57 protein-coding genes, 2 tRNA genes and 1 pseudogene are annotated in these 55,217 nt (G+C 42.3%); 49 read left to right on the top strand and 11 right to left on the bottom strand.

What is annotated here, in order from left to right; genetic code table 11:
- Positions 1–165 precede the first annotated feature (165 nt).
- Positions 166–1,182, bottom strand: a complete 1,017-nt coding sequence (locus AB840_RS07090; RefSeq protein ID WP_048514135.1) for a LacI family DNA-binding transcriptional regulator — start codon at positions 1,180–1,182, stop codon at positions 166–168.
- A 226-nt stretch (positions 1,183–1,408) separates the two neighbouring features.
- On the opposite strand from AB840_RS07090, the gene AB840_RS07085 reads away from it, so the two are divergent.
- Positions 1,409–2,491: an aldose epimerase family protein gene (locus tag AB840_RS07085; protein ID WP_048514134.1), complete on the top strand. Its 1,083-nt coding sequence runs from the start codon at positions 1,409–1,411 to the stop codon at positions 2,489–2,491.
- A 79-nt stretch (positions 2,492–2,570) separates the two neighbouring features.
- Here AB840_RS07085 and AB840_RS07080 read toward each other — a convergent pair whose 3' ends face one another.
- Complete coding sequence (locus AB840_RS07080) at positions 2,571–3,533, bottom strand: exonuclease domain-containing protein (protein WP_048514133.1); 963 nt, start codon at positions 3,531–3,533, stop codon at positions 2,571–2,573.
- A gap of 33 nt (positions 3,534–3,566) precedes the next feature.
- Complete coding sequence (locus tag AB840_RS07075) at positions 3,567–4,073, bottom strand: hypothetical protein (RefSeq protein WP_072061787.1); 507 nt, start codon at positions 4,071–4,073, stop codon at positions 3,567–3,569.
- Positions 4,074–4,356: 283 nt separating this feature from the next.
- Between AB840_RS07075 and AB840_RS07070 the strand changes: the two genes are divergently transcribed.
- The 30 genes from AB840_RS07070 (at position 4,357) to AB840_RS06920 (ending at position 29,564) form a co-directional block, all read left to right on the top strand.
- Positions 4,357–4,848, top strand: a complete 492-nt coding sequence (locus tag AB840_RS07070) for a MogA/MoaB family molybdenum cofactor biosynthesis protein (protein ID WP_048514141.1) — start codon at positions 4,357–4,359, stop codon at positions 4,846–4,848.
- A 167-nt stretch (positions 4,849–5,015) separates the two neighbouring features.
- Positions 5,016–5,597: a bifunctional adenosylcobinamide kinase/adenosylcobinamide-phosphate guanylyltransferase gene (gene cobU, locus AB840_RS07065; RefSeq protein WP_048514132.1), complete on the top strand. Its 582-nt coding sequence runs from the start codon at positions 5,016–5,018 to the stop codon at positions 5,595–5,597.
- Entirely contained in the window at positions 5,594–6,328 is a 735-nt protein-coding gene (gene cobS / locus AB840_RS07060) for an adenosylcobinamide-GDP ribazoletransferase (RefSeq protein WP_048514131.1), read from the top strand. Before cobU ends, cobS begins: the two co-directional genes overlap by 4 nt.
- A 133-nt stretch (positions 6,329–6,461) precedes the next feature.
- On the top strand, positions 6,462–7,115 hold the full coding sequence (cobC, locus tag AB840_RS07055) for an alpha-ribazole phosphatase (protein ID WP_048514130.1): 654 nt from the start codon (positions 6,462–6,464) through the stop codon (positions 7,113–7,115).
- Between the two features lie 13 nt (positions 7,116–7,128).
- Complete coding sequence (locus AB840_RS07050) at positions 7,129–7,839, top strand: pseudouridine synthase (RefSeq protein WP_048514129.1); 711 nt, start codon at positions 7,129–7,131, stop codon at positions 7,837–7,839.
- Positions 7,840–7,910: 71 nt separating this feature from the next.
- Entirely contained in the window at positions 7,911–8,978 is a 1,068-nt protein-coding gene (locus AB840_RS07045; protein WP_048514128.1) for a M24 family metallopeptidase, read from the top strand.
- A gap of 13 nt (positions 8,979–8,991) precedes the next feature.
- The gene (efp, locus tag AB840_RS07040) at positions 8,992–9,549 is read left to right on the top strand and encodes an elongation factor P (protein ID WP_048514127.1); all 558 of its coding nucleotides are present in this window, start codon (positions 8,992–8,994) and stop codon (positions 9,547–9,549) included.
- A 69-nt stretch (positions 9,550–9,618) separates the two neighbouring features.
- Positions 9,619–10,029 carry an Asp23/Gls24 family envelope stress response protein gene (locus AB840_RS07035; RefSeq protein WP_048514126.1) on the top strand — a complete coding sequence of 137 codons (411 nt, stop codon included), beginning with the start codon at positions 9,619–9,621 and terminating at the stop codon, positions 10,027–10,029.
- Positions 10,016–10,354 carry an Asp23/Gls24 family envelope stress response protein gene (locus AB840_RS07030; RefSeq protein ID WP_048514125.1) on the top strand — a complete coding sequence of 113 codons (339 nt, stop codon included), beginning with the start codon at positions 10,016–10,018 and terminating at the stop codon, positions 10,352–10,354. Before AB840_RS07035 ends, AB840_RS07030 begins: the two co-directional genes overlap by 14 nt.
- Positions 10,341–10,787 (top strand): transcription antitermination factor NusB, encoded by a 447-nt coding sequence (gene nusB, locus AB840_RS07025; RefSeq protein ID WP_048514124.1) that lies wholly within the window; start codon positions 10,341–10,343, stop codon positions 10,785–10,787. The genes AB840_RS07030 and nusB overlap by 14 nt, the downstream gene beginning before the upstream one ends.
- Positions 10,787–11,743, top strand: a complete 957-nt coding sequence (locus AB840_RS07020) for a tRNA (adenosine(37)-N6)-threonylcarbamoyltransferase complex transferase subunit TsaD (protein ID WP_048514123.1) — start codon at positions 10,787–10,789, stop codon at positions 11,741–11,743. The genes nusB and AB840_RS07020 overlap by 1 nt, the downstream gene beginning before the upstream one ends.
- Positions 11,740–12,951 (top strand): exodeoxyribonuclease VII large subunit, encoded by a 1,212-nt coding sequence (gene xseA, locus AB840_RS07015; protein ID WP_048514122.1) that lies wholly within the window; start codon positions 11,740–11,742, stop codon positions 12,949–12,951. Before AB840_RS07020 ends, xseA begins: the two co-directional genes overlap by 4 nt.
- Positions 12,932–13,198 (top strand): exodeoxyribonuclease VII small subunit, encoded by a 267-nt coding sequence (gene xseB / locus AB840_RS07010; protein ID WP_048514121.1) that lies wholly within the window; start codon positions 12,932–12,934, stop codon positions 13,196–13,198. The genes xseA and xseB overlap by 20 nt, the downstream gene beginning before the upstream one ends.
- Positions 13,195–14,079: a polyprenyl synthetase family protein gene (locus AB840_RS07005; RefSeq protein WP_048514120.1), complete on the top strand. Its 885-nt coding sequence runs from the start codon at positions 13,195–13,197 to the stop codon at positions 14,077–14,079. The genes xseB and AB840_RS07005 overlap by 4 nt, the downstream gene beginning before the upstream one ends.
- 12 nt (positions 14,080–14,091) lie before the next feature.
- Positions 14,092–14,895: a TlyA family RNA methyltransferase gene (locus AB840_RS07000; RefSeq protein ID WP_048514119.1), complete on the top strand. Its 804-nt coding sequence runs from the start codon at positions 14,092–14,094 to the stop codon at positions 14,893–14,895.
- Positions 14,896–14,906: 11 nt separating this feature from the next.
- Positions 14,907–15,779 carry an NAD(+)/NADH kinase gene (locus AB840_RS06995; RefSeq protein ID WP_048514118.1) on the top strand — a complete coding sequence of 291 codons (873 nt, stop codon included), beginning with the start codon at positions 14,907–14,909 and terminating at the stop codon, positions 15,777–15,779.
- Position 15,780: 1 nt separating this feature from the next.
- Positions 15,781–16,356, top strand: coding sequence for a tRNA 5-(aminomethyl)-2-thiouridylate-methyltransferase MnmM (gene mnmM, locus AB840_RS06990; RefSeq protein WP_143742738.1), 576 nt, complete (start codon positions 15,781–15,783; stop codon positions 16,354–16,356).
- An 8-nt stretch (positions 16,357–16,364) separates the two neighbouring features.
- On the top strand, positions 16,365–16,820 hold the full coding sequence (gene argR, locus AB840_RS06985) for an arginine repressor (protein WP_048514116.1): 456 nt from the start codon (positions 16,365–16,367) through the stop codon (positions 16,818–16,820).
- Positions 16,821–16,827: 7 nt separating this feature from the next.
- The gene (gene recN, locus AB840_RS06980) at positions 16,828–18,510 is read left to right on the top strand and encodes a DNA repair protein RecN (RefSeq protein WP_048514115.1); all 1,683 of its coding nucleotides are present in this window, start codon (positions 16,828–16,830) and stop codon (positions 18,508–18,510) included.
- Between the two features lie 84 nt (positions 18,511–18,594).
- Complete coding sequence (gene dapB, locus AB840_RS06975; protein ID WP_048514140.1) at positions 18,595–19,392, top strand: 4-hydroxy-tetrahydrodipicolinate reductase; 798 nt, start codon at positions 18,595–18,597, stop codon at positions 19,390–19,392.
- Positions 19,393–19,418: 26 nt separating this feature from the next.
- Positions 19,419–20,456 (top strand): aspartate-semialdehyde dehydrogenase, encoded by a 1,038-nt coding sequence (locus tag AB840_RS06970; protein ID WP_048514114.1) that lies wholly within the window; start codon positions 19,419–19,421, stop codon positions 20,454–20,456.
- A 16-nt stretch (positions 20,457–20,472) separates the two neighbouring features.
- Entirely contained in the window at positions 20,473–21,360 is an 888-nt protein-coding gene (dapA, locus tag AB840_RS06965) for a 4-hydroxy-tetrahydrodipicolinate synthase (RefSeq protein WP_048514113.1), read from the top strand.
- A 409-nt stretch (positions 21,361–21,769) separates the two neighbouring features.
- The gene (locus tag AB840_RS06960) at positions 21,770–22,816 is read left to right on the top strand and encodes a proline racemase family protein (protein WP_048514112.1); all 1,047 of its coding nucleotides are present in this window, start codon (positions 21,770–21,772) and stop codon (positions 22,814–22,816) included.
- 93 nt (positions 22,817–22,909) lie between these two features.
- On the top strand, positions 22,910–23,692 hold the full coding sequence (locus AB840_RS06955; protein WP_048514139.1) for a substrate-binding periplasmic protein: 783 nt from the start codon (positions 22,910–22,912) through the stop codon (positions 23,690–23,692).
- 83 nt (positions 23,693–23,775) lie between these two features.
- On the top strand, positions 23,776–24,435 hold the full coding sequence (locus tag AB840_RS06950) for an amino acid ABC transporter permease (RefSeq protein WP_048514111.1): 660 nt from the start codon (positions 23,776–23,778) through the stop codon (positions 24,433–24,435).
- On the top strand, positions 24,432–25,154 hold the full coding sequence (locus AB840_RS06945; protein ID WP_048514110.1) for an amino acid ABC transporter ATP-binding protein: 723 nt from the start codon (positions 24,432–24,434) through the stop codon (positions 25,152–25,154). The genes AB840_RS06950 and AB840_RS06945 overlap by 4 nt, the downstream gene beginning before the upstream one ends.
- A gap of 33 nt (positions 25,155–25,187) precedes the next feature.
- On the top strand, positions 25,188–25,802 hold the full coding sequence (locus AB840_RS06940; RefSeq protein ID WP_048514109.1) for a cytidylate kinase-like family protein: 615 nt from the start codon (positions 25,188–25,190) through the stop codon (positions 25,800–25,802).
- An 11-nt stretch (positions 25,803–25,813) separates the two neighbouring features.
- On the top strand, positions 25,814–26,605 hold the full coding sequence (locus AB840_RS06935; RefSeq protein ID WP_072061786.1) for a 4Fe-4S cluster-binding domain-containing protein: 792 nt from the start codon (positions 25,814–25,816) through the stop codon (positions 26,603–26,605).
- Positions 26,606–26,639: 34 nt separating this feature from the next.
- Positions 26,640–29,084 (top strand): trans-4-hydroxy-L-proline dehydratase, encoded by a 2,445-nt coding sequence (gene hypD, locus AB840_RS06930; protein ID WP_078791731.1) that lies wholly within the window; start codon positions 26,640–26,642, stop codon positions 29,082–29,084.
- Positions 29,085–29,487: 403 nt separating this feature from the next.
- Positions 29,488–29,564 (top strand) — tRNA-Arg (locus AB840_RS06920).
- A gap of 104 nt (positions 29,565–29,668) precedes the next feature.
- Here the strand turns inward: AB840_RS06920 and AB840_RS06915 are convergent.
- On the bottom strand, positions 29,669–30,220 hold the full coding sequence (locus AB840_RS06915; RefSeq protein ID WP_048514107.1) for a hypothetical protein: 552 nt from the start codon (positions 30,218–30,220) through the stop codon (positions 29,669–29,671).
- A gap of 27 nt (positions 30,221–30,247) precedes the next feature.
- Positions 30,248–31,504: a DEAD/DEAH box helicase gene (locus tag AB840_RS06910; protein WP_048514106.1), complete on the bottom strand. Its 1,257-nt coding sequence runs from the start codon at positions 31,502–31,504 to the stop codon at positions 30,248–30,250.
- Between the two features lie 233 nt (positions 31,505–31,737).
- Between AB840_RS06910 and AB840_RS06905 the strand changes: the two genes are divergently transcribed.
- The 17 genes from AB840_RS06905 to AB840_RS06825 all read left to right on the top strand — a co-directional run bounded on the left by AB840_RS06905 (position 31,738) and on the right by AB840_RS06825 (position 48,491).
- Positions 31,738–32,163 carry a hypothetical protein gene (locus AB840_RS06905; RefSeq protein ID WP_048514105.1) on the top strand — a complete coding sequence of 142 codons (426 nt, stop codon included), beginning with the start codon at positions 31,738–31,740 and terminating at the stop codon, positions 32,161–32,163.
- Between the two features lie 4 nt (positions 32,164–32,167).
- The gene (locus AB840_RS06900) at positions 32,168–33,028 is read left to right on the top strand and encodes a hypothetical protein (RefSeq protein ID WP_048514104.1); all 861 of its coding nucleotides are present in this window, start codon (positions 32,168–32,170) and stop codon (positions 33,026–33,028) included.
- Positions 33,029–33,544: 516 nt separating this feature from the next.
- Complete coding sequence (gene nifH, locus AB840_RS06895) at positions 33,545–34,348, top strand: nitrogenase iron protein (protein ID WP_268776077.1); 804 nt, start codon at positions 33,545–33,547, stop codon at positions 34,346–34,348.
- A gap of 67 nt (positions 34,349–34,415) precedes the next feature.
- Positions 34,416–34,739: a P-II family nitrogen regulator gene (locus tag AB840_RS06890; protein ID WP_048514103.1), complete on the top strand. Its 324-nt coding sequence runs from the start codon at positions 34,416–34,418 to the stop codon at positions 34,737–34,739.
- Between the two features lie 12 nt (positions 34,740–34,751).
- Positions 34,752–35,147 (top strand): P-II family nitrogen regulator, encoded by a 396-nt coding sequence (locus tag AB840_RS06885; protein WP_048514102.1) that lies wholly within the window; start codon positions 34,752–34,754, stop codon positions 35,145–35,147.
- 78 nt (positions 35,148–35,225) lie between these two features.
- On the top strand, positions 35,226–36,842 hold the full coding sequence (locus tag AB840_RS06880) for a nitrogenase component I subunit alpha (RefSeq protein ID WP_048514101.1): 1,617 nt from the start codon (positions 35,226–35,228) through the stop codon (positions 36,840–36,842).
- Positions 36,835–38,199, top strand: a complete 1,365-nt coding sequence (locus AB840_RS06875; protein ID WP_048514100.1) for a nitrogenase component 1 — start codon at positions 36,835–36,837, stop codon at positions 38,197–38,199. The genes AB840_RS06880 and AB840_RS06875 overlap by 8 nt, the downstream gene beginning before the upstream one ends.
- Before the next feature lie 128 nt (positions 38,200–38,327).
- Positions 38,328–39,674 (top strand): nitrogenase iron-molybdenum cofactor biosynthesis protein NifE, encoded by a 1,347-nt coding sequence (gene nifE / locus AB840_RS06870; protein ID WP_048514099.1) that lies wholly within the window; start codon positions 38,328–38,330, stop codon positions 39,672–39,674.
- A gap of 31 nt (positions 39,675–39,705) precedes the next feature.
- Entirely contained in the window at positions 39,706–42,396 is a 2,691-nt protein-coding gene (nifB, locus tag AB840_RS06865; RefSeq protein ID WP_048514098.1) for a nitrogenase cofactor biosynthesis protein NifB, read from the top strand.
- 22 nt (positions 42,397–42,418) lie between these two features.
- Positions 42,419–43,252 (top strand): homocitrate synthase/isopropylmalate synthase family protein, encoded by an 834-nt coding sequence (locus tag AB840_RS06860; protein WP_048514097.1) that lies wholly within the window; start codon positions 42,419–42,421, stop codon positions 43,250–43,252.
- Positions 43,230–44,030 carry a beta/alpha barrel domain-containing protein gene (locus AB840_RS06855; RefSeq protein ID WP_048514096.1) on the top strand — a complete coding sequence of 267 codons (801 nt, stop codon included), beginning with the start codon at positions 43,230–43,232 and terminating at the stop codon, positions 44,028–44,030. Before AB840_RS06860 ends, AB840_RS06855 begins: the two co-directional genes overlap by 23 nt.
- 31 nt (positions 44,031–44,061) lie before the next feature.
- Positions 44,062–44,871, top strand: coding sequence for a molybdate ABC transporter substrate-binding protein (gene modA / locus AB840_RS06850; protein ID WP_053078145.1), 810 nt, complete (start codon positions 44,062–44,064; stop codon positions 44,869–44,871).
- A 2-nt stretch (positions 44,872–44,873) separates the two neighbouring features.
- On the top strand, positions 44,874–45,530 hold the full coding sequence (gene modB / locus AB840_RS06845) for a molybdate ABC transporter permease subunit (RefSeq protein ID WP_200809951.1): 657 nt from the start codon (positions 44,874–44,876) through the stop codon (positions 45,528–45,530).
- A 22-nt stretch (positions 45,531–45,552) separates the two neighbouring features.
- On the top strand, positions 45,553–46,599 hold the full coding sequence (locus AB840_RS06840) for a sulfate/molybdate ABC transporter ATP-binding protein (RefSeq protein ID WP_048514094.1): 1,047 nt from the start codon (positions 45,553–45,555) through the stop codon (positions 46,597–46,599).
- 33 nt (positions 46,600–46,632) lie between these two features.
- Positions 46,633–47,313: a Fe-only nitrogenase accessory AnfO family protein gene (locus AB840_RS06835; RefSeq protein WP_048514093.1), complete on the top strand. Its 681-nt coding sequence runs from the start codon at positions 46,633–46,635 to the stop codon at positions 47,311–47,313.
- Between the two features lie 211 nt (positions 47,314–47,524).
- Entirely contained in the window at positions 47,525–48,181 is a 657-nt protein-coding gene (locus AB840_RS06830) for a hypothetical protein (RefSeq protein WP_143742726.1), read from the top strand.
- A gap of 97 nt (positions 48,182–48,278) precedes the next feature.
- Positions 48,279–48,491 (top strand): TOBE domain-containing protein, encoded by a 213-nt coding sequence (locus tag AB840_RS06825; RefSeq protein WP_048514091.1) that lies wholly within the window; start codon positions 48,279–48,281, stop codon positions 48,489–48,491.
- A 164-nt stretch (positions 48,492–48,655) separates the two neighbouring features.
- On the opposite strand, the gene potE is transcribed toward AB840_RS06825, so the two are convergent.
- The 5 genes from potE to AB840_RS17085 all read right to left on the bottom strand — a co-directional run bounded on the left by potE (position 48,656) and on the right by AB840_RS17085 (position 54,037).
- A complete protein-coding gene (potE, locus tag AB840_RS06820) occupies positions 48,656–49,990 on the bottom strand; it encodes a putrescine-ornithine antiporter (RefSeq protein WP_048514090.1) in 1,335 nt (444 codons plus the stop codon).
- 256 nt (positions 49,991–50,246) lie between these two features.
- Entirely contained in the window at positions 50,247–51,428 is a 1,182-nt protein-coding gene (locus AB840_RS06815; protein ID WP_048514089.1) for an acetyl-CoA C-acetyltransferase, read from the bottom strand.
- 330 nt (positions 51,429–51,758) lie between these two features.
- Positions 51,759–52,943 carry an acetyl-CoA C-acetyltransferase gene (locus tag AB840_RS06810; protein ID WP_048514088.1) on the bottom strand — a complete coding sequence of 395 codons (1,185 nt, stop codon included), beginning with the start codon at positions 52,941–52,943 and terminating at the stop codon, positions 51,759–51,761.
- Positions 52,944–53,661: 718 nt separating this feature from the next.
- Positions 53,662–53,738, bottom strand: a tRNA-Val gene (locus tag AB840_RS06805).
- A 137-nt stretch (positions 53,739–53,875) separates the two neighbouring features.
- On the bottom strand, positions 53,876–54,037 hold the full coding sequence (locus AB840_RS17085) for a hypothetical protein (RefSeq protein ID WP_159445806.1): 162 nt from the start codon (positions 54,035–54,037) through the stop codon (positions 53,876–53,878).
- Positions 54,038–54,365: 328 nt separating this feature from the next.
- Between AB840_RS17085 and AB840_RS06800 the strand changes: the two genes are divergently transcribed.
- Positions 54,366–54,635 (top strand): heavy-metal-associated domain-containing protein, encoded by a 270-nt coding sequence (locus tag AB840_RS06800; protein ID WP_048514087.1) that lies wholly within the window; start codon positions 54,366–54,368, stop codon positions 54,633–54,635.
- A 349-nt stretch (positions 54,636–54,984) separates the two neighbouring features.
- Here AB840_RS06800 and AB840_RS17790 read toward each other — a convergent pair.
- Positions 54,985–55,217 (bottom strand): annotated as a pseudogene (locus tag AB840_RS17790) (IS1634 family transposase); the annotation flags it as partial.

The raw sequence follows: 55,217 nt of genomic DNA, 5'->3' as shown, positions 1-55,217 counted from the left end.
GAAATAAACAGTGGCAAAATAGCCTGTTTTGTTTTAAAATAATTGATGGTTGAATTTTTCATTAGTTACGTAAAATTTTACCACAAAATGAGGATCACCGGCTCTTTCGAGCCAGTGATCCTCATTCGTTTTTATAGGGGCGTTATTTCACAGCCCCTTTTTTATTCAAATATTTTCCAAGATGCGGATTTCATTATTCATAATATAATGATTGCGTTCAGGAATAATGCCATTGACCAGATAGTCAAAAACCAACTGCATGGCTTTCTGGCCTTGCTGATGGGGATGTTGATAAATAGCGGCTCTGATAATTCCAGATTTCATCATTTCCCTGGTTGTTGGTATCGTGTCAAAGACGAGAATCAAAAAATTCCGGTCAGTCATGGAAATAGCGGCCCGGCATGTGCCGTATGACCCGCCGGAAGACAAAATGGTAAGTACATTGATTTCAGGATGAGCTGTCAGCATATTTTTTGTCTTGTCATAAGAACAAATATTATCATCGTTGTCTTCAATGACTTCAATGATCGAATACGCGGGAATGTTATTGATGGATTCCTGCAGCCCTTGCAGGCGGTGACGGTGTCCCAGCAGTTTTAAAGAACCCAGAATTACGCCGATATGAGCTTCATCAGGGCCGATCATTTTTAAAAGAGCGCCCATAGTCCGGCCGCCATTTATATAGTTGCTGCCAACATAGTAGTGTGTGTCAGCTTGTTCTACATCATTATTAATAGTGACAACAAAGATACCGGCTGCAATAAGCTCGTTAAGTTTGCTGACAAAGCGGGGATCGTTAATTGGATTGACAATCAAGGCGTTGATTTTGGGCTTTAATTCATTGAGGATACGACACTGTTCTTCGACATCATACCCTCGGACTGTCTGCCAGATGACGCGCATTCCGTAAGGTTCATATTTTTTTTCGGATTTTTCCAGTGAATCAATGACATCATCAAAGAAGTGAATCCCTTTTGAAGGCAGCAGGATTCCCACGACAGGATTGCTTTTTTGTGCCGCCAGCGCTTTTCCTGCAGGATTGGGGGTATAATTCAGCTTTTTTGCCATTTGTAGAATCAATTCACGTTTTTCAGGTTTAACATTTCCCCGATTATTTAAAACACGGTCGACAGTTCCGCGGGATACACCGCATAAATCGGCTATTTGTTTGATTGTGACCATATATTTCCACTCCCCAGTGTCGGTTAATTATGTACGTATGTATTTTATTTTATCATGATATGTGCCCGTGAACAAGCGCACATATGCGCTGAGGATACAATTTTAGCGTAAAATTTTTATTACATAATTGGTTAGTGAATATGCACCGGGTGCTGTTGGCGTATACACCTGGCAGTCTTAAAGTCAAGAAATCGTATTTGTTGCTTTATCATAAGGAGATGTTTTTATGAGTATAATTACAAAGAAAAAATTTGGATGTCTGAAGGATGGGCGTGAGGCTTTTTTGTATACGATCCAAAATCGCCGGGGAACGGCATTGACTGTATGCGACTATGGCGGACATATGCAGGCGTTGAAAACCCAAAAACAGAATGGCATGATTGTAGATGTGGTGTTGGGGTACGACGACATTGCGGTCTATGAACGTGAAGATAAATATATGGGAGCTCTTATTGGACGGTGCAGTAATCGGATTGCCCAGGGAAGGCTGCGGGTAGGCAGCAAAGTCTATCAGCTGGAATGCAATAATGGGGCGAATCATTTGCATGGCGGGGAACGGACTGGCTTTAATAAAAAGCTTTGGCAGGCGGCAGTGACAGAGGCTGGATTGAAGCTCACCTATACGAGCCCTGATGGGGAGGGCAATTATCCTGGTACTCTCTGTGTCACTGTTTGGTATGATGTAACTGAAGATAATGCGGTTACTATACGGTATGAAGCTTTTTCCGATGCCGATACAATATGCAATCTGACAAATCATACCTACTTTAATTTAAACGGCTATACCAGTGGTTCTGTGCTGCATCAGCAGATACAGCTTTTCGCTGATGCTTTTACAGAAACAGACTGCGAATCGTTGCCTAATGGTATAATACGTGACGTGACAGGAACCCCTATGGACCTGCGGAAACTTACACCTATCGGCAGACACATAGAGGATGAGTATGACCAACTGAAATGGGTTCAGGGATATGATCATAACTGGGTTATACGTCAGGAGCCATGCCATGCTCCTGTTTCTGACTATATGGATATGGGACTTCATAAGATGGCGTATGCAGTTGGTGATCAGACAGGGATTACGCTGACGGCATATACAACTCAGCCCGGTGTACAATTTTATACGGGCAACTATCTGGACGGACAGCCTGCAGGAAAAGGTGGGGTGAGTTTTGACCGGCGCTGTGGCTTTTGCCTGGAGGCACAATATTTTCCCAACGCCCCGGCTCATCCAAACTTTCTTCAGCCTTTTTTGAAAAAGGGGGAGTTGTGGAAGGCACAGACTATTTATGCGCTGAATTGTCAATGAGACAGCGGGAACGGTTCTGATACGCTGAACGAGCGGATGCTGGCTGCTCGTCCGCTCGTTTTATAGTTTCTTTGTTGAATTATGGCAGAGATTCTGCAAAATCGAGACCTTTATCCGTTGCGTAATACGTGTCTTTCTTTTCTCCTGGTTCGATATATTTTTGAGTCAGCAAATGTTGAATCATAGACATATTAACAGGCCCGCCTTCAAATAGTTCTTCGACTGTGCATTCTTCTCTTTCTGCCACTGAAATAAGGCTGGCCATTTGCTCCGTCTCTGTCGGAACGTCATTTATATATTGTATGCGGGGAATATACATGGGGTACTCTTTTTTTGCCGTTATCAGAAATTGCCCTGTGGCTGCCGCTTTACTCAATAAATTATGATCTTCTATGTCAATATTTAATTCGTGGCAAATGGCATCTAATTGATGGGAAGTGAAGGAGTACAATTTTTTGGCAACTTCCAGCGTATCAATATATTGGAAACGCGGTGCTTCAATTCCATAAATTTTCAGTGCATGCGTAATACAGCCGATGACATATGCCGCATTATGTGCGACGAGGACACGGTTAATAAAATAATTTTTCATACCGGCATTCCAATATTCTCCGAATTCATCGGCTTTGTTGAGTGTTTCCCAGTTCATTTCCGGGTCTCGAATATCAGAAAGATTGTTTTCAGGCGGACGGACGTAAAAATAATGCGTATCCTGCAGTTCTCCTTTTTCAAAATCAGCAAAGCCGATCAGACAGATGGAGTAAGGCTGTTTATTGGCCAGTTCGATGGAAATTGCCGTAAAGCGCTGGGGATAACGACGCAGATGCTTCTGGCAGGTTACCGGATATTTGTAGTATCCGTTCTGGGGCTGAATGTCGTATTGATGAAGATTTGCTACTTGTACATGCTGCTTGGTTTCCAAATCCTTCTGGCGTTGTTCCCTGCGCCGACGTTTGCGGAATGTCATGGTCAGTGAATAGAGAACGGCGCCGACAAACAGAATCGTAATGATCGTGCCGGCAATTTGAAGTAGTGAGGTCATATGATATCAAGTCCTTTGTCAGGCTGCTGCCCTTTATTTTGAAGTGTTGATAGATTTAACCGGAGCCGGCGGATTGTCGGCTTTAGTATATTGTTTGGTGAAAGTATGATAAAAAGTCATACTGTAGCAATTGAAAAAAGCATTATCTGCTGCTTTTCCATTGACAGAATACCGATCACACAAGGAAACCTCCGGATTAGGAAATACGGTCTGTGTTAAGGGCACTCCTTTTTCATCGTATTGCAGATTAGAAAGCGTCTGGGCCTTGACTGTTTGAGATTTGAAATTATAAAAAAAATTATTTTCATATCCGGTGGCCGTATTTGTAGCGTAATCATACGTAATGACCGTAGCCCGAATCATGTAGTATGGAGGGTCATATCGAATAGACTGGATGGAATTCATGTCGATAAACGATTCAGTCGTATCGTTATGACCGACTTGGATATAGCGCGGATCATCATCAAAAAACATAGCAGAAACCATTGTGCAGCCTATGACAGACAACATTATCAGTAATGCGGCAGCTTTTTTGAACATAGTGGAATATCCTCCTGATTCAGATTCTATCATTGCAAGTACATATGCAAAGAAACATAGTTGCTGTTTTTAACATATCAAACTATTAATACATTTAATATATTTATTATACGGGAATGAAAAAAAAATACAACCGCGGATATCGCATTATCAAGAAGAACTGTTGTATTGCTGAAAAATAAATTTTCAAGTAGGAATTTATCTGCTGCAAGTCGAATACAATATATAAGAAAACGGATTGTGATTGTATTATAAAAAAACTTCAAGTTTTAAAGGAGGGTTTATTTTGGGAAAAACGGTAGAAGAACATCCTTTGCGGGCGGCTATTCTGACAGTCAGCAATAGCCGGACCTTTTCAGATGATACCAATGGATTGATGATTCAATCGGCATTAGCTAATTATGGTCATCAGGTTGTTGATTATGCTATTGCAAAGGATGATAAGAAGGAAATTACGCAGCATATTCATAATTGGGTATGCAGTGTTGATGTCGTTATTACAAGCGGCGGCACCGGGATGGCTAAGCGAGACGTGACGCTGGAAGCGGTAGTACCTATGTTTGATAAGGAATTGCCGGGATTTTCGTCTATGCTTACGTATTTTGCGTACCGGCGTGTCTGCGGCGTGCAGGCTTTGGCATATCGTTCTGCGGCAGGTCTTATTCATCAGTGTTATGTATTTTGCCTTCCCGGTCTGCCGAGCCTGATCAAGACGGGAATGGAAAAAGTTATTCTGCCCGAATTATTCCATCTCCATACAGAAATTAAAAAGTAAGATAAAAAGCGTGTCTGTTAAATATACAGCAATTTCCAGAACTGCAGCGTGTTCGGGAATTGCTGTTTTTGCTTAGGAAAAAATGCTGAGGCAGTAACTGGCAGTCTGTGGGAGGCAATGCTATAATAAACCATAAAATGGTGTTCCATGAGGAGATAGGGTGATATATGATGAAATCTAAAATCATAATAGTAACGGGCGGGGCCCGCAGTGGGAAAAGTGCTTTTGCTGAACATTATTTAATGACTTGCAAAGGGCGGCATGCTTATGTTGCGACGGCACAGATTTTAGATGAAGAAATGGCAGAGCGCGTAGCCGCGCACCGCTGCCGCAGGCCGGCTGCATGGCAGACTTTTGAATGTCCTGCGCATTTGCCGGATCAGCTGGCAAATGTGCTTGAGACGGCGGATGCCGTTCTCGTTGATTGTCTGACCTTGTATTTTTCTAATTTTTTATTTCGTTATGAAGCAGAGATCGATGGTGTGGTTATGTCTGCTGCTGAGGAGGAAATGCGTCATATAATTGAGGCTGTTAAACAAAGAGCAGATAAAACGGTCGTGTTTGTTACCAATGAATTGGGGAGTGGCATTGTCCCCATGGAAAAAATAAGCCGTTTATATCGGGATATTATTGGCTGTATTAACCAATATGCCGCTGCAGCGGCTGACGAAGTGTATCTTACGGTTTGCGGTATCCCCATGGAAATAAAAAGCCGTCAGATTATGCTGCCCATGGAGGAAAGACAATGAGATCGTTTTTTATAGCTCTTCAGTTTTTAACTCGCATTCAATTGAGGCGGCAAACCCAGTGGACTAATGAGGATTTTGGCCGTTCAGTTTTGTGTTTTCCCTTAGTGGGAGTGCTTATAGGGGGAGTTCTTTGTATTGTGTATGCAGGCAGTACATTTTTTTTCTCAAATGACTATGCCGCTGTTCTGGTAATCGGTGCATGGTTTTTGGTGACGGGCGGCTTGCATGCCGATGGTTTTATGGATACGGCAGATGGAATTTTTTCTGGCCGCAGCCGGGAGCGGATGCTGGAAATTTTGAAAGATAGCCGTGTAGGTGCTAATGGTGTTATGGCCTTCTTTTTTCTGGCAGTGTTGAAAATTTCTTTTCTTGCTAATATACCGTCGGCTATTGTACCAGCGGCGCTTATTGCGATTCCGGCTGCAGCACGTTTTGGCACACTTATCAGTATTTTTGAATTCCCCTATGCCAGAAAGGAAGGCCTGGGCAGAGCCTTTATCCAATATGCGCCGCCGTATACTCTGGCTGCGGCATTTGTTTTGGCCTTGATACCCGTTGCGTACGGTGGTTTTTTCTGTTTGATCCTGCTGGGAGCCGCAATGATGATTTCTCTTTGTGCAAATCGGTATATTACCTGCGTATTGGGAGGCGTGACCGGTGATACATATGGGGCCGTATTGGAATTGAGTGAAATGCTTTTGCTGGGACTTACGGCGGTACTGTTTCATTGAACCCTATTCATGATAATATAAATAGTATATAATTTTACATGTAGCTTTTGCCTGCTGCGGGGCAGATTTTCTGTGTTACAGCAGATAGGCAGGAACAGTATAGAACAAACGACAGTACAGGAGGATATAATCGATGATAAAGCTTTACCTTGTCCGTCATGGCGAAACAGAAGGAAATGTACAGCAGTGGTATCAAGGATCAACAGACGTGCCCTTGAACGAACACGGTATTGAGCAAGCTGCATGCCTGAGCCGTTTTTTAGAGGATGTAGCTTTTGATGGTATTTATAGCAGTACTCTTCAGCGAGCCCGCCGCACGGCAGAAATTGTGGCAGCGCCTCATCATATTTCTGTAACATCGTATGATGAATTGCAGGAAATTGATTTCGGTGTATGGGAAGGGCATACGTATAATGAAATTACCAAGCTTTGGCCTGGTGAAATTGAGGCTTTTTATAATTCAGACGGAACGATAAAAGCACATGGCGGTGAATCTTTTCGTGATGTGGAAAAGCGGACGGCAATGAAAGCGCAGGAAATATTGTCTCGTCATGACGACGGAGATACCATTATGATTGTATCTCACGGTGCGTCCATTCGGTGTCTTCTTTTCTCTATTCTGGGATTGGAAATGAGCCGCATTTGGTGTTTTCAGCAATATAATACAGCTTTTAATATCATTGAATATCATGGGGATAAGAATGTCATGACTCTTATGAACTGTACCCAGCATTTGGAGGATATGACAGGATATCAGTCACAGTGGCAAAATATGGTCAGTCTGTAGAGAGGAACGCAGGATGGAAAAGGCAATACGGCTTGATAAGTTATTGGGACACAGCGGCTGGGGCACACGACGCCAGATCAAGCTGCTATGTAAGCATCGTCATGTGACTGTCAACGGTAAAGAATGTCTCGACAATGCTGCCAAGGTGGTGCTCGGACGAGATCGGGTTGAAGTGGATGGAAGTCTTGTCCGCTACGTTTTACATTATTACATCATGCTGCACAAACCGTGTGGTGTATTATCAGCAACAGCGGATCGGTTTTGCCGGACGGTTTTGGATTTGCTGCCGCGGCAATATGCTGCCGCCGGATTGTTCCCTGTGGGCCGTTTGGATAAGGATACGACGGGCTTACTGCTTTTGACCAATAACGGGGAATGGGCACATAAAATTACATCGCCCAAAAAACATATTAATAAGGTATATAAGGCGCAGGTCGATGGCACCATTCCTTCTGATATTGATGAACGATTTCATCAGGGACTTGTGCTTAGTGACGGATTACAATGTTTGCCGGCATGTGCACAGCGTGTCGGAGGCAATCGTCTGGAGATTACGGTGCAAGAGGGGAAATTTCACCAAGTCAAGCGGATGTGTGCGGCTGTCGGACTCACCGTGCTTTCCTTACACCGGCAGTCTGTCGGTGGACTTTTGTTGGATCCAACCTTAGAACCCGGAGCTTTTCGCTCATTAAGCGAGGTAGAGCGTGATCTGCCATTTATATGAATAAATAATCTGTTCAAATGGTCTGCAATATGGTATCATTAAATATAATCGAGTAGATATAGGTGATGAAAATGATAGAAGAACGAATTGTCCGTCTGAGACAGTTTCTGCATGAACATGCAGCAGATGGAATTGTGATTCTCCAGCCTGAAAATCTTCGGTATTTCAGTGGGTTTACAGGCGGAGAGGGCGCGCTGGTACTGACCGGTACGAGCGCTGAATTATGGACGGATTCCCGCTATACGGAACAAGCCGGTGTACAGTCCGGTGCATGGTATCAAGTGAAGAATCATAAGGGCAGTTTGGCGGCATGTATCCGTACAGCGCTGATAAAGCAGGGTGCTCAGTGTATTGTATATGAGGAAAATCATCTGACGCATTATCTGTATGAGCAAATTGCGCAAAATATAGAATGTCGTTTTTCTGGACAAAATATTGCCCGGCTGCGGGCTGTGAAGGAGCCATATGAACTGATGGCGACGCGCCGGGCCAGTGATATTGCCGATAAAGCGTTTGCGGAACTGATGACGCACATCAAGCCGGGTGTAACCGAAAAAGAATTGGCGGCCCGGTTGGAAAGCAATATGCTGCTGCTGGGATCAGAGGAGAAGTCCTTCACCACTATTGTTGCGTCGGGACGCCGTTCTGCCATGCCTCATGGAACCGCTAGTTCGAAGACCCTTGATTCAGGAGATTTTGTAACTTTTGATTTTGGCGCCGTATGGGATGGATACCATTCTGATATGACGCGGACGGTTGTAGTCGGCAGGGCTTCGCAGGAACAAAAAGATTTTTATCATATGATTCTGGAGGGACAGCAATTAGGAGTTTCCGTTATCAAAGCCGGCCTTTCGTGCAGAGAAGCGGATTGTATTGTCCGCGACTATTTTGCTGGGCGAAATGTCAGCCAGTACTTTACCCATGCTTTAGGGCATGGGACTGGATTGGAAATACATGAGCAGCCGGTTCTGTCACCGCGTGCAGAGGCGGTGCTGTGTGAGAATATGATAGTCACGGTCGAACCGGGACTGTACATAGAAGGCAAATACGGCGTCCGTATAGAGGATTCCGTTGCCGTTACAGCCGACGGCTGTGAAATTTTAACCAAAACACCCAAGGATTTAATGGAGTTGTTATAGGAGGAGTTAAACGATGATTACGAGTAATGATTTTAGACCAGGCGTAACGATTGAAATTGATGGTCAGGTATGGCAGGTAGTAGAATTCCAACATGTAAAACCGGGGAAAGGCGCTGCTTTTGTCCGTGCTAAAATCAAAAACCTCGAAACCAGTGCTGTAGTAGAACGTACATGGAATGCCGGAGAAAAAGTACAGGACGGTCATGTAGAACGTCGGCAGATGCAGTATCTCTATGAAAATGAAGGCATGTACTGTTTCATGGATAATGAATCTTATGAACAGATCGAGCTGAATAAGGAAAATCTTGGCGATGCTGTCAATTTCCTCAAAGAGGAAATGAATGTATCTGTCATGATGTTCAAAGGTAAGGTTATTGGTATTGACTTGCCGGCAGCCGTGGAATTGAAGGTTGTTGAAACTGATCCCGGTATCCGCGGCGATACGGCAACAGGTGGCAGCAAGCCTGCTAAATTGGAAACCGGCTATGTTGTCAAGGTTCCGCTCTTTATCAATGAAGGTGAAGTTCTTCAGATTGATACCAGAACTGGCCAGTATATCAGCAGAGCATAAAGCGTATACAGACTAAACAAAGCGATGAGTTTCTCATCGCTTTTTGTGAATTTTTCTGGGGGTGATAGGATGGAAACGACAGAAATAAATGGATTGGGAAGTATACATATTTCACAGCGGGCAGTTTCTATTATCGCTTCAATGACAGCAGCCGGCATATCAGGAGTATCATTAGGGGCGACGATCGCGGAAACAGCTGCTAAAAAAATGGGTCATGCTAGTCTTTCACAGGGTGCAGATGCTCTTGTTGAAGGTCAGGAGGCTGAAATTACGATCCGTCTGGTCGTTACATACGGATATCGTATTCCAGATATTGCCCTGCAGGTGCAAAAAAGCGTGAAGGATGCAGTAGAGGTTATGACGGGATGCCATGTGACGGCAGTGCATATCATGGTGCAGGATATTGATTTTTCTCAGATGAATGCCATATCACCTAAAGATGCGGAAACAGAAGGGAGGCCTGATCATGATAGAAAGTGAAAAGAATTTTGTATATACAGTCAGTGAAAAGGCCTTGTCAAATATTGCGTCTACGGCGGCATTGGGTACTTCCGGCATTGCCGGAAAAAAGGGCAGAGGTATTGCCGTACGTAATCTGGACGGGGTGATGACGGCAGAGGTTCATGTACAGGCTTATTATGGAGCTGACTTGAGAATGCTGGCGCTGACCGTGCAGAAGAATGTAGCGCAGGCTATTCGGATCATGGCGGAGCCGGAAAGGCTTGAAGTTCACGTGACAATTGAGGATCTGGTTATCAAATCGGACGGTCACGATAAAACAGGAGGTCAGTGTGAGCAGGCATAAATCGCGCCAACAGGCGCTGGAAATTTTATTTTCCCGTGAATTTCACGATGAAAATGATATACAATACAGTGAAAACGAAATTTTGGAAGACGATACTGCCGCAGTCGATGATGTGCCGGCAGACGAAGATGAACTCAGTGAGCAGGATGAAAAAAAATATTGTCAATATCTTATTGAAACGGCTACGGCTCATAAAACGGAGCTGGATGAGGTAATTCGTTCCTTTGCCAAGGGATGGGATATATCACGCATGAACCGCACCGACAGAAATATTATGCGTCTGGCATTGTGTGAGTTAATGTATCCTGGTGAGCAGCTTCCGGTATCCATTATTTTAAATGAAGCTATTGTTTTGGCTAAGGAGTACAGCGGACAGAAATCCGCTCGGTTCATCAATGGTATTTTAGGCGCCTATGTAAGGTCGCGGTCATAATGGATGTCTTTCTTGGTATTGACACGAGCTGCTATACGACATCTATATGTTATACAGACAGCCAGTTTCATATCCTTGCAGATGAACGGAAAATTCTCGATGTGCCCCAGGGCAGTCGGGGCCTGTCTCAGTCAAATATGATTTATCAGCATATTCGCAATCTGCCGCTGCTGTTTGAAACGGCGGCGCCGCTTCTTGCAGGTCATACAGTGAGGGCGATTGCTGTGACTGACAGGCCACGGCGGAGAACCGATTCGTATATGCCGGCTTTTTTGGCAGGGTTGGGATATGGCAGGACGCTGGCGGCGATTCTCCAGGTGCCGTTATATACGATTAGTCACCAGGAAAATCATCTTTTGTCCGTTTTGGGCAATACGGGAGCAATAGAGGAAACAGATCCATTTTACGGCATTCATCTGTCCGGAGGGACGACAGAGCTGCTTCGGGCTGTCCCTGATGCACAAGGGTTGGAGATAACCCGTTTGGGCGGTACCAGCGATATCAGTGCCGGCCAGTTTCTTGACCGAATCGGCGTGGCTTTGGGCTTTTCTTTTCCCGCTGGCGTCAGCGTAGATCGTACTGCCAGTATGGCTAAACAGACCGCAGCGCCATCTCATGTGTTTTTTCGAGATGGTGAAATCAGTTTTTCCGGTCAGGAATCACGGGCACAGCGTGTGATTTCCCAAAAGGACGTTTGTAAAGAAGAACTATGCAGCTGGGCTTTGGCAACAGTATGGAACGGTCTGCAGCAGCTTATGGATTTTGCTGTATTACAGGGTATGAGCTACGTTGTAGCTGCCGGCGGTGTGATGTCGAATGGATATTTGCGCCGGAAAATGACTGTGTATTGCCGTCAGCGGCAGATTCGCCTTGAGCTGGCAGCGAATGGGTTTAGCGCGGATAATGCTGCGGGAGCAGCTTTTTGGGCCGCTCGTCAGGAGAGGGAACATATATGAAATATGTATCTGTTACGGAGGTCATTCATCGTATCAAAGATAATATACAGAAGGATTACCGGCTGCAAAGCGTAGCTATGGAAGGGAACATTATTGGATTAAAACGGGCATCAAATGGACATTACTATATGAATCTCCATGATGACAATTGTTCTATCCGTGCCATTCTTTTTCGCAGCCGCGTCGGGCGTTCTATGGAGACTGTTCGTGAGGGAGATCATGTTATTGTCGTAGGCGCCGTCAACGTGTATGAAAAGGGCGGCACCGTATCTTTTATCATTGAACGTCTTTTTTCGCAGGGAGTAGGAAGCCTGCAGGCGGAATATGAACGCATTAAAGGGGAATTAGAACGGGATGGGTATTTTGATGTTGAACATAAAAAAGACCTGCCGCGGTTTCCGTGGACAGTAGGAGTTTTGACCTCACGAACCGGTGCTGTTCTTCATGATATACGAAAAATTGCGGCAGAACGGAATCCATATGTGGATATACGATTGTACGCTATTCCTGTTCAGGGAAGTGGTGCTGAAATAAAGATTGCGGATGCTATCAACAGAGCCAGCCAAAATGATGCGTTGGATATTATTATTTTGGCAAGAGGAGGAGGCTCTATGGAGGATTTGTGGTGCTTTAATAGCCCGGCTGTAGTTAAGGCGATTTATGAATCACCGATCCCTTTTATTACTGCTATTGGACATGAGACAGATACTACGCTGGCGGATTTTGCTGCTGATGTGCGGGCAGCTACGCCGACGCATGCCGCAGAAATGGCCTTTCCGGATTTTGAGGAGCTTGAAATGGATTTGGCGGTTATGGCAGATACTGCATATACACAACTGCTGGCACATATTGAACAATGCCGGAAAAATGTAGATCAGGCGGGGGCGCGCCTGCAAATTCACCGATATCGAGAATTTTTAGCATTGAAGCAGGAGCATGTTGCACAATTGATTCATAATGCCGGCCGACAGCTGGAACTGGTATTGTCCGAAAAAAAAGGAAGTCTGGCAAGTCTGCAGGCATCTATAGAAGCGATGAATCCCGCTGCGCTGGTACGCAAGGGATATGGGCAGCTAGAACAGGATCAGCATATTATTTCGAGTATTCATAGTATTTCTAAAGAAAGGCCGCTGCATATACAACTTGTTGATGGGGCGATTGCGGCAGACGTAAAAGAGGTAGTTATATATGGTGAGAACAACAGATAAACTTAAAAATTTTGAGGCAAATTATGGAAAGCTTGAAGAACTGGTCAAGGCCTTGGATGCACCTGATTTGACACTGAAGGAATCACTGGATTTATTTGAAAAGGCGATCAAATTGTCTCAATCATGTGAAAGCGCTTTGGAATATGCCCGGCAACGGGCACAGGCATTGGCAGAAGTACATGCGGCGGGGCAGGACACTGAGGAAACGGCGGTTCCGGAGCCGGAGGAAGGAACACTTGATCTATGAATTTCAAAACATATATGAATGAGAAAAGAATGATGGTTGACACCCGGCTGGCAGAACTGCTGCAGACGGATGTGACCCCGTTTGGACCATTATATGAAGCTATGAATTACAGCCTCATGGCGGGAGGAAAGCGTATTCGGCCGGTACTGATGCTGTCCGTGCTGGAAGCCCTGGGGAAAAATGCGGCTCCGTACCTGGATATTGCCTGTGCTATGGAGTGTGTCCATTCCTATTCTCTTATTCATGATGATCTGCCAGCGATGGATGATGATGCGCTGCGCCGGGGAAAGCCGACTAATCATGTCGTATTTGGTGAGGGAATTGCGATTTTAGCCGGCGACGGCTTGCTGACCTTTGCATTTGAGCTTATGGCCAGGCAACGGCATATTGATCCGGATAAAATCAGACAGTGCCTGTATACTTTTGCTCACGCTGCCGGACCGGCAGGGATGGTAGGCGGCCAGGCCTTTGATCTGCAGTCGGAGGGAAATAAAGACATCGGGTTGGATGGTTTGCGGCTGCTGCATCGTTCGAAAACCGGTGTTATCTTTAAGGCTGCTATTGATATGGCTGCTATTTTGGGCGATGCGGAGCCTTCACAGCGGCAGGCTCTTGATACGTATGCTCTGAATATGGGGCTTACCTTTCAGATCACAGATGATATTCTTGATATCGCAGGTGATGAGGCTATCTTAGGAAAGCCTGTAGGCAGTGATGTTAAAAATAATAAAGCGACATACGTTACGATTTTTTCTTTGGAGGAAGCACGCAACATGGCTCAAAAAGCAGCGGCAGCAGCTATTGCGGCAGCAGAGCCTTTGGGTGAAAAAGCATGGTTTCTTCGTGAACTCGTATCTTATATGCTTGTCCGTACAATGTAAGAGGGGAACAGTATGCAGAAAAAAGAACGGCTTGATGTACTTTTGGTCAGCAGAAAATTGATTGAAAGCAGGGAAAAGGCCAAGGCAACAATCATGGCTGGTTTGGTTTTCGTTGAAAATCAGCGTGTTGATAAGGCCGGCACCAAATTACCCGTCGATATTGAAATAACGGTGAAGGGGAACCCGATTCCGTATGTCGGACGCGGCGGGCTTAAACTGGAAAAGGCAATGCAGATGTTTCCTATTGATCTTACAGATCGAACTATGATGGATATTGGCGCATCAACTGGTGGATTTACAGATTGTGCTCTTCAAAATGGTGCTGCGAAAGTGTTTGCTGTTGATGTCGGTTATGGGCAGCTGGCATGGAAATTACGTACAGATGATCGTGTTGTTAATATGGAACGGACGAATATACGCAATGTCACCGTTGCTGATATAGGAGAGCCTGTTGATTTTATTTCTATTGATGTTTCTTTTATTTCTCTCCTTAAAATTATGCCGGCTGTAGTGCCCCTATTGAAAGCCGGCGGGACTATGGTAACATTAATCAAACCGCAGTTTGAAGCAGGGCGGGAATGTGTTGGCAAGGGGGGCATCGTGAAGGATCAGCAAATCCACCGGGATGTGATCCAACGTATAACAGAAGGGATCGCCGCTTGTGGTATATCGCCGCTTGCGTTGACTTTTTCCCCGATTAAGGGTGCTGACGGAAATATTGAATATTTGCTGTATAGTGAGCAGGTTGCACCGTGTCACAATGATATTACTGATGATGCCATTGATATAGTGGTTCGTCAATCTCATGAAATGTAGGTGATTATTCTATGCGTATCGGTATATTTCCTAATTTAGTCAAACGTGAATGTGCAGCTATTGTGCAAGCGCTTATCAGATTATGTGAAGCCCGTGGTGTCGAATATTATTTGCCGGCATATGTGGGAGAAAGCCAGCAGCCAGCATATCAGCTTATTTCTCCAGAGCATTTACGTCCCCGTATGACAATTTACAGCTCCATTGATATTGCAATGGTACTTGGGGGCGACGGGACGATATTGAAGATGTCTAAGCAGTTTGCCAGTGCCGGCATACCTATTTGTGGTGTCAATCTTGGTTCGCTGGGATTTCTTTATGAGGTGGAAACTAAAACTCTGGGGCAGCGCATACAGGATATTTTATCAGGTCATTATTTTATAGAAGATCGTATGATGCTGCATAGTGAATTATGCTATGAAGATGGCATGATCCAGACGCTGCCAGAAGCACTGAATGATATTGTGATCGGGCATGGCAACGTCGGGAAGCTTATTCGGGTCGATATGAGCATCAACGGTCATTTTATTCAACAATATCCTGGTGATGGTATTATTGTATCGACGGCGACGGGCAGTACGGGATATACATTTTCCGGCGGTGGACCGATCGTGTCACCGCGAGTAAAATGTATTATGGTAACACCCATTTGTCCCCATCTGCTCTTAAAGGTTCCGCTGGTTCTCAATGATACGGATCAAATCAGTTTTACTGTCGCTAACAGCCGCAACAGTGTCCGCGTATCTGTTGATGGAATGATGGATCAGGAATTGATGAGAAATATGACACTTAAGGTCTGCAAGTCAGAGCATGTTTTAAAAATTATCCGATTTAACCAAAACTATTTTTATACAAATCTTTTTACTAAATTGATGGGAAATGACTGATATGGATAACTATCCCTTTAATAATGCTGTTTCTATGGCACATATGCTGTTGCTGCCATATGTGCCGCAGGCTGGCGTACTTATTGATATGACTTGCGGAAACGGTCATGATACAGCTTTTTTGGCATCTCTTATGAATAAAGACGCCATGCTGTATGCCTTTGATATACAGGCCTGTGCGATTAAGGCAACTCAAAACATACTGGCAAAACAGAATATTTGTACAGAGCATATTATTTTTTGTCAGGGATCACATGATGACTTAGTATCACATGTCGATCGCCCTATTGATATTGTTCTGTTCAATTTAGGATATTTGCCATCCGGTGATCATGGGATTCATACCAAAAGTGAAATAACTATAAAAGCTATAAAAATATGCTTGAATAAAATTGCGAAAAATGGGATAATTATGATAGCAGCGTATCCTGGTACTGATTCGGGAGCACGCGAAGAACAAGCTGTTTGTAAATTTCTTGAACAGCTGCCGCAAAAAGAATTTCACAGTTCTTCTTGGCGGCCTGTAAATCAGATTCATTATCCGCCATTACTATATATTGTACAGAAAAGAGGGTAAGGATTACTATGAAAAGATTTCGTTATACGAAAATAAAAGAAATTGTCCAGTCCCGACCAATCGAAACACAGGAGGAATTAGCTAAAGCTCTTCAAGAAGAAGGTATCGAGGTTACGCAGGCTACGGTATCCCGGGATATTAAAGAATTGATGCTTATTAAGGTTCCGACTAGTGATGGACATTATCGGTATGCGTTATCACCGGAACAAAATATGCTGATGTCTAAAAATCGGATGGCTCGCTTATTTCAAGATTCGATTGTTCGTGTCGATGCGGCATATAATCAGATTGTCGTTCATACGCTGCCTGGTTCAGCCAGTATGGTTGCCTCTGCTATTGATCATGCAAAATGGGAAAGCGTTATTGGTACATTGGCCGGCGATGACACAATACTGATTATTACGAATAATATTGAAACTGTTCCCCAGTTGGTTAAACTCATCGTTTCATTAATGAAGGAATGATGCTATTATGCTGCAATCGCTGCATATACATAATTTTGCACTTATTGAGGACCTGCATATCACTTTTGGTGAAGGCGTTACGATTTTTACCGGTGAAACAGGAGCCGGTAAATCTATTTTGCTTGATGCGATAGGTATGTTGACCGGAAAACGCGCTTCAGCATCGTTCGTGCGTCAGGGCACGGATTCGTTTCTTGTTGAGGGCGCGTTCTTTTTTGCCGAAACGGACCATGATATATGGAATTTGTTACAGGAAAATCATATTGAACGAGACGATTGTCAAATTGTAATTTCACGGCAATTTCATCGCAGCGGTAGAGGGACCAGTCTAATAAACGGAACACTTGTCCCGACCGGAATCGTCAAAAAAATCGGCGAATATTTTCTTGATATTCATGGGCAGTTTGATAATCAATTGATTTTTGATCCGACATATCATGTAAGAATTTTGGATCACCTGACTCCGCAGCTTCAGATTGCACGCAGTACTTATGATGATCTATATGGACAGTGGCATTGTTTGTGTACACAAATCCGTCAACTCCGGCATGATGAAAGTGAAAAAGCGCGGCTCCTTAGTGTACTTGATTTTCAGATTAAGGAAATTGAGAGCGCGCAGCTTCGACCGGGTGAAGATGAAGTGCTGGAGCAAAATATCAACAGAGCTTCTCATGCCGGACACATCCAGAATAATCTGAATGATGCCCTGTTTTGTTTAGAAGGAGGAGATCGCCAGAAAGGAGCTGTCGAGCAGATTGAAGCGATGCACCGCAGTTTGGAAAAGGCCTCGGAGTATGATGCTGACTTTAAAGAAATAGCGGGAAAAATAGAAACTTTATCCTATGAAATTGAAGATATTCATGATGTTCTTTTGCATTATGCTGATTCTTTTGATTTTGATGAACATGCCTTGGATCATATGCAGGCCCGTATGGCCGTGATTGAAAAACTGAAACGTAAATATGGGTTTACCATTGAAGAGATACTGACCTTCTTGGATAAAGCCCGAATGGATTATGAACGGTTGGATCAGTCTGAGGGTGTATTGACTTCCTTACAGGCAGAGGCGCAGCATAGAGAGCAGGACCTGCGCCGGCAGGCCGGTATACTGCAGGAACTTCGTCTGAGTGCCGGCAAAGAATTTCGCAGGACTATGGGACAAGCGCTTGTGCAGATGGGGATGCCTGGCTGCCGCATTGCGTTTCAAGTTCAGCCTATGACGGCGGTCAGCGCCATGGGGGCTGATTCTATTGAATTATATTTTTCTGCGAATACAGGTGAAGATATGAAGCCACTGGCCAAAATTGCTTCCGGCGGTGAAATATCCAGAATTGCCTTGGCACTGAAAACAAGCAGTCGGAATATGATTGTTGGCCAGACGATTATATTTGATGAAATCGATGTAGGTATCAGTGGGCAGACCGGTTTGCAGGTGGCGGATCATATCCGCCGGCTGCGTCATAAAAGTCAGGTTTTTTGCATTACGCATCTGCCTCAGACAGCAGCCAGCGCAGATCATCATTATTTTATTTATAAGAAGGAAATTCATGGACGGACAGTTACACAGGTTCGTGTACTGTCCGACAGGGAACATATAGTGGAAATTGCCCGGATGTTTGCCGGCAATGATACGACTAAGGAAAGTATCGAAGCTGCACGGCAGTTAGTGCTGCAGGTACGGCGGGAATAGGCATAGAGCAATTCTTGACTTAATAGCATAATAGGTATATATTAAGGTTAATCTTTAACAGACGGAAAAGGGATGGTGAGCGTTATGCTTCGCGTATTAGTAAATGGCGCTGACGGCCGCATGGGAAGTCAGGTCGTCAAAGCGGTATATGAAGATAAAGAGTTGGAAATTGTGGGTGGAGTTAGTATTAGTAATATTGGCAGGGATATTGGCGAATTGGCTGGTGTAGGTGTTTTGAATATCCCTGTCCGGGCTGATTTGGGAGCTGTACTGGAAGATATTAAGCCTGATGTTGTCGTTGATTTTACGGCACCTAAGGCTATTTTTGACAATGCTAAAACTTGTATTTCTCATGGTGTGGATATTGTCGTCGGTACAACAGGTCTGACAGAAGAGCAGCGTGTGGAATTGGGGAACATGGCTGTGGAACATAGAGTCAGTATTTTTATAGCGCCTAATTTTTCTATAGGTGCGGTTCTTATGATGAAATTATCGGCAGAAGTTGCTCCGTATCTGCCGGACGTAGAAATTATCGAACTTCATCACAATAATAAACTAGATGCACCATCCGGGACGGCTATCATGACGGCTGATAAAATTGATGCAGCCCGCAAAATAGCTGGCGCACAGCAGGCACAGGACAAGACTCATGAAAGTCTGGAAGGTGCTCGCGGTGCTAAGGTAGATGATATTCCTATTCACAGTGTTCGTTTGCCCGGATATGTGGCGCACCAGCAGGTTTTATTCGGTGGTTACGGAGAATTATTGACGATCCGGCATGACTCTATCGACCGCAAGTCATTTATGCCGGGAGTTATTTTAGCTGTAAAAAAAGTAAGCTCTCGTCCGGGTCTTACATTCGGACTTGAAAATTATTTATAAGGGAAAATCTTGGGGGGACATTATTTATGACAAAGAAACCGGTAGTTGCGATTTTAGGTGCCACAGGTGCCGTAGGGCAAGAATTTATCCGTCTGATTGAAGAACGGGAGTTTCCGTACAGTAAGCTGAAATTATTAGCATCTATCCGTTCCGCTGGTAAAAAAATGATGGTAAACGGAACGGAGTACACAATCGAAGAAGCCAGACCCGAATCTTTTGATGGTGTGGATATAGGGTTGTTTGCCGGTGGATCCATCAGTAAAACGCTGGGTCCTGAAGCTGCCAAACGGGGGTGTATTGTCATTGATAATTCCAGCGCATTCCGTATGGACCCGGCTGTCCCGCTTGTTGTTCCGGAGGTCAATCCAGAAGATATTGCTTGGCATAATGGGATTATTGCCAATCCGAATTGCTCGACGATCATTATGCTTATGGCGTTGAAGCCAATTCATGATGTATCTCCTATTAAAAAAATTATTGTCAGCACGTATCAGGCTGTTTCCGGAGCGGGCAAGGAAGGTATTGACGAATTAAAGGAAGAAACAGAAGCATATCTAAAAGGCGAAGAAATGCACCCTAAAATCCTTCCCAGTAAGAGTTTGCACAAGCATTATCCCATTGCGTTTAATCTTATCCCGCATATTGATGTGTTTTTGGAAAACGATTATACCAAAGAAGAAATGAAAATGGTCAATGAAACGCACAAGATACTTCATGATACGGCTATTGCCATTTCTCCTACGACTGTTCGGGTACCGGTTTTCCGCAGCCATGCTGAATCCATTCAGGTAGAAACAGAAGCGGCACTGACGGTGGAAGCAGTCCGCAGGGCCATTGACCAATTCCCGGGAGCACAAGTATTGGATAATCCTGATAAAATGGAATATCCTATGCCTCTTTATACCTCGGAAAAGTATGATTGCTATGTTGGCCGTATTCGTAAAGATATCTACAATCCCAAGGCAATTAACCTCTGGGTATCGGGTGACCAAATTCGTAAAGGAGCGGCCCTTAACGCATTACAGATTGCTGAATATATGCTTGCACATGATATGATTAAGTAAAAGGGAGTTGTTAAGTATGTTGAAATTCGGGAATGTTATTACCGCTATGATTACGCCTTTTCATGAAAACGGTTCTGTTAATTACAAGGAAGCGGCAAATCTGGCAAAATACTATAGCGAAAATGGTTCAGATGGTATCCTCGTGGCTGGAACGACAGGTGAAGGCGCCACGTTGACGGTGGATGAAAAATTGAAGCTTTTTAAGGATATTTCACAGGCGATTGGTGATAAAGTTTTGGTAATGGCCAATGTTGGCTCAAACGACACGGCTCAAACGATTGATTTTGCCAAACAAGCCGAACAAACTGGCGTAGACTGCCTGCTTGTTATTGTGCCTTATTATAATAAGCCCAATCAGTCCGGCTGTTACGCTCATTTTGCAGCAGTGGCCCAAGCGACAAAACTGCCGATCATTATTTATAATGTTCCGGGACGTACAGGTGGAAAAATTCTGGCGGAAACAGTAGTCAAACTAGCTCGAGATTTTGATAATATAATCGGTATTAAAGAGGCCAGCGGTGATTTGGAAGCGGCAGCTAGTATTGCCCGTGATACACCATCCCATTTCTATGTGTACAGTGGAGATGATGCTCTTACTCTGCCGATTTTATCTGTCGGCGGACGTGGTATTATCAGTGTTGCGGCCCATATTATTGGAAATCAGATGAACGAAATGGTTCAGGCCTACAAAGACGGTAATGTTAAAAAAGCGATGGAACTTCATCATAAATATTTGCCTGTGATGACAGGTATTTTCTGTACGGTTAATCCGACGCCTATCAAGGCATGCTGCAATATCCTGGGAATGCCTGCAGGTCCGTTCCGGCTGCCTATGGTAGATGCCAGTGACAAGGAAAAGGAATTTCTGCAGACCATGATGAGAGATGCAGGCATTATGTCATAATGAAAGAACGCAGGCAGGAATAAAGAATGATCCGATCTATAAGGAGGAATATCTGATATTGGATATTCCTCCTTGTTTATTAGTTAATATTGACAAAAAATATAAATAAAAGTTTATAAAATTTATAAAACAGATAAAGTAAAACCAAATATAAACATATCAATTTATAAAATAATCCTTGACTAATTTAAACTTTTAATGTAATATAAATTCATCAAATAAAACAATAAGGAACACAACAGGCTCTTCTGTTGTTGCTTTTTTGATAAAATATTTGCCGAGTATGCTAGTAAAGATATAATAAGAGTGCATGACAACAAAATAAGGAGCAGTGTAAATGATGGCGTTTATTTTCGAATAAAACGCCATCTTTTTATGTTGCTTAACATAGTCAAGGGAGGGGGATAGTATGTGGCATACAGATAGTAATCGATTGATAGAACCATTGATGGAAAATCAGCATTTTTTAGTTATTGATTCGCATACAATGGGAGAACCGACTCGAATTGTAGTAGATGGATTTCCGCATGTGGATGGGGCTACTATGATTGAAAAAAAAAATTATATTCACTGTCATTATGATGATTACAGGCGGTCGGTCATGTTGGAACCCCGGGGACACGCCAATATGTTTGGGGCTGTTTTGATGACACCGGTTCATAAGGAGGCCGATGTTGGGGTTATATTTATGGATAGCGGCGGATATAAAAATATGTGCGGTCATGGTTCCATCGGTGTAGCTTCTATGCTGGTCGATGAAAAACTAGTCAACGTGACAGAACCATATACTACGGTACGGCTGGATACCCCGGCTGGTATTGTGACGACGCGGGTAAAGGTGGAAAATGGACATGCCGCAGAGGTTACTATTACAAACGTTCCTTGCTTCTTGTATCGGAAGGGCGTTAGCATTACCGTATCTGAGTTGGGAACCGTGACATTAGATATTGCCTTTGGCGGCAGTTTCTTTGCTCTGGTTAATGCTGATGAATTGAAAATTTCTTTGATGCCCGATAATATTGGATATTTGATCAAGAAGGGAATGGAAATTTTACATATTGTCAATGAACAGGAAAAGGTAAAGCATCCGTGTCTGGATATTGATACGATTGATTTGGTTGAATTTTATGGCAAAGCGGATGATCCGCAGGCAACAATGAAAAACGCGGTTATATTTGGTGATTTTCAAATTGACCGCAGCCCCTGCGGAACAGGCACTAGTGCTAAAGTTGCTGCTCTTCACCGAAAAGGGATTTTGAAACAAAATGAACTTTTTGTTTACGAAAGCATTATGGGGACGTTGTTTAAAGCCCGTATTGTCAGAGAAACTATGGTGGGAACGATTCCTGCCGTAATTCCTCAGATTACCGGCAGTGCCTATATTACGGGAGTGAATTGGCTGATTGTTGATTCAAGCGATCCTTTTAAAACGGGATTTCAAATTCGAGGAAATTAAAAACTGTTTATAGGGTTAGTGCTCATCATCTGGGCAGTATAGGCAAAGATGTTTTCATACAGTAATAAAAATAATTGAGAGGGGTGTATGATTATGATGTTTAGTTCAAAAATTAAAAAAGCGGTATTAGCAGGGGTTTGCGCCATCGTGGCGGTTTCCATGTTAGGGGGATGTGGCTCATCCAGCAGTTCCGGTGATTCAGCAAGCTTGAAGGGGAAGGAACTGAAAGTTGGGACAGGCATTTATGCACCATTTTCTTTTAAAGATCAAGACGGAAAATTAGTTGGTTTTGATGTTGATCTGCTGGATGCATTGGCGAAAAAATGTGGTTTTACATATAAGATTACACCGACAGAATATGATAATTTGTTTATGTCTATTTCTAATGGGGAATATGATATTGGCATGGGTCAGGTTTGTATTACCGACGAACGTAAAAAGAAAATGGATTTTACAGAACCGTATGCACATGCCGGCTTACAGTTTATTGTTAAAAAAGATTCAGGCATTACGTCTATAGATCAACTGAAAAGTAAAAAGATTGCTGTTGAAAAAGGGACGGCTGCTCATAAATATGTGACAGAACATTGCAAGGATTCTGAAATTGTCGTCTTCCCGCAAATTTCAGCCGCATTTCTAGAAGTTGAGCAAGGGAAGGCTGATGCTCTGATGCAGGATAAACCCAATGCGGCTTATTACATCAAAAAGCATCCGGAAAGTAATTTGATGCTTATGGGAAATGAAACAGATAAGATTCCAGATGGTTTTGCATTGGTTAAAAACAGTCCATATAAGGCAGAGTTAGACAAAGCTCTAAAAGAATTGCAGGATGACGGAACGATCAAGAAATTAGAAGATAAATGGCTCAATGTATAATAGCAATACATAGATAAAACTAATAGTCCCGGCAAAGTGCGCTGTTCTTTGCCGGGACGGGTTTTTAAGAGGGGGGAGAGGACATGTTCAATTGGGAGAATGCGTCAACTATTGTAGGAGTCATTTTAAATGGACTGCTTTGGACTGTCGTTATTTCGGTCACAAGTATTATCATTGGGTACTTTATCGGATTGCTTACCGGATTTGCCAGAGCGCGGCAAATTCATATTTTGAAGACGGTTTCTACCTTTTATGTTTGGCTGATCCGCAGTACGCCTATTTTAGTCCAAGCACTGTATATATACTTTGTACTGCCAAAGATGATCGGCGTGAGCTTATCGCATGAAGCGGCCGGTATTCTCTGTGTATCCTTAAATGCGGGGGCATATATTTCAGAAATCGTCCGCGGGGCTATTTTGGAAGTGCCCAAAGGACAATGGGAAGCCGGCTTATCTTTGGGGATGACAAAACTGCAGGTCGTTTTTAAATTGATTCTTCCTATGGCCTTTCGATCTATGCTGCCGGCATTAGGTAATCAATTTATCATTACCGTAAAGGATACATCTATTTTGACGATTATCGGCGTTGCTGAAATGACCTATCAAGCAGGCCAATATGCATCTTCTACGTTTGAATTCGTTGAAAGCTATACTATTTTGGCAGTATTTTATTTAGTTTTGATTTCCGGCTTGACCGTATTGATCAATATTTGTGAACAACGGATGGGAGTGAATGCCAAATGATGGACGTAGAACATTTAAAGAAACAGTATGGCGATAATTTGGTGTTAAATGATATCAGCTTGAAGATAAAAGAAGAGGTAACTTGTATTTTAGGACCTTCCGGCGCTGGAAAAAGTACATTTTTGCGGTGTTTGAATTTATTGGAAAAACCTACCGGCGGCGATATTTTATATGATGGGCACAGTATTTTGGATACCTCTTACGATATCCGAAAACTGCGGGAAGAGGTTACTATGGTGTTTCAGCATTTTAACTTATTTCCCTTGCGTTCTGTTGTGGGGAATGTTATGCTGGCGTTACAAAGCGTAAAAAAAATGAGTAAGCACGATGCGCATGATCTGGCAATGGAAATGTTGAAAAAGGTCGATATGGTGGATAAAGCTGACAAAATGCCGGATATGCTATCCGGAGGTCAGCAGCAGCGTGTGGCGATTGCCAGAGCACTGGCAATGCAGCCTAAGATGATTCTTTTTGATGAACCTACATCTGCATTGGATCCAGAACTTGTCGGCGGTGTTTTAGACGTTATGCGCAATTTGGCTCATAATGGCATGGCTATGGTGATCGTTACCCATGAAATGGCATTTGCTCGTGACGTATCCGATCGTATTATATTTATGGCCGACAGTGTTGTGCAGGAGGATGCGGCTCCCCATGAATTTTTTACGAATCCCAAAACAGAACGGGCACAAAATTTTTTAGCTAGATTTTTATCGTAACAAACCGTTTTTTCAGCGAAGGGAGCCACTGTCATGGAAAAATTTGTTATTACTATTAATCGTCAGTTCGGCAGCATGGGACGGCCTATTGCCAAAGAAATGGCTGAGGCATTAAATGTAGAATATTATGACCGTGATATTATTGAACGGGCTGCCAGTAAATTGAATATGTCTTTGTCTATTGCCAGTGATTTGGAAGAATCAGCGGCTAAAAATAGATTCTGGAACATGTGTTTTCCTTTAGGGCGGGGAGAGATAAAGAAGCAGGACGAACTGTTTCTGACGCAGAAAAAAATCATTTTAGATTTGGCAGATGCTCGTTCTTGTATTATTGTAGGACGATGCTCTGATTATACGCTGCGTTGTATGGGAAATTTAGTACGTATTTTTATTTATGCATCGTATGAGGACCGTTTGCAGAACTGCATTGAACGATTGAAAATGCCGGAAGATGTGGCTAGGACAATGATTAAGCAGGTGGATCAGGCACGGGACGCGTATCAGATGAAATATGCACATTACCTGCCAGGGGATTTTCGGTATAATGACCTTCTTATTGACAGCAGTATGCTGGGAGTGGAAGATACGGCACAATATTTGACAGAGCTTGTATTGAAAAAATTTTCGTCCAGACGGATTGAAAATTGAGGAGATAAAGGATGATAGAGCCGCAAGGCACCCCTCTGGTGTTTAATATACAAAAGTTTTCTATTCATGATGGGCCGGGCATACGCACTACGATCTTTTTTAAAGGATGCCCGCTATCGTGTCCGTGGTGTCATAATCCAGAGAGCCAGGGATTTGAGACGGAAATGATTCGACAAGCCAATGGCAGAATGGATAAGGTCGGAAATACATATTCTGTGGCCGAATTAGTGAAAAAAGCTGCGCAGGACGTAATTTTTTATGATCGTTCCGGCGGTGGCGTGACGCTGTCAGGCGGTGAAGTTATGGCACAGAATATAGAGTATATTACTGCGCTGACGCAGCAGTTGCAAAAAAAAGGAATACATGTAGGCATTGATACCAGCGGAGCAGTTCCCTTTCTAAGATTTGAGAAAATTCTGCCGTATACTGACTTTTTTCTATATGATGTGAAAGTATTCGACAAAAAAAAGCATATACAATATATGCGAATTGATAATTCTGAAATTCTCGGCAATTTAAAACGATTAAGCCTGTCAGGGGCCGTGTTATATCTTCGTCTTATCCTGATTGATGGGGTTAATACTGATCAAGAAAAAGATATATTGCCCCTTCTGAATTGGTTGAAAAGGGAACATATTCAAGTTGAAAAAATTCATCTTCTACCGTATCATACATTAGGCAAGGATAAATATATGGGATTAGGAAAAACACCCGTATTGTTTCGGGTACCAGAAACGGATGTGTTGCAGAAGATAGCAAGAATATTTCAGGAAGCGGGATATAATACAATTATTGGTGGGTAAAAAGTGTGACATACAGTAAAGGAGGCCATGCATCATGGGTGAAGCGGCACTTAAGGAACGAGTAAAAAAGGGAATGCATACGGAGCAGAAAATTGTAGAAGGGCAGTGGGGCTGCACAGAAAGAATCAAGCGGTTACGTGAACTCAGTGTTCATGGGAGTATGCCATCTATTTCCATGGAACGGGCCGTTTTGATGACAGAAGCCTATCAGAAATATGAAGGAACTTGTTCGAGCCCCGTGCTGCGGGGAAAAGCTTTTTACTATCTTATGGCGCACCGTACGTTATATTTGGAAAAAGGGTCGCTGATTGTAGGTGAAAAAGGGGATAGACCTTGGGCGGCCCCTACATTTCCAGAGCTATGTTGTCATACAATGAAAGATTTTGATAACATGAATAACAGGGAACGAGTCTTTTTTAAAGTGACAGAACAGGATAAACAGATACAAAGAGATGTGATTATTCCGTACTGGCAGGATAGAGCTATGATGGCCAGAATGAATGCACTGCTGCCGGAAGAATGGAAAAAGCTGTTTGCTGCCGGGATGTATACTGAATTTCTGCAGCAGCGTGGTCCTGGGCATACTGTGGCAGATGGAAAAATATACGAAAAAGGATATGGTGATTTTTTAGCAGAGATACAAAATCAAATTGATTCTCTGGATTACAACCATGATTTGCAGGCCTTGCAGAAAAGAGAAGAGTGGGAAGGGATGAAGCTGGTTTGCAAGGGCATGATTTTGTTGGGAAAACGCTATGCTGCATTAGCCAGATCGATGGCAGAATCAGCAACAGATTTGCAATGGAAAAAGGATTTGCTGGATATTGCCGTCACGTGTGATATTGTGCCGGAACACAAGCCGCAGACGTTTCGGCAGGCGGTTCAGATGTATTGGTTTACGCATATTGGTGTTACGTCAGAAATGAATAACTGGGATGCTTATTCACCAGGAAAATTTGACCAATATTTGGAACCATTTTATGAAAAGGATATGTCTGATGGCCGGCTAAATTATGAGAGTGCAAAAGAAATTCTAGAGGCGTTATGGATACAGTTCAATAACCAGCCGGCGCCGCCTAAAGTGGGAATTACGTTGAAAGAAAGTGCTACATATACTGACTTTTGCAATTTGAATACAGGTGCATTGCGCCCAGATGGAACTTCCGGGGTCAGTGATGTAAGCTACCTTATTCTTGAAGTCATGGATGAAATGCGTCTTTTGCAGCCTAGTTCTAATGTGCAGATTTCTCAAAAATCACCGGAAATATTTCTGCGTAAGGCACTGGAAATTTCTCGTAAGGGTTGGGGACAACCGGCTTTTTATAATAGTGAAGCCATTATTCAGGAATTGATGTATCTTGGAAAGTCGTTGGATGATGCCCGCTCCAGCGGCATTGCCAGTGGGTGCGTCGAAGCAGGAACTGCGGGGAAGGAAGCCTATGTTCTTACTGGATATCTCAATATTCCTAAGGTGTTGGAATTGGTATTGAATAGAGGATATGATGCTTATACAGGCGCTTTTGTTGGGGTTGATACCGGTGATCCGTTGACTTTTGCTTCATATGATGAGGTATGGCAGGCATTTCTGAAGGAATTGAACTATGTTGTTGATGTTAAAATTGCCGGTAATAATATCATTGAACGATTATATATGGAAAACATGCCTGTGCCGCTGTTGTCTGTTATTACTGATGACTGCATCCTGAAAGGACTGGATTATAATGCCGGTGGTGCCCGGTACAACACAAGCTATATCCAATGTGTCGGTATTGCGACAATTACAGATTCTCTGGCGGCTATCAAAAAAAATGTATTTGAGAATAAGCGTTTTACAATGGCTGAATTATGGAATGCCTGTAAATCGGATTTTTCCGGTTATGATGAAATTTTCCATATCGTTTCGCAAGAAACGCCAAAATATGGAAATGATGATGAGTATGCTGATACTATTTTACATCAGGTGGATTTGGCTCTGCAAAAGACAATTGCGGGCAGAAAAACACCGAAAGGCTCCCGGACTGTTGTCGAATTTCTGCCGACGACATGCCATGTGTACTTTGGACAGGTAATGGAGGCCAGCCCGAACGGAAGGCATGCTCATATTTCACTTCCAGATGGAATTTCACCAGAAAAGGGTGCTGATATCAGCGGTCCGACGGCAGTGATCAAGTCATGCTCCAAACTGGAACAGTTAAAAACCGGCGGGGCACTGCTGAATCAAAAATTTACTCCGTCAGTAGTGGCTGGACAGCGGGGAATTGATTGTTTGGCAGCCTTGGTGCGTTCGTATTTTACGATGGATGGGCATCATATTCAATTTAACATCATTGATAAAGAAACGCTCCTGGATGCACAAAAACATCCGGAACAGTATGAAAATCTTATTGTGCGTGTTGCTGGATACAGCGATTATTTCAATAATTTGGATAAGGCATTGCAGGATGAGATTATCAATAGGACGGAACAGACTTTTTCCTAGGTCAAATCACTCAATGCGTCCGCATCTATGGAATAACGGCTGCAGGCACTGTAAAAGCGGCAATCGTGATGATAGCTGGAGTTACGGCGGAAGGGCTTGTTTGCTTAAAATAGATGGGAGCATGAACTTCCTGAGAGATAGTAGGGATATGGCGGTGCAGACCCCGAGCGATTTGTTTGAAGGAGCAACGTTGCATCAGCGCATGTTTAATGAAGACACATTCTGTAAGCTCTGCTGCTGACTTCTTGTTTGTAGCAGTAATTGCGATGGGGAATGCTTCTGAGGGTAGCAAGTACTGTTTCAGGTTACCTCCTGCAGAAGTAACCTATAAAGAAAAGTGATATTTGACAAAATGATTATAATTTGATAAAATAAATAGGTCGTCGTGAGGCGGCTTATGTATGACTCGGTAGCTCAGCTGGATAGAGTGACTGACTACGAATCAGTAGGTCTAGGGTTCGAATCCCTACCGGGTCACCACAATGAAGACGGTGTGCATAGTTTATGTACACTGTCTTTTTTTTATGTCGTAAATAAAAAAAACTGGCAGCAGTACCTGTAATCAGGGTACTGTACCAGTTTTTTTATTTTTGAAGGTTAGGAGAGCAGTCTACAATGACACTGTCATAAGAACTGCCGTTCATGCTTTTCATAATCGTATAGCTGCCCTGTGTTGCCGGAATGGCAGAGGCCAACAAGTTACTGTGCCATTTTTGGACGATCATTGTTATATTACCTGTTTTTTTGCTGGTTTCAGATAATTTTTCACCATCGCGGGGAAGAAGTTTTTCTGAAAGTGGATTATCTCCATTTTTTGAAGGGAAGGTGATAGTAACGGCCTTACCGTCTTCGAATACTGTTTTATAAGTACCATTTTTAAATACCTTGATGGTATCTCCCTGTGCAAAAGGATGTCCAAATTCTTTTTCCCAGCTGGTCAAGGTATCTCCAATTCCGGGAAGCTCTCCGACTGTATTACTATCTTTTTCATTTTGAGCTTTTGTGTTTTTTGAGTCCTTTGTCTGTTCTTGCTGCGTGTTTTGCTTTGTTGTATCTGAAGAAGTGGGAAGAGCGGTGCAGCCGGCACTTACCAACATTGTCAGAACAGCCATGAATACAGCTAATTGTTTTTTCATAGGATAACCTCCTGTCATTTTTTGATGTTATCGTCTGCGACGGTTGTCGCCGCCCTTATGAAGTGTTTTATGACGTTTCTCCTTGGTTGTTTGATAGGTGCTGGGCATTGTATCCGTTGCTTCCTTTTTCTTCTTTGGCGGACGGTTGCTGGACTTGATTTTTACTTGTCCATTAGAACTGTATTTGGTAATTGTTGCATGTATTGTGTGTTCAATACGGCGAACCCACTGCTCGTCAGCGGCGGTGGCAAACATAACGGATATGCCTTGGTTTCCGGCGCGGCCTGTACGGCCAATGCGATGGATATAATAGTCAATGTCGTGGGGCACGTCATAACTGAAAACGTGGGTAATTCCTTCAATGTCAATCCCGCGAGCAGCAATATCCGTTGCCACGAGAAGCTGCGTTTTGGCACGGGAAAAATCGCGAATTACCTGTGTGCGGCGTCCTTGCGACATGTCGCCGTGTAATTCACCAATATTAAACCCTTTGGCAATGAGCTGTCCAGCTAAAATGGAAGTTCGTTCTTTAGTATTGCAAAAGATAATTGCCAGATATGGGTTCATTTCTTCCAGCATACGGCAAAGTACTGCAAGCTTTCGTTCTTCACTAATCATATAGATGCGTTGTTCGATATTTTCCAGTGCAATAGTAGTTCCTTCAAGTACATTGAGAACCAAAGGATTTTGCATATGTTTTTTTGCCAGCCCTTTGATTTTGTCGGGGACGGTGGCCGAGAAAAATAATAATTGACGGCTTTTAGGAGTCATGCTGATCAACATATCGACGTCTTCTAAAAATCCAGCCTGCAGCATTTGATCGGCTTCGTCGACGATGACTCTCTTGACACCACTTAAATCAAGTGAATTGCGTCGGCAATGATCAAGGAGACGGCCAGGGGTACCAATAACTACCTGAGGATGCCGCTGCAGCTTTTGCAGTTGGTTTTCGATGGTCTTTCCACCAATAAGATTAAGTACATCGAGACCCAGCGACGGGGCCAGCATATTGGCCACATCAGCAATCTGACGGGCTAACTCGCGCGTGGGAGCCATAACTAAAACTTGTTCCATATGTGTGTCTGCCTTGATTTGCTGTAGAGACGGCAGCAGAAATGCGTATGTTTTGCCTGTTCCGGTTTGGGCTTGCGCCAGTAGATCACGCCCTTTAAACAGTGCTGGAATGGATTGGGCCTGAATGGCCGTTGGTTCATGTATCCCTTGTTTAGAGAGGGCGTCGCATAATATCGGCGCAAGACCCAATGTTTGAAATGTTTTTGCCATAATGCCTTACCTTTCTAAGTTAAAAATGCTTATGTTTACCATTTATTATAACAGGAATATAGGATAGTTGCTAGGCCCTTTTATGAGGGGAAGGTGGTCAGGACAGGCTGATACGGCACTTTTTTAAATTTATATGGAGAGGCACATGAAAAGTGTACTGTTCATTATACTGTAATCTATGGTATACTTATCTATTATAATGAAGACTGTAGTTTTATGACGGAGGAAATACTATGAGTTGGTGGTACGATATTTTGCGGCAGTGCGTATTTATGAGCTTTTTTATTATTCCGATTCCCATCGGATCGTATACGATACATAATGGTTCCAGTGCTTTTGTTGCGCTTGTTGTCTATATTGTGTTGTCTTTTTGTATTCCCTGGGCTTATTTAGGAAGTCGGGAAGCACGTTTTAGCAGAAAACAATTGGCAATTGGACGAGGCAGCTTTGTGGCAGTATGGATTATCATATCGATTCTATTTGGGATTTTTAGTACGTTGATGGAGGAAGTTTGGAAATACGCCCCTTTCTGGGAATGGCCGACGGTTAGCCGTGATATTATTTTTATTTTAGGAATGTATGGTGAAATATGTGTTATTATGCTGGGCGCATATATTGTGTCACGCGTATTTTCTATGCGGACATCAGAAGGAAGGTAACAGTATGAATGTTGGAAGTACAGAAAAAATACGGGCGATTGTTTGGCTGGCCATTTGGATTGTACCGATACCTTTTGGCGCCTTCGTTTCAGATAAAAGTTATTTTGCACCGCTGTCTTTATTAGTATTTCTTTTAGCATCAATCAGCCTTCCCGTTACTGTGCGATATAGACAGATAAAACGCAGAGGAGATTCTTTATATGCACCCATTCCGGACCTTCTTTATGGCAGTTTGATTGCTATGTGTATTGCGATTGCTGTTTTAAATGGATGTATGTCCTTGGCAGTATGGCAGAGCTATGGTATTCGAATTACTGTCTTTTTCTTTTGGATGCTGGGGACGATTACATTGCAAACCTTATTATCATGGGGGATAGAGATATGGAAAGCTTATCGGCGCAGGCATTGGTATTCTGAATTTTTGGATCCTGTTTTGTATAGTCTGCCATTGCCATGCGCCCTTATGGGAATGTTTTTATTTCCTGCTGTTCAGGCGTCTGATGTAACACAAAGTTTGGTTGTCGGCCTGATGGGGATTTTAGGATTTGGATTTGTGATTATAGGTATCTTTGTTATTGCTACCTTTGCTTTTTATTTTTTCCCATCCAAGGAGCTGCGCTGTACTGAACGGTTGGTGCAGCTTGTCAGAATTATGGTCATGGCGGCGGTGTGGCTGGGAATTCATTCATTTATATTTGACAGTAAAATACAAATTTTCAGTACCTTTATATTTCGATTTATGCCATTGTCACAAAATAATTTTTTGGTTTTTGTTACTCCTTTTTTATTGGAAAGCATTTTTATTATTGTGTCTGTTGCCATCAGTAATCTTGTTGTCATACTTGTACATAAAATGGTAAAATAAATTTTAGCATAAAAAAACTGCCGCATTGAGAGGCAGTTTTTTTTATAGAGAAAGTATCAGGAAAAATGACAATGAAAAAATATCATACTCGTATTAATAATAATGAATAATAATGCAAATAAAAAATATGATAATCATCATGAAATATTAAAAAAATTAAATATAAATATCGTTATTATAATTTAATAAAATGAAAAATGTATATTTGCGATATAAATTACTATTTTTTATTAAAATAACTTAAAACATATTGATATAACAAAAGAGAAAAACTATAATGTGAAGAACAGAAAAATATGTACAGTCCTGAATAACTAATCATCTTGCAAAGTGGTTGCCGGAAACGAGAGGGAAAAGCGGGATTTAAAGATAATGACGTCTTGATACAGGGGGTATTGAGATGTCTTTTTTTTTAAGGTATATAGAGTATCTGTTCTAAATTACAGTGTATTGCCGTGCAGCAGGAAATAATGCTGCTTATATAGGATAGGAGAGCGTACTATGAGATAAGTCGCTATTTATGGAAAAGGTGGAATCGGTAAGTCTACAACGACACAAAATCTAAATGCAGGGTTAGCGGAAATGGGTAAGAAAATCATGATAGTCGGCTGCGATCCCAAGGCTGATTCGTGCCGCTTAATTCTCGGTGGCTTGGCACAGCGTACCGTATTGGATACGCTGCGTGAAGAAGGCGATGATATTGAATTGGAAAAAATCATGAAAACGGGATTTGCCGGCATCCGCTGCGTAGAATCCGGCGGCCCGGAACCGGGAGTAGGCTGTGCTGGACGGGGGATTATTACATCTATTAACTTGCTGGAACAGTTAGGAGCTTATACGGACGATCTCGATTATGTTTTTTATGACGTATTGGGTGATGTAGTGTGCGGCGGGTTTGCCATGCCGATTCGTGAAGGCAAGGCCAAGGAAATTTATATAGTATGTTCTGGTGAAATGATGGCATTGTATGCTGCTAACAATATTTCTAAAGGGATCCGCAAATATGCGGAAACGGGCGGTGTTCGGTTAGGCGGTTTAATTTGCAATAGCCGTAAAGTTGAGGGCGAAGCAGAATTGGTTGCATCTGTAGCCAAAGAATTAGGAACGCAGATGATTCATTTCGTACCGAGAGATAATATGGTACAGCAGGCAGAAATTCGCAGAAAAACGGTTATTGAACATATACCGGATTGTGATCAGGCTGATGAATACCGGACGCTGGCTAAAAAAATAGACGGCAATGATATGTTCGTTATTCCAAAACCAATGAAACAGGAACGGTTGGAACAATTATTGATGGAACACGGATTGATGGATTAGCTGCGAAAAGTTAATTTGCGGACTTTGAAAATTTCATACCATTTTACAACAAAGGAGTGTCATTCCTATGATCATGATACGAGCTATTGTCAGACCCGAAAAAATAAATGCAGTATTGGCTGAATTGGCAGATGCAGGATATCGGGGCGCAACGACAGAAGAAGTATACGGCCGTGGCCGTCAAAAGGGAATTTCTGTAGGAGCTATCCATTACGACGAATTGCCTAAGAGTTTGATTCTTATTGTTGCGGAAAATAAAGATAAGGATGATATTGTTCGCATTATTCTGAAGACGGCGAGAACTGGTGATGGTAATTATGGTGATGGACGCATTTTTGTTTCGCCAGTAGATGATGCCTATACGATCAGCTCTGGTAAAAGGGGCTTTTAAGGAGGAAATGCTATGAAAGAAATCCTGGCCTTTATACGAATGAACAAAATAGGAATTACAAAAAAAATGCTGGCTGACAGTGGTTTTCCTGGCATGACCGTCGTTTCCTCTCGCGGACGCGGAAAACATGCCGTTAAGGAAGAAGCTATTAAAATCCTCATGGAAACAGAAGGTGAACTGCCGGCAAATGAAATAGGTGCACACTTATCGGAAGCTTTCCGTTTAACATCACGACGCACAATTTGGATCATAGTTGATGATGAACAAGCTGCTGAATGTGTGGATATTATCATTAAGGCCAACCAGACCGGGAATCCCGGTGACGGACGTATTTTTGTAACGACTATTACAGATAGCTGGAATGTTCGTACGGGAGAACAGCTGTGCTGTGAAGCAATAAGTGAATGATATATATGCATTTTACGACAGGTTGTTCCAGTCTGAGCGAATCGTGCTGTACATAATGAGGGAAAGGAATGCTGATCTATGGAAACGAAAAGAGAAAAAATATTAGATACTTATTCGGGGCTTACGTTTAAGAACCGCAAGGATCATGTCGTGGAACTGGAAACGGACCATACACCCCAGGAAATTACAGCTAATAAACGTTCTGTTCCCGGATTAATGATCAACCGCGGCTGCTGCTATGCTGGCTGTAAAGGTGTTGTATTGGGACCTATACAGGATGCGGTTACTCTGGAACATGGACCTATTGGCTGCGGCTATTACACGTGGATGACACGACGCAATAAAGCGCGTGGAATTAATGGAAAAAGCTTGATTCAATATAGCTTTTCTACAGATTTACAGGAAACGGATATTGTATTCGGTGGTGTCAAAAAGCTAAAGCAAGCCGTCAAGGAAGCCGTAGAAATTTTTCATCCTAAAGCTGTATTTATCTGTGCTACCTGCCCGGTAGGATTGATTGGTGATGATATTAACAGTGTGGCAAAATGGGCCAAAGAAGAGTTTGGTGTTCAGTGCATATCTTTCAGTTGTGAAGGGTATAAAGGTGTCAGTCAGTCAGCAGGACACCATATCGCCAATAACGGTTTGATGAAGGATGTCATTGGTACGGGTACGAATAAACCGACAACACCCTTTTCTATCAATTTGTTGGGGGAATACAACATCGGCGGCGATGCTTTTGAAACGGAACGGATATTGACTAAAATAGGGTATCAGGTTGTTTCTAAATTTACAGGTGACGGCGTATACGATGAAATTGCCAGCGCCCACTTGGCAAATTTGAATTTGGTACAATGCCATCGTTCTATCAATTATATTGCAGAAATGATGAAGGTTAAGTACGGCATTGACTGGCTTAAGGTTAATTTTATAGGCATTAAGGAAACAATCCGTACGCTTCGGGAAATGGCTGCTTATTTTGATGATGAAGGATTGAAAAAAAGGACAGAAGAAGTCATTACAGAAGAATTGACACAAATTCAGGGCGATTGGGATTATTACAAGAAAAAATTAAGCGGCAAAAAGGCGGGTATCTTTGTAGGCGGGTCTCGCAGTCACCATTACATGGATTTATTAGCTGATTTTGGTGTGGAAACCGTCGTGACTGGGTATGAATTTGCTCATCGTGATGATTATGAAGGCCGTGAAGTTATTCCTGATATAAAATTGGATGCCGATACAAAAAATATTGAACAATTATCACCGGAAAAGGATGAAAGCATGTATCGTCGCTATATCGATGATGATACTTATAATGAATTAAAGGGAAAAATCGAACTGGATTATTATAAAGGAATGATGAAAGATATGAAGAAAGGTTCTCTCATCATTGATGACTATAATGAAGCAGAAACAGAAGATGCTCTTTCATTGTATAAGCCAGATATTTTCTATTCTGGCATTAAGGACAACTTTATGATTTTAAAGTCAGGAACTCCCGCTAAGCAGATGCATTCGTATGATTATGACGGGCCGTATACCTGCTTCAAAGGTGCTATTAATTTTGCTCATGATACATTTGATGAAGTCAATGCACCGGCGTGGAAATTATTAACCCCGCCATGGAATACGGAGCCAACTCTGGAAGGATCGCTGGGGAATAGTGCCATAGAAAGAGGTGAGCAGCATGCTTGATGCTACACCGAAGAAAATTGTTGACAGAACGGCGCTTCGCGTCAATCCTTGTAAAACCTGTCAGCCTGTAGGCGCAATGTATTGCGCGCTGGGCGTGCATCAGTGCATGCCTCATAGCCACGGTTCCCAAGGGTGCTGCTCGTATCACCGCACCGTATTGTCACGTCATTTTAAAGAACCGGCTATTGCCACAACTAGTTCCTTTACAGAAGGGGCTTGTGTATTTGGCGGCGGCAGCAATTTGAAAAAGGCTGTGAAGAATATTTTTGAAACATACGATCCATACATTATTGCCGTGCATACGACGTGCTTAAGCGAAACCATTGGTGATGATTTAAAGTCGTATATTGATGAAATAGATATACCGGCTGGAAAACTAGTTATTCATACTAATACGCCGAGCTATATTGGGTCGCACATTACGGGCTTCGGTAATATGATGTGCGGATTTATTAACTATTTGTCAAAAAAAAGTAATACAGTCAGTGATAAAATAGGTATCTTTCCGGGATTTGTCAATCCGGGAGACATGAGAGAGTTAAAACGATTGGCTACATCGATGGAAGCGAAGTATATTATGTTTCCTGATACGAGCGATGTTATGGATGCTCCGAATAAGGGGACATATCAGATGTACCCTAAAGGTGGCACGACTGTCGCAGAAATCAAAGAATTGGGATCCGTGCGTAAGGTGTTGGGCCTAGGAACCATTGTTTCTAAGCCGGCAGCAGAAAAGCTAAAGGTTAAATGCGGTGTAGATTTTGATTTAGTTCCCTATCCTATTGGTATTCGCGCTACAGATACCTATTTGATGAAGCTGTCCCATTTATATAAGACGGAAATTCCTGCTGCTATTGCAGATGAACGAGGCCGTGTCCTTGACGGTATGATTGATGCACAGCAATATTTTGCCGGTAAGAAAGTAGCTGTATATGGTGATCCTGATACAGTATTGGGCATTGCGGCATTTTGCCTGGAACTTGGCATGATTCCCTATTACATGATTACAGGTACGCCTTCAGATGCTTTTGAAAAAGAAGGGGCTGCTTTATTTGAGGGATATGATGTTAAACCGGGCGTCATTAAGGCCAATGCCGATTTGTTCTATATGCAGCAGCTGATTAAAAATGACCCGGTGGAATTGCTTATTGGCAATACGCATGGAAAATTGATTGCAAAAGCAGAAGATATTCCTATCGTGCGGGCAGGTTTTCCCGTCATGGATCGATATTTTGGCGCAGAACAACCTATTGTAGGCTATCGCGGGGCTATGCGCCTGGCAGAAATGATTTTGAATGCGCTGCTGGATCGCAAGGATCGTGATGCAGATGATACGGACTTGGAATTGGTTTTGTAAGAGATAAAGAAATGGTAGATTGATGGAATTGACGGCAGTATGAATATCACGTTATAGACAATGGGGTCTCATAACTAAGGTATTCATACTGTTGTTCTTTTATCGAAAACAAAAGGGAGGTCTGTTATATGGATTCAGGTGTACTGCAAGAACGAGCCGATTCAATTATCATCAAACGGTCAGGCGATCATGGGTGCCGTCAAATGGATTGTGAAAAAGCCAGTGTTGCCGGTTCTGTCAGTCAACGTGCTTGCGTATATTGCGGGGCTCGTGTTGTTTTAAATCCCATTACGGATGCATACCATATTATTCATGGACCTATTGGCTGTGCCAGTTATACTTGGGATATCCGCGGCAGTTTGACTAGTGATAGTGATTTGTTTCGCCAAAGCTATTCTACGGATTTACGAGAAAAAGATATTATCTTTGGCGGGGCTGAAAAATTAAAAAGAGCAATTGATGAAATTGCGATAACAAAGCAGGCAAAACTGATTTTTGTATACGCAACCTGTATTGTTGGTGTAATTGGTGATGATATCGAGGCAGTTTGTCGTGAAGCAGAGGAAAAACACGGGATACGCGTCATTCCTGTGAAGGCGCCGGGATTTTCCGGCACCAAATCACAGGGATATAAGCTGGCATGTGATGCTATTATGAATTTGATTGGTAATTCACCATATAAAGATATAAAAAAGCAGGGGGTCAATATTTTAGGAGATTTTAACTTAGCCGGCGAAATTTGGCTTATTAAAAAATATTTAAAGAAAATCGGTATACCTGTAGTATCGACAATCACAGGCGACTCCTCGTATGCGTCATTGATGAAAGCGCCGTCAGCGGCTTTAAATGTTGTGCAGTGTGCAGGATCTAGCGTGTACCTGGCTAAACAAATGGAGGAAACCTTTGGGATTCCTTATTTCCGTGTCAGCTTTTTTGGTGTGGAAGATACATCCCAATCGATTATGCATGTCGCAGAGGCAATTGGCAGTGAGGCGACGATTCAGCAGGCCCGGGTATTTACAGAATCAGAACGGGAAAAATCATTGTTGTTTTTGAAAAGATATTTACCCCACTTTGAAGGAAAAAAGGCGGCCATTTATGTGGGCGGTGGATTTAAAGCCATTTCACTAATTCGGCAGTTTCGGGAAATGGGTATTGATACCGTCGTAGTAGGCACGCAGACGGGAAAAAAAGAAGATTATGAAGTGATTGAAAATTTGGTAAAACCTAATACGGTTATTTTGGATGACACTAATCCGGCAGAGTTGGAAATGTTTATGCGTAAAATGCATGCGGATATTTTAGTAGGTGGTGTTAAGGAACGGCCACTGGCGTATAAATTGGGAATTGCCTTTTGTGATCATAACCACGAACGCAAGCATGCTTTGGGAGGCTATGAAGGAGTTGTTAATTTCACCAGAGAGGTTAATTTAAGTTTAAATAGCCCGGTTTGGAATTGTTTAGCAGGGCGCTGAACAAAAAATATAAGGGAAGGGATTGCTGATCATGGGAATGAATGTTACCGAACTGAATGTGAATCCATGCAAATGCTGCACGCCGTTAGGCGCGGTAACCGCGTTGTATGGTATAAAAAAATGCATGTCTATTCTACATGGGTCCCAAGGCTGCAGTACATATATACGGCGGCATATGGCTACGCATTATAATGAACCAATTGATATTGCGTCTTCTTCAATGACAGAGCAAGGAACTGTTTTTGGAGGGGAACAAAATTTGATAAAAGGCTTGGAAAATTTGATTCAGCAATACCATCCGGAGGTTATCGGTGTGGCAACTACTTGCTTGGCCGAAACCATTGGAGAAGATATATCCGGCATTATTGATCATTTTTACCAAAGTCATGAAATGTGCCGAAATGTCAAAATTATACCCATCTCATCCCCCAGTTATGCTGGTACGCAATTTGAAGGATTTTTTAGGGCTTTGTATGGAATTGTGACGCATGTGGAAATGGATACGGCACCTAATGGGAAAATTAATATTATTACAGGTCCTATTACGCCAGCAGACACACGATGGCTGAAGATCTTGTTGGATGCGATGAAAATCCAATATATTTTGCTTCCGGATGTGTCGGAAAATCTGGATGGTGGTCACGGAATTCAGTATGACCGGCTGCCGCAAGGAGGCACCTCTGTTGACGATATAGCCCATATGGGAGGTGCCAGATATACTATCGAACTGGGGACTTTTGTCGGCGAGGAGTGGTCGCCGGCAGTGTATTTGCAACAGCAGTTTGGAATTCCTTACAGCCGTCTTGACGTACCCTGCGGACTGCAGGCCGTGGATTCGCTGCTGAACAAGCTGCGGGAGTTGGGAGGAACTATTCCCACCAGCATCCAAAAGGAGCGGGAACGTTTTTTGGATGCGATGATTGATTCTCATAAATATTCCGCTCTGGGACGGGCGGCCATATTTGGAGAACCCGATTTTGTTAAGGGAGTAGTGAATTTATGCTGTGAGAACGGTATTATCCCGACTGCTGTGATTACGGGATCTGTATGTAAGGGATTTGAAGAGCAGCTTCGTCCGTTAGCAGAAAAGGCCGCTGGCGTCCAATTTGTAGAGAACATACAAATAAAATCAGATATGGATTTTGCCGGATTGGAAGAATGCATGGTAAAGACACATGCTAATATCATGATAGGGAATTCGGATGGCCGCCGGGTTTCCCGAAAGTTGACGGTACCTCTCATCCGATTTGGCTTCCCTATTCATGATATTGTTGGAGGACAGCGGCTGCGCATGCTGGGATATGAAGGGTCTCTGGTATTGCTGGATCGGATCGTTAATACGCTGCTGCTGCAGCGGAATAAATCATTCCGGCAGGATATGTATGATGCCTACTATTTGCCGCTGGTACAGAATGAACCTGCGGTGGAGTCTGCGGCTGCCGGCAAAGGGATGAAAGTGGCTGTATCATATGCTGAAAAAGATATTAAAAAACGGACTCAGGAGCACCCCTGTTTTACGTGTGGCAGCGGTAAGCAGAAATATGCGCGCATGCATTTGCCTGTTGCACCAAAATGTAATATTCAATGCAACTACTGTCTGCGTAATTATGACTGTCCCAATGAAAGCCGCCCCGGCGTAACAACAGAAATATTGACACCGGAAGAATGTTTAAATAAGTTTAAGCAAGTAAAAAAGATGATGCCCAATCTTACGGTAGTGGGCATCGCCGGTCCGGGAGATGCCTTGGCAAATTTTGAAGAAGTATCGAAAGCAGTAATGCTGATTCGCCAGGAGGATCCTACTATTACCTTTTGTTTATCTACTAATGGCCTTATGCTTCCTGTTTATGCGCAGCGTCTTATTGATTTGGGGGTTACTCATGTGACTTTGACGATCAATGCAGTTGATCCTAAAATCGGTGCGCAGATATATGATCATGTTACCTATATGGGTGTGACCTATACCGGAGAAAGTGCTGCCGGAATTTTATTGGGAAACCAGTTAAGCGGGCTGACCTACTTAGCGGAACATCATATTGTTTGTAAAGTGAATATTGTCATGCTGAAGGGAATTAATGAGCACCATATTGAAACTGTTGTAAAGAAAGTGAAAGAACTGGGTGCCCAAATCACTAATATTATGCAGCTGATCCCCGTCAAGGGAAGTGCCTTTGAACAACTTCCGCTGGTAAGTAACTTTGAAATAATGGAAATGCGTAAAACATGCGGTGTGTACCTGGAACAAATGATGCATTGCCGGCAATGCCGGGCAGATGCTATTGGTACGTTGGATAATGATGTTTCAATCTTGTATCGTAAGGAAGTGCTGGCAGCGCAGCAGAAAGCTTCAGAAGCAGGAGAAGTCCAAAAACATAAGAACACCTGCTTGAAAAAAAGACTTGCTGTGGCAACTAAGAATGGTATGTGGATCGATCAGCATTTTGGGCAGGCTAAGGAGTTTTACATTTATGAGAGTGACGGGACAGAAATACGATTTGTTGAACGGCGCAATGTTAATAAATATTGTTATGGAAAAGAAAATTGTGGAGAGAAAACCGATCGTATGACCCGCATCATTGATACAATTCATGACTGTGACGCAGTTTTATCGCTGCGGATTGGCAATGCGCCCCTGACAGAATTGCAAAGCAAAGGAATTATGGCTATTGCGACGTATGATGATATTGAGCATGCCGTAAAGAAAGCGGCGGCCGGTTTGTAATTAACGGAAAAGAGTGATGAAGATGGCTTTCAGCATTGTGGATACTACGCTTACCTGCTTGCCTCTTTTCGGTACTGAAAAGGAGATCAGTTCTTTTGTGCATTTACTGGTACGGCTTCCTTTGCTATCTGTGGAAATGGAGCCAGCACTGTATGAACAAATGCTTCAGCAGCCATATTTTAAAGGAAGAGAAAAGTTATGCCCCTGCGGGAAAAACAGAAAGCGACTGCGTGAAATAGTTTCATTCAGCGGAACAGAACTGTTTCATGAATTAGAAAAAAAAGCGGCAGAGTATGAAGAATTAGAGCCTCTGGATAGTCTTCATATGGCGACAGCCGCTGCGGTAGAATGGTTTTATGCCGGCGGCACCCATGTAGTAACTGCGTTTGCTGGTGCCGGTGGACATGCCTGTACGGAAGAAGTCATTATGGCATTGGGGATTGCGGCAGAATTGCCGCAATTTCAAGGGCCGCTGCCTTTTTTGCAGGATTTGGCAAAGCAGTATGAGCGGTTGAGCCATCAGGCTCTCAGCCCGGTCAAGCCCGTATTAGGAAAGAAGATATTTACTGTTGAATCCGGCATTCACGTGGATGGAATTCTGAAGGAAGCTCAGCTATATGAACTATATCCTCCTGACAGAGTAGGGTTGGAACGGCATATCGTTATTGGAAAATTTTCAGGCCGGCGCAGCATCATGCTCAAATTAGGTGAATTAGGTATCCCGATATCCCAAACGGCGGCTATACTTCCTATGGCACAGCAATATAGCATACAACTGGGGCATAGCCTGACGGATCAGGATTTTGCAACTTTAGTAGAAAGGATCAAGACACATGAAGAAATGCTGCATTGTTGATACGACACTGCGAGACGGTGAACAGAGACCGGGCTCAGAATGGGATTATAAACAAAAGATCCGGGCTGCCTGTGTGTTGGATCAATGCGGGATACCCATTATTGAAGGAGGGATTCCGGCTATCGGAAAAACAGAGCAGCAAGCAGTATATGCTATGAAAAACCAGTGCCGGAAAGCTTTGATTGGAACATGGAATCGCATTCAGAAACAAGATATCAATGCATCGCTGGCTTGTGAGCCGGATATTATTCACCTGAGCGTTCCTGTTTCTATACGTCAGATATATCAGAAGCTGGGAAAGAATGAGGATTGGACGGAAAAACAGGCGGTGTGGTGTGCGGAGTATGTTCAGGCACGCGGATATACTATGACTATCGGATTTGAAGATGCATCTTCAGCTGATATGGATTTCATGGTACGTTTAGCTAAGCGACTGGCCAGGTATTCTGTTTTGTTTTTCCGGTTTGCTGATACCCTGGGGAAACTGGTTCCTCACCAAACCTGTACCTATATCAAACAACTCCATGAACAGGCGGCAGTTCCTGTCGGGTTTCATGGTCATAACGATTTGGGGATGGTTATTGCTAATTCGTTATCTGCCATACAAGGAGGAGCTTCATTTATAGATACAACAATTTTGGGTATTGGTGAAAGAACCGGTAATTGTCCGCTGGGAAAATTTATGCAATCTGCAGGAGAAACATTCTCCTTCTCTCAGGCCATAGATAGTATAAAAGCTGAAAGAGAGTGTCGGGAAATTCTGCATATAGATTTATAAGCCAAGTAGTATATAGAGGAGCTGGTTGAGCATGCAACAAAAAGGATGGCTGATAGTTGCTGTAGGAATAATGATAGGTATTTTTGTTTTGACTGGGTGCGGAATACAGCCAGCTGCCAACGCGGAAAAAGGAAATTCCGCTGCTGAGAAACAGGAGCTATATGTTTCCGCAGCGGCCAGCTTGACGGATGTCATGAAAGAATTGGCTGCAGATTACAAGAAGGAAAATCCAAACAGCCATATTATATTTAACTTTGGCAGCTCCGGTGCACTGCAGCAGGCTATTGAAAACGGAGGGACGGCAGATATATTTTTTTCTGCGGCAACTAAGCAAATGGATGCATTAGATAAAGCAGGCGAACTGGCTCCAGATACGCGCAGAGATTTACTGGTGAATGAAGTCGTGCTCATTGTTCCCAAGGGCAATGCAAAACAAGTCCAGTCTTTTGAGGATTTGAATACGGGCAAGGTGCAGAAAATAGCGTTAGGAGAACCGAAGGGAGTGCCTGTAGGGCAGTATTCGGAGGAAATATTGAAAAATCTGAATTTGTTGGATAGTATTAAACCGAAAGTCGTATATGGAAGTGACGTTCGGCAGGTATTGTCTTGGGTAGAATCCGGAGATGCTGATTGTGGGATAGTCTATGCAACAGATGCTGCCATTTCCAGCGATGTAGACGTTGTGGCGAAAGCTCCGAATGGCAGTCATAAACCGGTTGTGTATCCGGCGGCGATTTTAAAAAGTGCAAAAAATACTGCGGAAGCAGAAAAATTTATGAAATTCATTATGAGTGATAGCAGTAAAAAAGTATTTGAGAAATATGGATTTGAAGTGAAATGATTATGGATACGATCTTACCCTTGTACATATCTTGTAAGACAGCTGTTTTGGCAACCGTGATTACTTTTTTTAGCGGTATAGGTCTGGCCTATGGAATAAGCCGTTTAAAAACAGGGCAGGACATTTGTGATGCAGTCATTATGCTCCCTATGGTGCTCCCGCCAACCGTTGTGGGGTTCTTTTTACTCTTGCTGCTTGGAAAGCGAAGCAGCATTGGCCAGTTTCTCCTGCGGTTTGATATATCTTTGGTATTTACCTGGTATGGCGCTGTTATAGCGGCTGTTATAGTTTCACTGCCGCTCATGTATCGTACAGCTAGGGGCGCTTTTGACCAAGTGGATATCAACATGATCTATGCAGCACGTACTTTGGGGTCTTCAGAGTGGAAAATTTTTTGGCATATTGTTTTTCCAAATTCCAGACAGGGGATTTTAGCAGGAACTATTTTGGCATTCACAAGGGCCTTAGGAGAATTTGGGGCTACTATTATGTTTGCTGGTAATATTCCCGGAATTACTCAAACCATGTCTACTGCTATTTATGCGGCTGTGCAGGCGAATGACTATGATCTGGCTTTTCGATGGGTACAGGTAATCGTGGCTTTTTCTTTTAGTACAATTATTGCGATGAATTACTGGCTTAAACGGCAAAAAAAGTAAAAGTTCAGAAGGGAGAGATATAATGCGGCTGGAGGTGTCTATCAAAAAAAAATTAGTCAATTTTGAATTGCAGTGTGAATTTACGACAGAAGATGAAATCTTTGCTTTGCTGGGGGCTTCCGGATGCGGAAAGAGTATGACTTTAAAATGTATTGCTGGTATTGAAACGCCGGATCGTGGATTTATACGATTAGGAAATACCGTTTTGTTTGACAGTGAAAAAAAAATAAATGTACGGCCTCAGGAACGGCATATTGGATATCTGTTTCAAAATTATGCTCTTTTTACCAATATGACGGTAGCTGAAAATATTGCGTTTACTGTCAAAGGAACTAAGGCTGAGAAAAAATGTCTTGCAGATAAGTATATCGAACGATTTTCTTTGAACGGATTGGAGAATTCTTATCCGGACAAGTTGTCGGGTGGACAGCAGCAACGCACTGCTTTTGCACGTATGTTGGCTTCTAATGCGCAGATACTGCTGCTGGACGAACCCTTTTCAGCACTTGATGAATACTTAAAATGGCAGATGGAGTTGGATCTGCGGAAAGAATTGGCTCAATATAACGGGTCGGCATTATTTGTTTCACACAATCGGGGAGAAGTATATCGATTGTGCAGCCGTATTGCCGTTATGAATCAAGGCCGTATCGAAGCCATTAAAATGAGAGATTCATTGTTTCGGTCTCCCGATACCCTGATGGCAACGATTCTGTCGGGCTGTAAAAATATATCGACAGCCCGGCGCGTGAGTGCGCATACTATATATGCTGAAGAATGGCAGATGGAATTACAAACAGAGGATATAGTACCGCCTGATTTGACATATGTGGGGATACGAGCTCATAATATTCATGCTGTTTTTTCGACAGAAGAAAATGCTTTTGAATTTACGGTGCATGAGGTCATAGAAGATATTTTTGCATTCAACGTCATTATCCGGCGCAGTCATTCTGATGGCAAGACCTTATATTGGATTGTTGAAAAAAAAACGTGGGAGAGATTGTGTATGCAAAAAAAAGTATATCTGACGTTGCCTAAAGAGTCACTGATCATGGTTAAACGATAAAATAATATAAATATATGGAAGGGAGGCGGAATAATGCCGGATTCCTTAAAGCAACAAATGATAATTGCTGTTGTCTGTAATGAATTAGGATCAGTATGTGTGTTTACAGAAGCAGCCTCGGTTGAAATTATGAAAAAAACGGAACAAACTTGGGAGGAATTGCATCATATTCCTTTTTCTCTGCAGCAAGATACTTCTATGCTGGATTTTCGGCACCACATTCAGATGTTAGCAGAGAGAATCAAGGAATATAGCAAAATTATAGTGGGACAGGATATCAGTGGGATTGCATATCATATACTAAATAAAAATAATTTGCTTATTTTCGAGGTGGATCATGTTGATGCTGCTGTGTTGGATGATGTTATGACGGACATTCAGGCATATGAAGAGGATACCTTCCGGGAGACGGAAGACCTGCCTCCGTATCCCGTATCTAAAGAAAATGATGGGATCTACATGCTGGATATGATACAAGTACAACTGCGTTATCCTGAATTATCTACGAAGAAGATACTTGTTCCATTTTTTCAGGAAACACCGTTTCTGCAGCTTCTTATGGTATGTTCTCATGTGCCGGCATGGCTGACAGAGTCGGTATATTATGGGCGGTATATCATACAAACAAAAAAACAGGGAGTTAATATTTTGGTCAGTATAGAGCCCAAAGGGTGTAATGTGAAGGGAGATGATACTAATGGATATTCATTGTAATTATGGGATACTGCATGATTGCAGCGGGGTTGAATACTTCTCTGATCATTCGGTTAAAGGCTGTATGGTAAATAAAAGAAGTGAACTCGTTATACAGGGAAAGACTGTTCCTCTGCAATATGATCATGAAGGCGTAAGACGCAAATATATCCCTTCTGTTTATTTCTATCCAGGGGGGCAGCTGTATCATATTGCATTGCAGGAACCTACCATGTTTTCCACACTGCTCCAAGATATACCTGCTGAATTTATTACATTTTATGAAAGTGGTGCGATTAAACGGATTTTTCCAAGGAATGGAAGGATTAGTGCTTATTGGTCAGAACAGGAAGAACTAAAATTATTGGAACCATTGCAATTTTCTTTTTATTTTGGGACTTTTACAGCTAAGATAATAGCTATTCATTTTTTTGAATCGGGAAGAGTTTATAGCATTACGCTGGCGCCGCAGGAACAGATCATGGTCTGGACTCCGGGTGGAACGATTCCCGTTCGTGTGGGGATCGCCTTGACAGAAGAAGGACTTTTGAAATCTGTGGAACCGGGTCCGAAAGCGATTGTTCGCACGCCTATCGGCAATGTCCTGGCATTTGATACGGAATGTACTGGAATACATGGGGATATCAATTCATTATGCTTTGAAGGAGATTGTGTAAAATCAGTAAAATCACTATCTGTTTTTACTGTACAAACAGCGCAAAAAAAGATATCTGTTGAACCCTATCAATATGTTAGTCCTCTTAATGACCGAATTGTGCTAAAAGCAAGTACAAACGTTTTTTTTGAAGATAATAAAGTTATTTTTAAAAGAAAAGATCGTGTATTATCTTTTTCTATAAAAAATAATAAGTTTGACGTTGCGGGATAACTATGATAGCATAAAAATATACAGATTATTTCTAAATGATATGTATAAGTTGAAGTACGGATTTATTATTAAGATATTTATGTGAGGAGGATATAAAATGAAGTTAAGTGCGAGAAATCAATTAAAAGGAACTATCGTAAATATTGATGATGGAGCTGTCAATGCTATTGTGAAAATTAAAATTTCATCGGGAGACATTGTTAGTGCTACTATTTCTAAGGATGCTGTCCGAGAATTAGGATTAACCGTGGGGGCGGAAGCCTATGCGATTATTAAAGCAACATCAGTGATGGTAGCTATTGACGACTAAGGCGAGTATTGTTTTAGCAATAGGATTGTAATTATAACTAAAAACAAATGCTGCCGGCGGAGGATAGATCCTCTTGCTGGCAGCATTTGTTTTTGTCAGTAAATACACGGTGATGATTTGTCCCTTATCAGGAGTGACATTACTGTATACATCATTTCATAATTTTATTTTGTCTGTTCTTGCAATGGCAGCGATTGTTTCATGATATTAAAACGAACCACGTAAACCAGCCAGCCAATAAACGCTGCCATACAGCCACTGATAAAGGTAAGCGCATCTGTAGTGGTTAATGCATAAACACAGTAAATAATGGATACGCCGGATAGGAAAATTGAAGTGTTTCGGTTACATATACTATTGGAAATATTTTCCTTCATCAAAATAGATTTCAGCGCAATCGCACAAAGAATGTAGGGAATGACGTTTGTGACGACAGCCAGGTTTGCCAGAAGTTCAAACTGAGCTGCCAAGGTAGGGCTGATAGTCATAAGGGCTAGCAGACTTTGCATGGAAAGAATGACAAACATGCCTTTAATAGGAACATCGGCATTTGTTACTTTGGCAAATATTTTTGGAAATAATCCGCGCTGTGCACTGGTTTTGAAAACACGTGCCAATGTAAACTGCCATGATAAAAGAGAACCGGCACAGGAGAAAACCATTAATCCCATAACTACTTTCCCCGCCGTAGACCCCAGCATATAAGAAAAAGCAAGTCCAAAAGGCGCACTGGAACTAAGAATGTCCGCATTAGGAACAATCCCTGCAATGACGTTTGTAGAAGCAACATAAATGACAGCAACGCCGAGAGTACTCAAAAAAGTTGCAATAGGGACGGAACGTTGCGGATTTTCTACAGCATCCATATTGACTGCGGCAGATTCTAAACCTAAAAATGACCAAAGAGTCAAGGCAATCGAATTACCGACGGCATCCCCAAAGGCAACGTGGTTTGGATTCCATGATGAAATCCAAGTAGCCGGATCAAACCAAAGCCAGCCAATGACAGAAATACCAAGTACAGGAATAATAGCACCCCAAATAGTAACCGTACTAAGCTTGCCTGAATAACGTGAACCGCTGAAATTTAAAGCAGCGGCAAGCCATAGTAATGCAATCGTATATAAACAAGTTTGAAGCGGTGTAAAAGACGTGCCGAGGAAACCGGCACCATATCCTACCGCAGAAATAGCAATAGCCACATTGGCAATAACAATAGAAACAGCGTAGGCGTAATTAGCCATAAAATGTCCTATTCGTCCAAACGCATATTCGGAATAGCCGCCCATTCCGCCGGGCTTTGTGGAAAACATGCCGCATCGGGCAAAGGTAACAGCGAGGGCTAGGGAGCCGAGAGACGTAATAATCCAGGAAATAATAGAAATAGTACCGACTTCGGCTAACTTGGTTGGCAGCATTATGATACCGGCACCAAGCATATTGGCAGCAGTGACAAAGGTCAACTGTACCAATGACATTTTACGACGAGTAGTTTTCATTATCAGTCCTTCTTTCAGTGTGAAATATATACTAAATATTTTTAAAGCACATTCATTCTATCATTTTTACTCTTAAAATCAAATACTTTAAAAAAAATTATTATGTTATTTTAGTACAGTGACAGCTTTCTGTATGCAATATTTATATCAAACATATAAAATATATTTGATACATCTGATACGCCAGGAAAAGAAGTCAATGAAAAAAGCATGGACAAAATGCCCATGCTTTTTTCATTGACTATTGAAATAAACTTTATTTTATACGTTCAACGATGCATGCCGTACCTTGGCCGCCACCAATGCAGAGCGTAGCTAAGCCATATTGACCATCTACTTCCTGCAGGCCATAGAGAAGCGTAACCAGAATACGAGCGCCGGATGCTCCGATGGGATGACCCAGAGCGATAGCACCGCCGTGGATATTTACTTTATTCATGTCGAGACCCAATTCACGGCAGCAATACACTGCTTGAGCGGCAAAAGCTTCATTTGCTTCAATCAAGTCGAGATCTGCGGCTGCAAGACCTGCTTTTGTCAAGGCTTTGCGGGAAGAAGGAACAGGTCCTGTGCCCATAATTGCCGGATCAACGCCTGCGGATGCATAGCTTACAATTTTAGCTAGCGGCTTGAGACCTAATTCCTTAGCCTTGTCGGCGGACATAACAATAAATGCTGCTGCGCCGTCGTTGATACCGGAAGCATTACCGGCTGTAACGGTGCCGCCCTTTTTGAAAGCGGGTTTTAATTTAGCAAGACTTTCGAGAGTGGTACCTTCGCGAGGGAATTCATCTGTATCAATAATCGTATCACCCTTTTTGCCATGAACGACAACCGGTACGATCTGCGATTTAAAAGCACCGCTTTTAATCGCTTCGCAGGCTTTTTGCTGTGAGCGAGCGCCTAATGCATCCTGATCTTCACGAGTAACACCAAATTTTTCAGCTACATTTTCAGCCGTAATGCCCATATGGTAATCGTTAAAAGCATCCCAGAGGCCGTCCTTGATCATTGTATCAACCAAAGCTCCGTTACCCATACGATATCCCCAGCGGGCTTTAGGAAGAGCATAAGGAGCTGCCGACATGTTTTCCATACCACCGGCGACAATGATGTCGGCATCACCGGCTTTAATCATCTGAGCAGCCAAGGATACGCAGCGAAGACCGGAACCGCAAACCTTATTAATGGTAAGCGCCGGTACTTCGACAGGAAGACCTGCTTTGATCATAGCCTGACGGGCAGGATTCTGACCGCTTGCAGCCTGAAGCACATTCCCCATAACTACTTCATCAACCATGTCTTTCTTTATGCCGGCACGTTTGATTGCTTCTTCAATAACAACAGCACCTAATTCTGCGGCTGGAACATCTTTCAGGCCGCCACCAAATTTACCAATAGCCGTACGGCAAGCACTTACAATTACAACTTCTTTCACGGAAATCACTCCTTCAAAAATATAAGTAGTATGCATACTATTGAACCAAGGCATACTGGAATAAATGTATCATTACTATGATGCAAATGACAAAACCATAATAATGATATACTTGTTACCATAATCGTACAAAGTTTTAAACTAAATTGCAAGAAAAAGTAATAAGTTATTACATATTTGATATATTCCAATTAAGCATTTTATTAATGATTAATTGGAATACGATGATAAACTCAATAAAATTATAAATGAAAGAGAATAATCGTAATAAAAGCATGGATGAAAATTATCCATGCTTTTGTTTATATTGCCTTTTTAAAGGACGTTACATTAAAGGCGCTCTACAACAAGCGCGGTACCTTGCCCGCCACCAATACAAAGAGATGCTAAACCGTATTTGCCATTAATTTCGGGTTCAGACATTGCATAGAGCAAGGTTACGAGAATACGGGCACCAGAGCAGCCAATGGGATGACCAAGAGCAATAGCGCCGCCATGGATATTGGTATGATCCATGTTGACACCAAGTTCACGGCAACAATATACAGACTGAGCGGCAAATGCTTCGTTCAATTCGATGAGATCCATTTGATCTACCGTCATATCGACTTTTTTCAAAACCTTGTGAACCGCGGGAATAGGACCGGTCCCCATAATAGCAGGTTCAACACCGGCGGAGGCCCAGCCGAGAATCTTTGCAATCGGTTTAATACCCAATTCCTTTGCTTTATCTGCAGACATTACGATAACCGCAGCAGCACCATCATTGATCCCAGAGGCGTTACCGGCAGTGACTGTGCCATTCTTTATAAAGGCAGGACGCAGCTTGGCAAGGTCTTCCATTGTTACATTTGGACGGATGAATTCATCCTTATCGCAGATAACATCGCCTTTTTTCTTGTGAATTATTACAGGAACAATTTGACTGTCAAATTTTCCTTCTACCTGCGCCTTATAAGCCAACTTTTGCGAACGGAGCGCTAATGCGTCCTGATCCTCACGGGTAACACCAAAACGGTCGGCAATATTTTCGGCCGTTACGCCCATATGATAGCTGTTTTCTGTACAAATCAAGCCATCACGGAGCATAAGATCCTCAAGAGCACCATTACCCATACGATAGCCACGACGGGCTTTTGCTAAGGCATAGGGTGCGTTGGACATGGATTCCATGCCGCCGGCAACGATAATATCAGCATCTCCGAGCTGAATCTGCTGCGCGGCTAGGGAAATGGCACGCATACCGGACCCACAAAGTTTATTAAGTGTAAATGCCGGAACTTCCTGGGGAATGCCTGCATGAAGTGATACTTGGCGAGCGGTGTTTTCACCGCATCCGGCCTGTAACACATGGCCCATAATTACTTCGTCGATTTGTTCTACAGGAATTCCTGCACGTTTGACAGCTTCTTTGACGGCTGCAATACCGAGATCTACGGCAGGTACGTCAGCAAACTGACCGTTGAAGCTACCGATAGCAGTACGGCATGCACTTACGATTACAGCATCTCTCATTTAAAAAACCACCCTTTCTAAATGTAAATGTGAAATAGTATGAAATAGTATATTTTCAGCAAGTAGAAAAGTATCTGCTGCCTACAATCTTAATAAGTATGAATTTTCTTGGGATAGCAATGTGAGTTCTAAATTTCACAATCTAACTAACCATATTGTACGTTTTTTCACAAATAAATGCAATAGGAAAATTGATGTTCCTTATATAAAATAGTCATCTTTAGAGAAAGTGAAGATAAAAAAGGAATATTGAGAAAAATATAAAAAATACGTTGGAAATAAAGAACTGTATTACTTAGACCATAAAAATAAATTATTATGTTAACCATATAAAATATAATAACTCCAAGATTATTTTATATGGTTAATTTGGAACATACCGTGACAAGAAAAGAAACGTAATATTGACAAGCTGCGGCTGTAAATGCAGTATTAGGAAGAAAAAAATATGATCAATAAAATATGAATAGTATAAGATTTGATCATTGATAAATGAAATAAACGTGAAAAATATAACAAAAATTAAAGAGAAAATATGTACTATTAAAAGCATATTAGTATATTTAAGATAACATCCTTAATTTATAAAATATCATTCAGTAACCGGTATCCGTAAAGTATTAGTGTAATTCTAACAAATTCATTGCATAAAAAAAACATCCCTATTTTGAAATAAAGAGATGTTAAAAATGAAAAAATACACTATTCATTTTAATATTGGTGGAATTAGAGGGATTCGAACCCCCGACCCCCACGATGTGAACGTGATGCTCTAACCAGCTGAGCTATAATTCCTCGTATTTCACTAGTATAGCAGGATAAAAATAAAATGCAAGAGGAAATATTAAATAAAATAACCACTGTGCAATTTGGGATAATATTTGCAACAGTGGTTATTTTATCTTTATAATTAATGGGGAGAGGTTGGTAGCTTATTTTAAAATCGAATGTGAGGAATTACTGTGCAGAGAGATACTATTCGCCTCTGAAGCAGCAACGCTTTTATTGTTTTTTAGAGATTTAAGGTATTTTTCTTTCATTTGCCATTCAGCATAGTTTTTTGCCATTATTTTTTCCATATTCCAAATATACATACTATATTCCCCCTTGGAAGCAATTGATGACTATGTACTGAAATAAAAAGACAAGGATAACTACAGTCTCTTACAGACGTCGTTGTCCTTGTTTATGTATAGTATAAATATAATAAAGACTTTTGTCAATAGACAATTGTGCTTTTAAAAAATACGATTACATAATAAAAAGGGATGCTTAAGTTTTGAAATATTTCAAATAAACAAAGATTAAAGCAGATCTATAAATAAATGCGTCGTGCTTGAATGATTAGGCTAAGAATGATATCATGATTATGAAAATTAAGTTCATTTATATTTTGTAATTGTCAATAAAAGGGAGATTAATATGGGCTTTTTTAATAAATTATTTCATCATGAAACAGAAAAAACAACGGAAAAATACATTTACATTACAGATATGGTGTGCCAAAATTGTGCTGAACATGTTACACAATCACTCAAAGCCATTCCGGGCGTGCATAAGGTAAATGTAAACCTTACGAAGGGCCAGGCAAAGGTGAAAATAGCGGACAGTGTTTGTGATGATACTTTGTTTAAGGCAGTTGTGAATGCGGGCTATACCGTCACGAAAATATCCTTGCAGCCAAAGGAATAAATGAAAATTGAAATATGGCAGCGTAATTGAAGGTGTTTTTTAGCTTTTGAGCTTGAAAAATATACTGATTAATTATAAATATTGATATTGCCTGCTGTGAAAGTAAAGATGATTTTATTTATAAAATAAGGACAGTAAGGAATGCCTTTTCGTACTTCCTTTTATAGCAATAAGGATTATCTTAAAGCCGTAAAAAATCTTGAGTAGCAGGTATTTATATTGCATGTCGGCTTCGGTCTGTGAGCTAACTAGGTATTGTAAAATTCACGTAAAAGGAAACTGGCTGTGTTGAGGTTCTTCTTTTTGCTTGTATAATATAAGCAAATGGATTAAATCCTGGATTCTCGATTTAACATGACGAGGTTGGCATCTTAACACCGAGTGCCTCATAAATTTTTTTCTGTTTATCTAAAAGCTCGCCAATACGCAACGAATGCCCTGCGTCTTCGAAACATTCAATCACATCCAGTTTGTCAAGCATCTGATGTAATGTATAACTTTTATATAAATTTGCCTGTTTCATTTTCTGATCCAGATACGATATAAGAATCAACGCAACAAATGTAACAAAAATTTTGCCAT

Origin of the sequence: Megasphaera cerevisiae DSM 20462, from assembly GCF_001045675.1 — a bacterium.
Classification (GTDB): Bacteria; Bacillota; Negativicutes; order Veillonellales; family Megasphaeraceae; genus Megasphaera; species Megasphaera cerevisiae.
This window is presented reverse-complemented; position numbering and strand designations above follow the sequence as displayed.

What these genes read in the sequence shown, in the direction of transcription:
- AB840_RS07090 (WP_048514135.1), bottom strand. Translation starts at nt 1,182, where the DNA reads ATGGTCACAATCAAACAAATAGCCGATTTATGCGGTGTATCCCGCGGA.
- AB840_RS07085 (WP_048514134.1), top strand. Translation starts at nt 1,409, where the DNA reads ATGAGTATAATTACAAAGAAAAAATTTGGATGTCTGAAGGATGGGCGT.
- AB840_RS07080 (WP_048514133.1), bottom strand. Translation starts at nt 3,533, where the DNA reads ATGACCTCACTACTTCAAATTGCCGGCACGATCATTACGATTCTGTTT.
- AB840_RS07075 (WP_072061787.1), bottom strand. Translation starts at nt 4,073, where the DNA reads ATGTTCAAAAAAGCTGCCGCATTACTGATAATGTTGTCTGTCATAGGC.
- cobU (WP_048514132.1), top strand. Translation starts at nt 5,016, where the DNA reads ATGATGAAATCTAAAATCATAATAGTAACGGGCGGGGCCCGCAGTGGG.
- cobS (WP_048514131.1), top strand. Translation starts at nt 5,594, where the DNA reads ATGAGATCGTTTTTTATAGCTCTTCAGTTTTTAACTCGCATTCAATTG.
- cobC (WP_048514130.1), top strand. Translation starts at nt 6,462, where the DNA reads ATGATAAAGCTTTACCTTGTCCGTCATGGCGAAACAGAAGGAAATGTA.
- AB840_RS07050 (WP_048514129.1), top strand. Translation starts at nt 7,129, where the DNA reads ATGGAAAAGGCAATACGGCTTGATAAGTTATTGGGACACAGCGGCTGG.
- AB840_RS07045 (WP_048514128.1), top strand. Translation starts at nt 7,911, where the DNA reads ATGATAGAAGAACGAATTGTCCGTCTGAGACAGTTTCTGCATGAACAT.
- efp (WP_048514127.1), top strand. Translation starts at nt 8,992, where the DNA reads ATGATTACGAGTAATGATTTTAGACCAGGCGTAACGATTGAAATTGAT.
- AB840_RS07035 (WP_048514126.1), top strand. Translation starts at nt 9,619, where the DNA reads ATGGAAACGACAGAAATAAATGGATTGGGAAGTATACATATTTCACAG.
- AB840_RS07030 (WP_048514125.1), top strand. Translation starts at nt 10,016, where the DNA reads ATGATAGAAAGTGAAAAGAATTTTGTATATACAGTCAGTGAAAAGGCC.
- AB840_RS07020 (WP_048514123.1), top strand. Translation starts at nt 10,787, where the DNA reads ATGGATGTCTTTCTTGGTATTGACACGAGCTGCTATACGACATCTATA.
- xseA (WP_048514122.1), top strand. Translation starts at nt 11,740, where the DNA reads ATGAAATATGTATCTGTTACGGAGGTCATTCATCGTATCAAAGATAAT.
- xseB (WP_048514121.1), top strand. Translation starts at nt 12,932, where the DNA reads ATGGTGAGAACAACAGATAAACTTAAAAATTTTGAGGCAAATTATGGA.
- AB840_RS07005 (WP_048514120.1), top strand. Translation starts at nt 13,195, where the DNA reads ATGAATTTCAAAACATATATGAATGAGAAAAGAATGATGGTTGACACC.
- AB840_RS07000 (WP_048514119.1), top strand. Translation starts at nt 14,092, where the DNA reads ATGCAGAAAAAAGAACGGCTTGATGTACTTTTGGTCAGCAGAAAATTG.
- AB840_RS06995 (WP_048514118.1), top strand. Translation starts at nt 14,907, where the DNA reads ATGCGTATCGGTATATTTCCTAATTTAGTCAAACGTGAATGTGCAGCT.
- mnmM (WP_143742738.1), top strand. Translation starts at nt 15,781, where the DNA reads ATGGATAACTATCCCTTTAATAATGCTGTTTCTATGGCACATATGCTG.
- argR (WP_048514116.1), top strand. Translation starts at nt 16,365, where the DNA reads ATGAAAAGATTTCGTTATACGAAAATAAAAGAAATTGTCCAGTCCCGA.
- recN (WP_048514115.1), top strand. Translation starts at nt 16,828, where the DNA reads ATGCTGCAATCGCTGCATATACATAATTTTGCACTTATTGAGGACCTG.
- dapB (WP_048514140.1), top strand. Translation starts at nt 18,595, where the DNA reads ATGCTTCGCGTATTAGTAAATGGCGCTGACGGCCGCATGGGAAGTCAG.
- AB840_RS06970 (WP_048514114.1), top strand. Translation starts at nt 19,419, where the DNA reads ATGACAAAGAAACCGGTAGTTGCGATTTTAGGTGCCACAGGTGCCGTA.
- dapA (WP_048514113.1), top strand. Translation starts at nt 20,473, where the DNA reads ATGTTGAAATTCGGGAATGTTATTACCGCTATGATTACGCCTTTTCAT.
- AB840_RS06960 (WP_048514112.1), top strand. Translation starts at nt 21,770, where the DNA reads ATGTGGCATACAGATAGTAATCGATTGATAGAACCATTGATGGAAAAT.
- AB840_RS06955 (WP_048514139.1), top strand. Translation starts at nt 22,910, where the DNA reads ATGATGTTTAGTTCAAAAATTAAAAAAGCGGTATTAGCAGGGGTTTGC.
- AB840_RS06950 (WP_048514111.1), top strand. Translation starts at nt 23,776, where the DNA reads ATGTTCAATTGGGAGAATGCGTCAACTATTGTAGGAGTCATTTTAAAT.
- AB840_RS06945 (WP_048514110.1), top strand. Translation starts at nt 24,432, where the DNA reads ATGATGGACGTAGAACATTTAAAGAAACAGTATGGCGATAATTTGGTG.
- AB840_RS06940 (WP_048514109.1), top strand. Translation starts at nt 25,188, where the DNA reads ATGGAAAAATTTGTTATTACTATTAATCGTCAGTTCGGCAGCATGGGA.
- AB840_RS06935 (WP_072061786.1), top strand. Translation starts at nt 25,814, where the DNA reads ATGATAGAGCCGCAAGGCACCCCTCTGGTGTTTAATATACAAAAGTTT.
- hypD (WP_078791731.1), top strand. Translation starts at nt 26,640, where the DNA reads ATGGGTGAAGCGGCACTTAAGGAACGAGTAAAAAAGGGAATGCATACG.
- AB840_RS06915 (WP_048514107.1), bottom strand. Translation starts at nt 30,220, where the DNA reads ATGAAAAAACAATTAGCTGTATTCATGGCTGTTCTGACAATGTTGGTA.
- AB840_RS06910 (WP_048514106.1), bottom strand. Translation starts at nt 31,504, where the DNA reads ATGGCAAAAACATTTCAAACATTGGGTCTTGCGCCGATATTATGCGAC.
- AB840_RS06905 (WP_048514105.1), top strand. Translation starts at nt 31,738, where the DNA reads ATGAGTTGGTGGTACGATATTTTGCGGCAGTGCGTATTTATGAGCTTT.
- AB840_RS06900 (WP_048514104.1), top strand. Translation starts at nt 32,168, where the DNA reads ATGAATGTTGGAAGTACAGAAAAAATACGGGCGATTGTTTGGCTGGCC.
- AB840_RS06890 (WP_048514103.1), top strand. Translation starts at nt 34,416, where the DNA reads ATGATCATGATACGAGCTATTGTCAGACCCGAAAAAATAAATGCAGTA.
- AB840_RS06885 (WP_048514102.1), top strand. Translation starts at nt 34,752, where the DNA reads ATGAAAGAAATCCTGGCCTTTATACGAATGAACAAAATAGGAATTACA.
- AB840_RS06880 (WP_048514101.1), top strand. Translation starts at nt 35,226, where the DNA reads ATGGAAACGAAAAGAGAAAAAATATTAGATACTTATTCGGGGCTTACG.
- AB840_RS06875 (WP_048514100.1), top strand. Translation starts at nt 36,835, where the DNA reads ATGCTTGATGCTACACCGAAGAAAATTGTTGACAGAACGGCGCTTCGC.
- nifE (WP_048514099.1), top strand. Translation starts at nt 38,328, where the DNA reads ATGGATTCAGGTGTACTGCAAGAACGAGCCGATTCAATTATCATCAAA.
- nifB (WP_048514098.1), top strand. Translation starts at nt 39,706, where the DNA reads ATGGGAATGAATGTTACCGAACTGAATGTGAATCCATGCAAATGCTGC.
- AB840_RS06860 (WP_048514097.1), top strand. Translation starts at nt 42,419, where the DNA reads ATGGCTTTCAGCATTGTGGATACTACGCTTACCTGCTTGCCTCTTTTC.
- AB840_RS06855 (WP_048514096.1), top strand. Translation starts at nt 43,230, where the DNA reads ATGAAGAAATGCTGCATTGTTGATACGACACTGCGAGACGGTGAACAG.
- modA (WP_053078145.1), top strand. Translation starts at nt 44,062, where the DNA reads ATGCAACAAAAAGGATGGCTGATAGTTGCTGTAGGAATAATGATAGGT.
- modB (WP_200809951.1), top strand. Translation starts at nt 44,874, where the DNA reads ATGGATACGATCTTACCCTTGTACATATCTTGTAAGACAGCTGTTTTG.
- AB840_RS06840 (WP_048514094.1), top strand. Translation starts at nt 45,553, where the DNA reads ATGCGGCTGGAGGTGTCTATCAAAAAAAAATTAGTCAATTTTGAATTG.
- AB840_RS06835 (WP_048514093.1), top strand. Translation starts at nt 46,633, where the DNA reads ATGCCGGATTCCTTAAAGCAACAAATGATAATTGCTGTTGTCTGTAAT.
- AB840_RS06830 (WP_143742726.1), top strand. Translation starts at nt 47,525, where the DNA reads ATGTTTTCCACACTGCTCCAAGATATACCTGCTGAATTTATTACATTT.
- AB840_RS06825 (WP_048514091.1), top strand. Translation starts at nt 48,279, where the DNA reads ATGAAGTTAAGTGCGAGAAATCAATTAAAAGGAACTATCGTAAATATT.
- potE (WP_048514090.1), bottom strand. Translation starts at nt 49,990, where the DNA reads ATGAAAACTACTCGTCGTAAAATGTCATTGGTACAGTTGACCTTTGTC.
- AB840_RS06810 (WP_048514088.1), bottom strand. Translation starts at nt 52,943, where the DNA reads ATGAGAGATGCTGTAATCGTAAGTGCATGCCGTACTGCTATCGGTAGC.
- AB840_RS17085 (WP_159445806.1), bottom strand. Translation starts at nt 54,037, where the DNA reads ATGTATATTTGGAATATGGAAAAAATAATGGCAAAAAACTATGCTGAA.
- AB840_RS06800 (WP_048514087.1), top strand. Translation starts at nt 54,366, where the DNA reads ATGGGCTTTTTTAATAAATTATTTCATCATGAAACAGAAAAAACAACG.